The following is a 57,671-nucleotide window of genomic DNA, read 5'->3' as shown; positions in this document are numbered from 1 at the left end:
AGCAATAATGTCTAAGTCAGGATATGCTTCTCTAACTATTTTAACCTGTTCGATAACACCTTTGGAATGCCCATGAGCGGTATCAATAACGATCACATCAACACCAGCATCAACCAATTTCTCAATCCGCTTCATGGAATCAGCTGTAACACCAACTGCTGCACCAACCAGCAATCTCCCATGTACATCCTTGGCAGCATGTGGAAACTCAATAACTTTTTCAATATCTTTAATCGTTATTAACCCTTTTAGAACATCGTTATCATCAACAAGAGGTAATTTTTCAATTTTATATTTCTGTAAAAGTTTTTCGGCTTCATCTAGTGTTGTTCCTACCGGTGCGGTAACAAGATTTTCACTTGTCATCACATCAGCAATCATAATCGAATAATCTTGAATAAAACGTAAATCTCGATTTGTTAAAATACCAACAAGCTTTTGACCATCAATACTGTTTACAATTGGTACTCCTGAAATACGGAATTTCCCCATTAGATGTTCTGCATCATAAACTTGATTTTCTGGAGTGAGGAAAAAAGGATTGGTAATTACACCACTTTCAGAGCGTTTCACACGATCTACATGTTCTGCTTGTTCTTCAATCGACATGTTCTTATGAATGACACCAATTCCGCCTTGACGAGCCATGGAAATGGCCAGCGGAGCTTCTGTAACCGTGTCCATCCCAGCACTAATAAAGGGGGAGTGCAGCTTTATATTCTCAGATAATGTAGTGCTAACATCTACATCCTTTGGCAATACCTCAGACTTGGCAGGCATTAATAATACATCATCAAACGTAAGTCCTTCTTTTTCAAATTTGTCTCCACGCATCTTTTACATCCTCCTTTGTAATGGTTAACTCCATGTGCTATTGATTATTATTTATAATTCTGGTCAAACTATATAAGCAATTCTATTGTTATATACAATACGTTATCAGTACACGTTTTTCAATAGCATATCAGCTTCCGTGAAAAAGAAAGTAGATTCAAAATATTTTAATAGTTATGAGGTTAACAATGATGCACTCCTTTTATACTTATTTGCAATCACAACAAACAGCACAAAACTACTTATACCAATGTTATAACAATATTGGCATTGCTGATGCTGAACCAAAAAGCTATGAAAATTATAGCCCCTTTATGTACTATATTGATCATGGAATGAAATTTTATGAAAACGGTAAAAAAATTGATCCTTTGTTACAACCTGTCTTATTTTTTTACGGAATGGTGCACCTCTTAAAAGCTTGCTTACTAACAACACGTCCTAGCTATCCTGAATCAACAAGTCTATTAGCACATGGGGTTTCTAGTCGAAAACGTAAAAAAAAGCATTATACGTTTATGCACGATGAAGTGAAAATTCAGCATAACGGATTATTTCCTTACTTCTCACAGCACCTATTTTCAATTGAACGATTTCCTTTTGAAAAAATTAAAATGAACCACTTGTTAGCTCTGATTCCAGAAATGAATTCTTTATTTAACTTTAATAATGAAGAAATGATGGTAGTAGTAGGGGAGACTGGAACAAATACATTACAGATACCATTACATTTATTAGATAGTTACCATCTAACAGAGAAATCATTTCTACACCGGATAAAAAATCATCTCCCAAACATTAATAAATTAAAAGTAGAACAATCACAAATTAATATAGAATTAATAGAACCAATAACAACATCCCATGGTCCATTTTTTATAGATTTGGGCAAGGAGAAAATTCTATTTCCAATCCACAGAAATCATTTTACTCCCATATCTGAAGTAATGGTTCATTACCTGCTTTTATATAATCTCAGCATGCTTTGCCGTTATGAAGCAGAGTGGTGGGGAGAATTATTATCAACAAAATCTGAATTGGATTACCCTTTTATTCGTCAATTTTTAGAAATCACGTCCGACAAAATCCCATTACTGCTTGAGAATGAACTACTAAAGTATAAAAGGAACTAACAGCTAAGTTAGTTCCCTAAAATTTCATTAATATATAATGACGATTCATTTTTTAATGTAATAATTTCGTTTTCGCCATCAAGTCGAACCATTGGTCTGGTTGGCTGTTTGGATTCCACAAAAACAATCTCAGCAATCTTATTATTGGAAAGCTTAACCCTTGTTCCAATTGAAAAGTTAGATAAACTTTCAATAAATAGTTGCACCACTTCTGGATCAAGCTTCGAATACTGTTCTTTTTGAATTTCTTCTATCACTTTAAATGGAGAAAGTTTTTCTTTATACAATCGTTCGCATGTCATCGCATGATACATATCACAAACAGCAATAATTCGAGCGTACATATGGATCTTTCTTTTTGCTAATCCAAGTGGATATCCACTACCGTCGCGACGTTCATGATGCTGTAATACAGCTAGCTTCACTGCTTTTGTAATGGTTGGAATATGTTCAACCAGACGATAGGAATAGGTAGGATGCTTTTTAATTTCTTCTAACTCAGTTAAATTTAATGCGCTAGTTTTTGTCACAATGGAGGGATCTATTTTAGCCATCCCACTATCACATAGAAAACCAGCTAATCCCACCTGCAGCCATTCCCCTTTTTTATAGCCCATTTTCTTTGCTAAATAGGCAGAGAGAATTCCTACAGAAACACAGTGATGGTAAAAATAATCCTTTTTGGTAGCATAATGATGTAACGTATAAACAGCTGAATTGGTTGTATCTACTCTTTCAAATAGTGGAATCAATAGTTGGCGTGCTAACGGCATATCAATGGCAACATTACTCTGCCAGCTTGTAAACATTTTTTTATAATTAGCTACTACCTGATCATAATGTTCCTCAAATGAATCAGGATATGATGAAGATAATTCACTTGTTGCCGTTTTTTTAGTATTTTTCTCTTGCTCTGCCATTTTTGGTACGAACTCTTTACCATCAGAGAGTTTTCCTGATACATCAACTGTTTCGATTAAAAACTTTTGTAATAGTAAAATATGCTGTTCTGTTAAAACTGTATTTTTCTGTACAATCGGCTTATGTGTTTTCCCCATAACATCAGTCAATAACACACACCCAGAAACGAGTTGTGATGGCTGCACACGCATGTGACTCCCCCTAACATCACAATAATAGACACACCTTAGAAAACTCGGCATTCGCTTTTGTCTTATAGCGAGTGCCGAAGTTTAACTAAATATCAGATAACGAAAGCTATTCACTTATTCCTCACTGTCTAGTTCTTCATCAGATGACTCCGTTGTCTCTTCTTCTAATTCTTCTTCTGTTTGCTCTATTTTGGCAACGGTTGCTACTTCTTCTTCTTCTTGCAAACGAATGAGACGTACACCTTGTGTGTTACGGCCTGTTTGTGAAATTCCTTCAACAGGGATACGAATTAACACACCGGCTACTGTTATGAGCATAATATCTTCTTCACCAGTTACTGCTTTTACTGCAACAACATGGTCTGTGTCTGCTAGTTTACAGGTGAAAATACCTTTGCCACCACGTTTAGTAATACGGTATTGACCTTCAGGAGTACGTTTTCCTACCCCATGATTTGTCACATGAAGAACTTGTAGTCCTTCATCTAAAATTTCCATGGATACAACTACATCATCACCACGTAAGGAAATACCACGGACACCTGCAGCTGTTCTACCCATTGAGCGAACTTGATCCTCTGGAAAACGAATGAGATAACCATTTTGTGTCGCAAGCATAATATCCTTTGTACCATCCGTTAATCGAACAGAAATCAACTCATCTTCCTCACGAAGCCCAACCGCAATTAAACCACCTTTACGAATATTAGCGAATTGGGATAATTGCGTTCGCTTGGATATACCGTGTCTTGTCGTGAAGAATAAATACCAGTCATTAGAAAATTCTTTTACAGAAATGACAGCATTAATCCACTCATCTTTCTCGATTTGTAACAAGTTAATGATTGGAATACCCTTTGCAGTTCGACTGAATTCAGGAACTTCATATCCTTTGGAACGATAGACCTTTCCTTTATTTGTAAAGAAAAGCACCGTATCATGGGTTGATGTGGAAACTAAATGTTCTACAAAATCATCCTCATTAGTTCCCATTCCTTGGATACCTCTACCACCACGTTTTTGTGTGCGATACGTAGAGGCTGGTAAACGTTTGATGTAACCTTGATGTGTAAGTGTTATTACGATATTTTCTACTGGTATGAGATCTTCATCCTCGATAAAGTCTGTACCACCAAGTGAAATTTTAGTTCGGCGTTGATCGTTAAATCGTTCTTTGATTTCAAGAAGCTCTTCACGAATAATCTCCAACACTTTTTCTTCATCTGCTAAAATCGCCCTTAATTCTTCAATCAGCTTAAGTAGGTCACTATATTCATTCTCAATTTTTTCGCGTTCTAAGCCTGTTAATCGTTGCAAACGCATATCTAAAATAGCTTGTGCTTGTTTTTCAGACAGCCCGTAGCGTTCTATTAATCCATCCCGAGCAATATCAGCTGTTTTGGAATTCCGAATAAGTGCAATTACTTCGTCCAAATGGTCTAATGCAACTCGTAAACCTTCTAAAATATGTGCACGTGCTTCTGCTTTTCGCAATTCAAATGCTGTGCGACGTTTAATAATTACTTTTTGGTGCTCTAAATAGTTTTCCAAACATTGTTTGACAGTTAATACTTTTGGTTGACCATCAACTAGTGCAAGCATATTTATTCCAAATGAAGTTTGTAGTGCTGTTTGTTTATATAAATTGTTCAACACAACATTTGCATTAACATCACGACGAAGTTCAATTACAGCACGCATACCATTACGGTCTGATTCATCACGTAAATCCGTAATACCATCAATTCGTTTATCACGAACAAGCTCAGCTATTTTCTCAATTAACCTCGCTTTATTAACCTGATATGGTAGTTCTGTCACGATAATGGTTGATTTCCCATTCGCATGTTCATCAATATGTACTTTAGCTCGAATGGTTATCGAACCTTTTCCAGTTTGATACGCTTTTCGGATACCACTTCTCCCAAGTATTTCCCCAGCTGTAGGAAAATCAGGTCCATGTATGTGTTCTTCCATTAATTCATCAATCGTTATCTCAGGGTTTTCACTTATTGCTAACACAGCGTCAATTGTTTCCCCTATGTTATGTGGCGGGATATTAGTGGCCATACCAACTGCAATCCCTGATGCTCCATTTACAAGTAGATTCGGAAAACGTGCTGGAAATACAACTGGCTCTCTTTCAGATCCATCATAGTTTTCTGCATAATCAATTGTATCTTTATTAATATCTCTTAAAAGTTCCATGGAAAGTTTTGACATCCGTGCTTCTGTATAACGCATAGCAGCAGCAGAGTCGCCATCAACCGATCCGAAGTTTCCATGACCATCAACTAGCATATACCGATAGCTAAAGTCTTGTGCCATACGTACCATCGCTTCATAAACAGCGGAATCACCATGTGGATGATACTTACCAATTACTTCACCTACGATACGTGCAGATTTTTTATAGGCCTTATCTGAATGCATACCTAAATCATTCATTGCGTATAATATTCTACGATGAACCGGTTTTAATCCGTCACGTACATCTGGTAATGCACGTGACACAATTACACTCATAGCATAATCAAGAAATGACGTACGCATTTCTTGGCCAATATTTATTTCTTGAACGTTTGGACGTTGTTGATCCGCCATTGAATTACTACCTCCTATCACTATCTTTAAAAATAGTGACTACCTTTAAAATCTTTTATCTTTTTTAGCAACTAAGGCTTGGCGATAAGCCAAGTTTTCTAAGACTATTTCTTTTTTAAACATCTAAATTCTTAACATATTGGGCATTTTCCTCAATAAAGTTTCTACGCGGTTCTACTTTATCGCCCATAAGAATATCAAAAATTTGGTCTGCGTCAATTGCATCCTCTAATTCAACTTGTAACAATGTCCGCGAATCAGGATCCATTGTTGTTTCCCAAAGTTGTGTTGCATTCATCTCCCCTAGACCTTTATAACGCTGTAATCCTGGTTTTGGAGCCTTTGGAATTTCTTCTATAATACGTTCCATTTCTTTATTGTTATAAGCATAATAAGCTGCTTTACCTTGCTGAATTTTATAAAGTGGTGGCTGTGCGATATAAATATAGCCATGTTCAATTAATGGACGCATATATCGATAGAAAAATGTTAACAGCAATGTACGAATATGTGCTCCATCAACATCTGCGTCTGTCATAATAACCACTTTATGATAACGAGCTTTTGTAATATCAAAATCCTCCGCAATACCTGTTCCTAATGCTGTAATCATGGCACGTACTTCATTATTGGACAAAATTTTATCTAATCGTGCTTTCTCTACGTTTAATATCTTACCGCGTAATGGCAGGATAGCTTGAAAATGACGGTCACGTCCTTGCTTGGCTGACCCACCAGCTGAGTCACCCTCAACAATATAAAGTTCACTAATTTTGGCATCTCTTGATGAACAATCTGACAGCTTGCCTGGTAAATTAGAAATCTCTAATGCACCTTTTCTACGTGTTAATTCACGAGCCTTTTTAGCAGCAGACCTGGCACGGGAGGCCATAATTCCTTTTTCAACAACAATTTTAGCAATTGTTGGATTTTCAAATAGAAATTTTGAAAAAGCTTCACTGAAAACTGAATCTGTAACGGTACGTACTTCACTGTTTCCAAGTTTTGTTTTCGTCTGTCCTTCAAACTGTGGATCTGGATGCTTAACTGAAATAATTGCAGTCATTCCTTCACGTACATCATCACCAGTTAAATTAGGGTCATTTTCTTTAAATAAATTGTTACGACGGGCATAGTCATTAATAACTCGTGTTAATCCAGTCTTAAATCCAAATTCATGTGTTCCGCCTTCATACGTGTGGATATTATTTGCAAATGAGTAAATATTACTTGCGAAACCATCATTATATTGAATCGAAACCTCTACCGTTATTTGCTGGTCTTCCCCTTCAGCATAGAATGGTTCGTGCAATACTTCTCTTGTGCGGTTAATATATTCCACGTAAGAGCTGATACCGCCCTCGTAGAAATAGTTAACTGCCTCTTCATCTGTTCGTTTATCTTCAATCGAGATGTTTAACCCTTTATTTAAGAAAGCTAGTTCTCTTAAACGTTGTGCTAATGTTTCAAAATTATATTCTACTGATTCTGTGAAAATTTCCGGATCTGGTCTAAAGTGTGTAACCGTTCCAGTTATTTCTGTTTCTCCAACGACTTCAATATCGCCTTGTGGTACACCTTTTTCGAAACCTAAATGATATATCTTATGATCACGATGAACATGCACATCCAAATTAGTTGATAATGCATTAACAACAGAAGCACCAACACCATGAAGGCCACCAGAGACTTTATATCCTCCACCACCGAATTTACCACCAGCGTGAAGAACTGTCATAATTACTTCCAGTGCAGGCTTCCCTGTTTTTTCATGTTTATCCACCGGAATACCTCGGCCGTTATCGGTAACCGTAATACTATTATCTTTTTCAATAACAACTTTAATCTGATCACAATACCCTGCTAATGCTTCATCAATACTGTTGTCAACAATTTCCCAAACTAAGTGATGAAGCCCTTTTTCACTAGTAGTTCCAATATACATACTTGGTCTTTTCCGTACAGCTTCTAAACCTTCAAGAACCTGTATTTGCTCTGCATCATAAGATTGTTCATTTGCTAATTTATCATTCATTGACATAATTTCACCCGCGTTTCTTATTCTTAGGTTTTGATTTCTTACTCTATTTCGTCTGAATAATCATCTAATTTACTAATTGTTGAGATCATACTAGCTCGTTTCTTTAACGTGGAAACGGATAAAGGACTATAATAGATGTAGTCTCTCGTAATAACTACTGACTTTGCATCCCCTTTAGGTCCGTTAACTTTGTCTTTTTTAGTTGCAATAACCATCATTTCTTCCATGATGGTTGAGGATGTTAATAAGTTACGGTCAATAATGGAGATAATATCCTTCGATTGAACGACATTATCATTGCCTATATGAATAAACATTCGTATCCCTCCACATTTATGTATCTACTGTTCCGTCATTCACGTAAAATAGTTCTGCTTGTTGTAAGGTTTCATGATTAATTCCGTCTACACTTGTGGTGGATACAAAGGTTTGTACTTTTCCTTGAATGGTGTTTAACAAATGGGATTGTCTGTAGTCATCTAACTCACTTAAAACGTCATCCAGAAGTAAAACCGGGTATTCACCCACTTCGTTGTAAATCAGTTCAATTTCAGCAAGTTTCACCGATAATGCCGTTGTTCGTTGCTGGCCTTGGGATCCATATGTTTGAACATCCTTGTTATTCACATAGAATTTGAGGTCATCTCGATGGGGGCCTATAAGTGTCGTACCACGTTCAATCTCTTTTTCTTCTATTTCAAGAAATTTATGTAAATAGATACTTTCTATTTTCTCCTTATTTACTTCTTCTGATACTTCAATAGTAGAATCATACATAATTTCTAGTTGTTCGAGCTTACGACTTATCCCATGATGAATCGGACTTGCCCATTTTCGTAACAAATCCAGGAAAATAAATCGTCTTTCCAATAAAGTTGCCGCATGTTCAACTAATTGTTCAGTGAGCACCTTTAACATCGTTCTATCTTGTTTTATGTTACGTTGCATCTGCTTTAGTAGATGGTTCCGTTGTTTAAGTACTTTTTGATATTGGCCGAGATGGTATATATATCTTGGTTGTATTTGACCAAGCTCCATATCAATAAAACGTCTGCGGATTTGTGGTGGTCCTTTTACTAACGTTAAATCTTCAGGTGCAAACATGACAACATTCATTGCGCCAATATAATCACTTAGCCGTTTTTGTTCGATTCGGTTTAATTTTGCTTTTTTACCTTTCGTTGAAACAACAATTTCAAGTGGAAAAGTTTGTTTTCGTTTTGTGATCCTACCTTCTATTTTAGCATACTCTTGATCCCAACGAATAAGTTCTTTTTCTCTAGGTGTACGATGGGATTTAGTAAATGCTAAAACATAAATTGCTTCCATCAAATTCGTTTTACCCTGGGCATTTTCCCCAATAATAACGTTGATTTTATCATCAAAGGAAATATCCAATTGTTGATAATTTCGATAGTTTTTCAATTTTAAATGTTCAATATGCATGTGAATTCCTCTTTTTCAAGCCAAAAGCGTAAGCGTTCGTATAACACTGGAGCTGGACGTGGCCTTACGTAAATTGTTTATATTGCTACTTGCTAGTAGCTACAACATATGAACCAGCACTTTCAACTTCTACAACATCATTAGGATAAAGTTTTCTTCCACGACGGTGCTCTCGTTCACCATTTACTAAAACACCCTGATCATTTAAAAATGCTTTGACAATACCTCCAGATTCGAAAATATTTGCAAGCTTGATAAACTGTCCTAACGTAATATATTCCGTATCAATTTCAATAGGTTCATGCAATATTCTCACCTAATTCTTTTATTTAGTATCGTTCTAAGTTCCTCTAATCTATTTTACTAAAGTTTTCGTATTAAAGAAAGGTAAGACCCTCTAATTGTTTTTAAAACGCTTAAATTCACTTTAAATCGCTTATTAGGACGATAAAAGCTCTTACCTTTTTATGATAAGAGCTTTTATCTATAACTTATATCTTTATTAATATGTTCTTACAGGAAGAATTAATTGTAATATCGGATCATTATTTGCTGGACGAATAATAAATGGTCTCATTGCACCTGTGAATTCTATTTTCACTTCGTCATTTTCAATCGCTTTTAAAGCATCCAACATATATTTTGAACTGAAAGATATTTTTAGTTCTTCCCCCTCTATTGATTGTACGGAAATTTCCTCTACTACTCGTCCTACTTCGGGAGAGTTACCTGTTATTTCTAATAGTTCATTGCCCATTGTGGATAACTTAACAACACTGTTTCGCTCTTCTTTTGCTAAAAGAGATGCACGATCAATTGTATGAAGCAATTCTTTTGTTTTAACTTGAAGAACTGTTTTACTCTGTTCCGGAATTAATCGAGAAGTTTCCGGATAATTCCCATCAAGTAATCTAGATAAGAAATAAAGATGTTTGGTCCGGAATAAAATTTGATTATTTGTAACACTTATTTCTACATTTTCTTCTGTATCATCTAATATTTTATAAAGTTCATTTAAGCTCTTTCCAGGAACAACAATACTAGGAAACTCATTACTAGATCCACTGATTGGGATTTCACGTGATGCAAGTCGGTGGCTGTCTGTTGCTGTAAAATTTAGTTTTCCATTTTCAAGTTTTAGATTAACACCAGTTAAAATAGGTCTGGTTTCCATTGTTGAAACCGCAAACACCGTTTGTTTAATTAAACTTTTCAAAAGATCCGTAGGTATTTTAAAACTATCATCCGATTGTAATTTAGGTAGTTGTGGGTATTCTTCTGCGTCCTGACCATTCAAATTAAATTCTGCTTTTCCTGATCGAATGGTTACCTTTAAATTGGAATCTGATTCAATTTCAATTGTTTTTTCTGGTAGTTTTCGAACAATATCTGGAAAGTATTTAGCTTGTAAAACAATACTACCTTCCTCGATATCCTCAATATTTACAATGCCATCTTCCTCAGTCGGTATGTGGGATTCAATTGATATATCAGAATCACTACCTGTTAATGTTATTCCGTTACTTCTAGCTTCAATTTTCATTCCAGTTAAAATGGGAATAGCTGTTCGGGAAGATATTGCTTTCATTACATCTTGTACACTTGCAATTAATTGATCACGTTGAATAATGAATTTCATGAAATATTTCCTCCTAGTGGAAGTTACATATATATATATTTTATATATAAAAATATAGTAATAATAGTAATAGGGCCTGTGATTATGTGGATAACTCATTTTTGAGTTAGATTAACCAGTTTGTGAGCTTGTGGATAGATTGTGCACAAGTATGGTCAAGTTATCCAGACTATTCACAGGTGGATAACTTTAAAAACTTTTCAGTTGTTCTTTAATTTCTTCAATTTCTTTATCTAATGATGAATCATTTTCCATCATTTTGGAGATTTTTTCGTGTGCATGAATAACAGTTGTATGATCACGCCCACCAAATTCCTCTCCTATCTTAGGAAGTGAAAAATCTGTCAGTTCTCTTGATAGATACATGGCTATTTGCCTTGGAAAAGCAATAGATTTCGTCCTTTTCTTAGCTAAAAAGTCCTCAAACTTAATATTGTACTTTTCACCGATAACTTCCTGGATACCTTTAATCGTTATTACTCTAGGTTTGCTACTAGGAATAATGTCTTTTAACGCATCAGCTGCTAGAGATGCATCAATATCCTGGTTAACTAATGATGAGTATGCAACAACACGAATTAATGCACCTTCTAGTTCACGAATATTCGTATCAATTTGATTAGCAATATAAAGCATTACTTCATTAGGAATATCTAATCCTTCTGCTTTAGCTTTCTTCGATAAAATAGCAATACGTGTCTCCAAATCCGGTGGCGTTATGTCGGTAATTAAACCCCATTCAAAACGTGACCTTAAGCGATCTTCTAAAGTTGGAATCTCTTTAGGTGGTCTGTCACTAGAAATTATTATTTGTTTACTCTCTTCATGCAATGTGTTAAATGTATGGAAAAATTCCTCTTGTGTTTGTTCTTTTCCAGCTAAAAATTGAATGTCGTCAATTAGTAGTACATCCACATTACGGTATTTATTGCGAAAGTTAGTTGCTTTATTGTCCATGATGGAATTAATAAATTCATTTGTAAATTTTTCTGAAGATAAATAAACAACTTTTGCATTGGGATTATGATCACGAACATAGTGGCCAATTGCGTGCATTAAGTGTGTTTTGCCTAGACCAACACCCCCATAAATAAATAATGGATTATATGCTTTTGCAGGTGCTTCTGCTACAGCAAGTGAAGCAGCATGAGCAAAGCGATTTCCTGAACCAATTACAAACGTATCAAATGTATACTTCGCATTTAACATCGTTTTTGGTGATTCTGAGTTTTGGTTGTCTTGTACATTCGACATCGTTTTAGGTGCTGCGTTAATTTCATCAACTTGTGTATTTGATTCTGGAATAATAAATTTAATCGTTAAATTTGCACCTGTTATATCGGACAGAACTTCAGAAATTAAATTGGTATAACGTCCTTCTAACCAATCTCTGGCAAATTCATTTGGAGCAGATATGATTAATGAATCTTCATCAAGAGACTCTGCTTGTGTATTTTTTAGCCACGTATCAAAGCTTGGTTTACTAATTTTTTCTTCGACTTTTTCTAATGTGGCTGTCCATAATTCTTCAATGTTTTCCAAACTAGCTTCACCCCTTTCGGTATATAGATGATAGAAAAAGCCTCTCTCAATCTTCCTGATCAATGGGGAGATGGAAAGGCACTTAGACAATTAAACTTCGGAAAGAAAATCTTTTTCATGTCGTTTTTAACATAATACAAAAAGATAAGTCATAGATTAAAAACTAGCATATATCAAGCTAGAAATGCTAGTAGAAAAAATAAACAATATAGCAATGTGTGGATAAAAAACACGGGCGTACCTATGTATTACTTAAGTTATATACGTTATCCACACTGTTGTTAATAAACATTTAAACAGAGTGTTAGCAAGTATCCACAGGTTATCCACAGATTGTGGGTAACTATTTTTAGTTTATAACTTGTTCACATATTAAAACACAATAATAATACCAAAAAAAGAGGGAAGGTGCAATGAATTTTCGACACTTATCCACAATTTCTATCGGTTGTAGACAATATTTATCCACACCACTATATTTTGTGAGTATCTTGTCGATATGTGTTGTGGATAGAAAAAATTTGGTGAAAAGTTATGAAGGAAGGCTGTGGATAACGATTTTTCATAGAGAGTTGACAGAAAGAGCATGTTTTACGTATAATTACTTAGACTGTCTATTGAATAGATATTTTAATTTATTTTTTATTCCTTTTGGGAGGTGCATGATAAATGAAAAGAACGTTTCAACCAAATAATCGTAAACGTAAAAAAGTACACGGCTTTCGTACGCGTATGAGCACAAAAAACGGACGTAAAGTTTTAGCTCGTCGTCGTCGTAAAGGAAGAAAAGTATTGTCTGCATAGGCCACTGAAATATGTCAGTGGTCTTTTTTCTAGACTACTAGCAGTGTCGCTCATATTATTTCGTGTTGAATTGTTATGAGTTACACTGCTTATTTTTTACATAAGAAGTTCTGATTAGATCGTAAGGTGATGGAAATGAAAAAGGAATTTCGTATTAAGAAAAATGAAGCTTTTCAATATGTATTCAAAAATGGGAAAACATTTGCTAATAGGCAGCTTGTCATTTATTATGTTCGAGAACCAGAACAAACACATTTTCGAATTGGGCTTTCAGTTGGTAAAAAAATCGGTAATGCAGTTACTAGAAATCGAATCAAACGATATTTGCGTCAGTCTTTTCAGGAATTAGAGGATGAGATAAGATTCCCATATGATATCGTCATTATTGCACGTCAGCCTACTAAAGATATGGATTTTCATCAAATTAAAAAGAGTTTAATACATTTATTATATAAAGAAAGACTACTTAAAAAAAAATAATCAATTAATGATTTTATATAGAAACTTTTATAAGTTTAATGCTAAAATACATGTATGAGGGTTTGTCTGTTAGGAGGAAACAAATTGCGTAAAAAAGTTTTATTGCTTGTAATGCTAATGGGATTACTAGCAATACTTTCAGGTTGTACTGAAATAAATGAGCCAATAACTGAAGAAAGTACTGGGATTTGGAATGAGTATTTTGTAATGCCAATGTCATGGTTAATTACTTACTTTGCTGAATTGTTTAACGAAAATTATGGTTTATCTATAGTCATTGTAACGATCATTATTCGCTTAGTACTTTTACCATTAAACGTAAAACAATTAAAAAGCTCAAAAGCAATGCAGGATATTCAACCAGAACTTAAAGAAATTCAGAAAAAGCATAGTTCAAAAGATGCCAATACACAAAAGAAATTGCAAGAAGAAACAATGGCACTGTTTCAAAAGCATGGTGTAAATCCATTAGCCGGGTGTTTACCAATTTTTGTACAAATGCCAATTTTAATTGCAATGTATCACGCGATTATGCGAACAAGTGAAATTAAAACACATAGTTTCTTATGGTTTGAATTAGGTGTTGCAGATCCTTACTTTATTTTACCGTTGGTAGCTGGTGGTGCTACATTCCTACAGCAAAAATTAATGATGGCAGGTAGTCCGGCAGCACAGAATCCACAAATGATGGTTATGCTGTATGTAATGCCAATTATGATTGGTGTATTTGCCGTATTCTTCCCATCTGCATTAGCACTTTACTGGGTAGTAGGTAACATCTTTATGGTTGCTCAAACTTTATTCATTCGAAAACCAATGATGAAAAACGCCAATACTGGAGGAGAGAAAAAGTGAGAGAAATAACTGCTAGTGGACAAACTGTTGAAGAGGCGGTCCAATCAGCATTAGAGCAGTTAAACACAACTAGGGACCAAGTAGAGATTGATGTAATTGATGAAGGGAAAAAAGGGCTGTTAGGATTGTTTGGTACAAAGCGTGCTATTGTTACAGTAAAAATAGCCAAAAACCAAATCCAGCAAGCTGAAAAATATATCCAAGAAGTAACAAAGAATATGAACGTGGATGTAGAAATAGCTACAACTATAGAAGATAATCATGTTACTTTTGAATTATCAGGTGAAAAAATTGCGCTCTTAATTGGTAAAAGAGGACAAACGTTAAATGCATTTCAATATTTAGTTCATTTAACGCTGAATAAAGATGGGAATCAGTTTTATACAGTAACTGTTGATGCAGAAGGATATCGGGGACGCAGAAAAGAAACCCTGGAATCTTTAGCATTAAAAATGGCTGATAAAGCAGTTCGTTTAAATAAAAAAGTTGCTCTGGAACCAATGCCAGCATATGAACGGAAAATTATTCATAGTGCTCTGCAGGGTAATAAAGAGATCTCCACATATTCTGATGGTGTGGAACCACATAGGCATATTGTGATAAAACCATAAACTTGAATATTGATGAAAGCCCTCTAGGAGACTAGGGGGCTTTTACTATTAGGCTGTTTTCGCACGCTTGTTGTTTTTATCTTCATAGTTGATATAAATCGCGACGTAACTTGAAAACACGATCAGTGCTCTGTTACCGCTGCGGAAAAATACTATCACTTTCCGCGGGCTCGCGCTGAGCCTCCTCGCTCGCAAAGACCGCTCCCTGTGGGGTCTTTAGCGTCTTCGCTTTCCCGCAGGATAAGGAAAGCTTCCCTGAAAAAGCATTGCACGCAGAAAAAGCGTTTTTCTTATTCAAGGATGTGGCGTTTTCATCGGCCAGTGCCTAGACCCTCCGGAGACTCAAGCCGAGGGCATCATTCCGAGGATGGCATTGTTGATTACGTGAATAAGGATAATTTCTAAAGATGTAGCAGATATTGTAGGATCTGCCATTTACCAAGTAGGTCAAAAGGATACACCTAGCCTTGAGAAATCTCATGTAGCTCCAGTGCCTGTGGACAACTATTATGAAGAACCAAGTTTATAATTGTTAATAACATATGTTATAGTAAAATTCTTTTATTCACATGTGGATAATAGAATTTTTTTAATAGAATTTTTATTTCTGTGGATAACTTTCTTTTTGAATAGAATTGTGATATTCTATTAAGTTAGTGACGATAAAAATAAAAGTAAGTTTTCGTTTAAATATAATAATAAAAAAAGATGATGGAGGTGAGTAAATTGGAAACAGATACAATAACAGCGATATCCACACCAATTGGTGAAGGAGCAATTTCGATTGTTCGATTAAGTGGTCCAGAAGCAATAGCGATCGCAGCAGAACTTTTCGAGGGGAAAGATCTTTTAAATGTGGAATCCCATACGATGCATTATGGGAAAATTATGGATCCTGATACGAAAGAAATTGCTGAAGAGGTAATGGTTTCGGTGATGCGTGCTCCAAAGACGTTTACACGTGAAGATATTGTTGAAATAAACTGTCACGGTGGCTTGGTAACCGTTAATCGGGTATTAGAAATTTTGCTAGCAAAGGGTGCCAGATTAGCTGAACCAGGTGAATTTACCAAGCGTGCCTTTTTGCATGGACGAATTGATTTATCACAAGCCGAAGCAGTAATGGATTTGATACGTGCAAAGACGGACAAAGCCATGTCTGTTGCACTAAAGCAAATGGATGGAAGGTTATCTGCATTAATTCAGCGTTTACGTCAAGAATTATTAGAAACAGTTGCACATGTTGAGGTTAATATTGACTACCCTGAATATGATGACGTTGAAGAGATGTCACATGAAATGATGCGCGAAAAGACAAAAGAAGTCCATGCCGAGATTGAAAATTTATTACAGGTTGCTAAACAGGGAAAAATATTACGTGAAGGGTTAGCAACGGCTATCATTGGCCGCCCAAACGTTGGTAAATCTTCCTTAATGAATACACTCGTACAGGAAAATAAAGCAATTGTAACCGAAGTACCTGGGACGACACGTGATATTATTGAGGAATATGTAAATGTACGTGGAGTACCGCTTCGTTTAGTTGATACAGCAGGAATTCGAGAAACTGAGGATATTGTGGAGAAAATTGGTGTCGAACGTTCTCGAAAAGTGTTAAAAGAATCGGATCTAATTTTATTTGTTTTAAACAATAATGATGAAATGACAGAAGAAGATGTTAAGCTTTTTGAAGCAGTTCAGGGACTTGAATATATTGTCATCATTAATAAAACAGATCTAGAAAAAAAACTGGATTTAGAAAAAGTAAAGCAATTAGCTGAGGGGAATCCTGTTGTAACTACTTCTTTAATTGAGGAAGAAGGAGTGGACGAACTCGAAACAGCTATAGCGACTACGTTTTTTGCTGGTGAAATTGATACAGGTGATCTAACCTATGTTTCCAATGTGCGACACATCCAACTGCTTAAACAGTCAAAACAAGCATTAGAAGATGCTATGGGAAGTTTAGAGATGAAAATGCCACTGGATATTATCCAGATTGATGTAACAAGAACGTGGGAGTTTTTAGGTGAGATTATTGGAGATACTGCTAGTGATAGCTTGATCGATCAATTGTTCTCGCAATTTTGCTTAGGAAAATAAATGAATGAATAATATAAATAGAAAGGATGAAAAATGATGGTATATGATGCAGGACATTATGATGTAATTGTTATTGGCGCTGGCCATGCTGGTGTTGAAGCTGGAATTGCTGCATCAAGAATGGGCGCCAAAACATTGATGCTGACGTTGAATTTAGATATGATTGCCTTTATGCCGTGTAATCCGTCACTTGGAGGGCCTGCAAAAGGTATCGTTGTTCGTGAAATTGATGCACTTGGTGGTGTAATGGCGAAAGTAATCGACAAAACACACATCCAAATGCGCATGTTAAATACAGGAAAAGGACCTGCAGTACAAGCATTACGTGCTCAAGCAGATAAACCTATGTATATTAAAGAAATGAAAAACATTATCGAAAACGAAGAGAACCTAACGCTAAGACAAGGTATGGTTAATGAATTAATCGTGGAAGATGGCGTATGTAAAGGGGTTATCACAGAATCCAAGGCCGCATACCATGCTGAATCTGTCATCGTAACGACTGGTACATTTATGCGTGGTAAAGTGCTGATGGGAGATTTGGAATATGAGAGCGGTCCAAATAATCAGCGCGTATCTGTAAAACTTTCCGAACACCTAGAAGATCTTGGTGTAGAAATAACTAGATTTAAAACAGGTACACCACCGCGCGTAAATAGTCATACGATTGATTATTCAAAAACGGAAATTCAACCAGGTGATGATAAGCCACAGGCATTTTCGTATGAAACAACAGAATATATTACAGATCAAATTCCTTGTTGGTTAACCTATACCAATGAATTTACGCACAAAATTATTGACGATAACTTAGCACTATCTGCTATGTATTCTGGAATGAAGCGAGGTACTGGCCCTCGTTACTGTCCATCAATTGAAGATAAGATTGTCCGATTTAACGATAAACCACGTCACCAAGTTTTCTTGGAGCCTGAAGGACGTGACACAGAGGAAGTTTATGTGCAAGGTCTATCCACTTCACTTCCTGAATATATCCAGCACGAAATGATTAAAACAGTACCAGGTTTAGAAAATGCTGAAATTATGCGTGCGGGTTATGCAATTGAATATGATGCAGTAGTACCGACTCAATTATGGCCAACATTAGAATTGAAAAATATCCCTGGATTATTTACAGCAGGACAAATTAATGGAACGTCTGGTTATGAAGAAGCGGGAGCACAAGGAATTATGGCTGGAATTAATGCTGCTGCAAAAGTGCTTGGAAAAGATCCACTTATTTTAGATCGTTCACAAGCATATATTGGTGTTCTAATTGATGATTTGGTAACAAAAGGAACAAATGAACCTTATCGATTATTAACTTCACGTGCGGAGTACCGCTTACTATTGCGCCATGATAATGCGGATCTGCGTTTAACAGAAACAGGGTACAAGCTTGGGTTAATTTCCGATGAACGTTACAATAAATTTGTTGAGAAAAAACGTTTCATAGAAGAAGAGAAAAAACGTTTAGCGAAAATTGTTATTAAACCAGAAGACCATGTACAAGAAATGATGGATGAAGCAAAAGCAACTCCTTTAAAAGAAGCTGTTAAAGCTTATGATCTTTTAAAACGTCCTGAAATTTCGTACGACCTACTTGAAAAAGTAATAGAACCAAACAATGAATTAGCAAGAGATGTAAGAGAACAAGTCGAAATACAAATAAAGTATGAGGGTTATATTAAAAAGGCGAACGAACAAGTAGAAAGAATGCTTAAAATGGAAGATAAGAAAATTCCAGTAAATATTGATTATAATGATATAAGTGGAATTGCTAATGAAGCTAGAGAAAAATTGAAGAAAGTCCTACCACTTTCAGTAGGTCAAGCATCCCGAATATCTGGTGTTAATCCAGCAGATGTTTCTATTCTACTTGTATATATTGAGCAAGGTAAGATCGCAAGAGTCGCTAATTAATAACAAGGAGAACACCTATCTATGAACCAAGAACAGTTTATAAGTGAACTGAAGGATAAAGGTATCGAACTTAATGAAAAACAAATTGATCAGTTTGCAATTTATTTCAATACGCTAGTAGAGTGGAATGAAAAAATCAATTTAACAGCTATTACATCTGAAGAAGATGTGTATTTAAAGCATTTTTATGATTGTATATCTGCTGCTTTTTATTATGATTTTTCTGAGGAGTTAACTATTTGTGATGTAGGTGCTGGGGCAGGTTTCCCCAGCATCCCATTAAAGATATGTTATCCAGATCTACGTGTAACGATCGTGGACTCTCTACAAAAGCGTATTGGTTTTCTTAATCATTTAGCATCAAAGTTAGATCTGCAAGGTGTAGCATTTTATCACGATAGAGCGGAGAATTTTGGAAATAATCATGACTTTAGGGAATCTTATGATGTTGTTACAGCAAGAGCAGTTGCACGAATGTCTGTTCTATCTGAACTATGTTTACCATTAGTTAAAAAGAATGGTGTTTTTATTGCGATGAAGGGATCACAAACAGATGAGGAATTACAAGATGCTAAACCTGCAATAGAAATCTTAGGTGGAGAACTTCGGACAGTTCATACATTTTCTTTGCCTGAAGAAAATAGTGAAAGAACTATAGTACAGATTGATAAAAGAAGAAAAACACCAAGGAAATATCCGAGAAAAGCTGGCACTCCAAATAAGAGTCCAATAAGTTTATAGCTGTTTAATAGGTGAGTGTTAGAAAATGTTAGCTATTGTATTAAATAGGAATAGCTGCTTTTTCTAATGCTTACATTTTTGTATACTCGTATTAAATGCTATAATATGAGTTCGTCTAAATATATGACTTATAGATACTTTTATAATGGAATATATGGTAAAATAAGATCAGAAACGTTTTATGCAACACGTACCTATATAATCCTTAAGGGTTACTTTGTACATAGATTAATAGATTGTTTCACGTGAAACAATTTTAAATTTCTTATCTTTTCAACTCTTGTAACAACTTTTATCAGTATTATGAGGCGAAATTAAGGTGGTGTTTACGATGGTACGTCCATTAAACCGTATATTTGGAAAAGGTGAAAAAGGGGATTCTGTGTCAGATGAGGAAACTTATCATCCGGACGAGGTAATGCAAATTCCTGTTGAAATAATAGAACCTAACCGATACCAGCCAAGATCTTTATTTAATGAGGACAAAATAAAAGAACTAGCCCAAACGATACATACACATGGAATGATTCAACCTATTGTTGTTCGGAAATTAGAAGATGACTCCTATGAACTAATCGCTGGTGAACGAAGATGGAGAGCTGCTCAATTATTAGGCTGGGAAAAAATATCAGCTATTGTCCGTGGGATGACAGATACGGAGACTGCATCTGTTGCGCTAATAGAAAACCTTCAAAGAGAAGAATTATCCGTCATAGAAGAAGCAACAGCATATGCACAATTACTGACCCTTCACTCCTTAACACAGGAAGCGTTAGCACAACGTTTAGGAAAGAACCAATCAACTATTGCAAATAAGCTCCGTTTGTTGAAGCTTCCAGAAAGTGTTCAGCATGCTATTCTTGATAAATCAATTACGGAAAGACATGCAAGAGCAATGATACGAATTAAGGATGCTGAAAAGCAGTTGAAAGTATTAAATGAAATAATTGAAAACGATTTAAATGTGAAACAAACAGAGGACCTTATTTCGAAGTTAGAGGATCCAAAGGAAGATAAAAAGAAAAAACGTCCTAAATTAAAAGGAGTAAACAAAGATATCAGGATAGCAATGAATACGATTAGACAATCCTTGTCAATGGTTTCAGATACTGGTATCGATGTTGAAACTGCTGAAGAAGATTTAGACGATTACTACCAATTCACAATTAAAATACCGAAGAAGAAATAATACTTTAATATTACTAACGAAGTAAAATGCCCATCTTTCATATATAAGATGGGCATTTTAGCACAAATACCCTATTAAAGTAGATTCCTTCTTTATAATCAATCTAGTATTTTATGGTCATGTACTTTCAAAACAATATTTTTCCCAAAAATTCAGCATATATTGCACAGATCATTACTTTTTTATAACAATAGGCACTTTTTATAGATCTTTTTGTCAAAAAAGTGATAAAATAAATGGTATATGAGTTTTCACATGCTATTTTTAGTTTTTAATCACAAAATGATAGAATCAGGTCACTATAGAAGGTGATAACAAAAGCACTCTGAGAGGTAGGTGAAAGCATGGGAAAAATAATAGCCATTGCAAATCAAAAGGGTGGCGTAGGAAAAACAACATCTTCGGTAAATTTAAGCGCAAGCCTTGCCCATTTGAATAACAAAGTATTGGTTGTAGACATCGACCCACAGGGTAATGCAACTAGCGGAGTTGGAATTAATAAAGCTGATATGAGTAGTTGCATCTATAATGTATTGGTAGAAGACCTTCCGGCAGAGGAAGTTTGTGTACCTACAGAAGTAGAAAATTTAGACATAATACCAGCAACTATCCAATTATCAGGTGCTGAAATAGAATTAGTACCAACTATTTCACGGGAAATTCGCCTTAAAAAATCACTAGAGAGTCTCAAAGAAAAATATGATTATATTATTATAGATTGTCCTCCTTCATTAGGATTGTTAACCATTAATGCTCTTACGTCGGCAGACACTGTACTAATTCCTGTACAATGTGAGTATTATGCACTTGAAGGTTTAAGCCAATTATTAAACACAATTCGCTTAGTACAAAAACACCTGAATAAAGATTTAATGATAGAGGGTGTATTATTGACAATGCTGGATGCTCGTACGAACTTAGGCATTCAGGTGATAGAAGAAGTCAAAAAGTATTTCCAGGATAAAGTGTATAAATCTGTTATACCAAGAAATGTACGTTTAGGTGAAGCACCTAGTCATGGAGAACCTATTATTACATATGATCCAAAGTCAAAAGGTGCAGAAGTATATCTTGAATTAGCGAAGGAAGTGATGACCAATGGCGAGAGGGTTAGGTAAAGGAATTAATGCTTTTTTTCCAGAAGTAGAGGAACAAGAAAGTGATGAAATTCAAGAAGTTCTAATAAGTGAGTGTAGAGCCAATCCTTATCAACCAAGGAAAACCTTCCGTGCAGATGCAATTGAGGAACTTAAAGATTCTATTCTTGAGTATGGTATTATTCAACCATTAATTGCACGCAAAAGCATTAAAGGGTATGAAATAGTTGTAGGGGAGAGAAGATTCCGAGCTGCAAAGGAAGCAGGTTTAGAAAAGGTCCCTGTAGTTGTAAAAAAGCTCTCAGATGAAAAAATGATGGAGCTAGCACTATTAGAAAATCTTCAAAGAGAAGACTTAACACCAATTGAAGAGGCTCATGCATACGCAAATTTAATGCATGAATTAAATATTACTCAGGATGAATTATCCAAACGTTTAGGGAAAAGTAGATCACACATTGCTAATATAGTACGTTTGTTATCTTTGCCTGATCAAGTGGTTGCCTACATTAATAATGGTGAACTTTCCATGGGTCACGGTCGAGCTTTATTGGGTATAAAAGAGAAGGGGAAAGTACTTCCTTTTGTTAATAAGATTAGACAGGAAAAGCTGAATGTTCGTCAAGTTGAACAAATAATTGTTCAATTAAATGCTAAACCCGAAAAGAAAAAGGAAAAGCCTAAAAAAGATATATTCTTACAAGAGAGAGAATCTATTTTGCGAGATAGACTTGGCACTGCGGTGTCTATTCAACGTGGGAAGAAAAAAGGTAAGATTGAAATTGAGTTTTATACAAACGATGATTTAGAAAGAATAATAGAAGTGTTAGAAAAGTAGTTTTGTAATCAGACTGTCAAAAGGTGATCCTTTATGACAGTCTTTTCTTCAAGCTGAATGTTCCACGTGAAACAATTTAGTATTTTAAGAAAGGCTGTTTTGTAAAGTTTGTTGCTTTTGAGACAATAGATATACATTGCGACGTAACTTACCGCTCTGAAAATACACTGCGCGCACCTTAGGGCGGCTGAAGCACTTTGATGTCTCACCTATGCCTATCACCCCACAGGACAAGGAAAGCTCCGGCAACATTACATCGCACGCAAAAAATTGATCTGTATTTTTAAGGAGTCTTCGTGTATTTCCGCCACTGCTATTGTTTCTATAATAAAACAACAGCTTTCATTTCATTTTTATTACATAAATTTCACTTTATGATAGTTGATTGGAGCGGAGGTCAGTCGACTCCTCGAAAATGCATACGCATTTTCTTCGTTCGAAGTGTTGCTTTCGTAGTCTTCCTTGTCCTGCGGGAACAGCACGTGTCTGAAGTCGCCACAGCGATGTTTTTCCGCTTTGGAGGGTTGAATCCGTACCTGCGGAAATCAACCTGGCAGTACGTCGCAATATATTAACTATAAAGAGAAAAAGTAACAATTCCTGCGAAAACAGCTTTAAGAACAATTAATAGAATTAAGTATGGTAGTAGAAAGTTTAATAGGTATGATACAATGTTTCACGTGAAACAATTATAATACTACATGCAAATATTTACCTGAAATAGTTGATCTACTAGGGGAAAGTATGGGCAGTTAGCTATAAAAAAGGTGAAAATGACATTATATTTAGACATAGGAGATGCAGCAATGGTTTTATTTGGAACTCTAGTAAATGGAATATGTATAATAGTAGGTAGCTTAATTGGACTATTTTTCACGAAAATACCAGATAAGTTTAAGGAAACAGTCATGCATGGTATCGGATTAGCTGTAATATTAATTGGCTTACAAATGGCATTTGAAACTGAAATTATCATTGTTGTTCTATTAAGTCTATTAACAGGTGCTATAGTAGGTGAGTTTGTTCAATTAGAAGAGGGTTTAAATCGAATCGGCGGTTGGATCGGTAGCAAATTCACCACTAAGGAATCAAATTTTAGTGTTGCGCAAGGATTTATTACAGCCTCATTAATATTCGTTATAGGTGCTATGTCAGTCCTAGGTGCGCTCGATAGTGGGTTAAGAGGAGATCATGAGATATTAATTACGAAGGGTGTAATTGATGGCTTTGTAGCACTAGTATTAACTACAACATTAGGTTTTGGAGTGATATTTTCCGTAGTACCTGTTGTTCTTTATCAAGGGGCAATTGCCATTTTAGCAACACAAATAGAAAAATGGTTACCAGATACTTTTTTAAACGGATTGATTATAGAGCTTACAGCAGTCGGCGGGCTTCTTATCTTAGCAATTGGCTTAAATCTATTAAAACTCACTCAAATACGTGTTGGTAATCTATTGCCAGCTATTATAACTGTTGGTTTCATCTATTATATATATCAATTAATAATATAAGGCTGCTTTTGAGAGGATAGATATAAATTACAACGTAACTGCTGGGTTGATTTTCGCTGCGAAAAGCGTAGTGTATTTCCAGAGTGGTAAGTTACGTCTTAATTTATATAAACTATGAAGATGAAAAAGCAACAATGCGTGCGAAAATAGCCTAATATAATATTAAATCTACTCCTATTAAAGGGAGTAGATTTTTTAGTAGATAAGAAGTATAAAACTTTTTTATCTACATAAGTGCAACTTGGTTTTTCAACATTTAGGTTTGTAGGTAAGCCGGATTTTCTGATTTCACAAGACACCTCTAATCATTTGGGACGCAAAGGAACAATTATTCAACCGAAGTTTGTTTGATAGATTGAGGGCGAATTACAGCTGGAAGAGAGTGTGTAAAATTCATTCGTTTATCAATTACCTCTAGAATTGCAGCGGTTTTCTTTGCCATCTCAACTACAATCGATAATCGAGTGTTTTGTAAAACGGAAAACTCCATGAATCCACTCACATTTACCACACCAGTTATATGAATATCACCAATGGGTGGGAGAGGCTTATTAAATGCTGACCCCGGCTCTAAAGGTCCTACTCCCGCAATAAGGTGGCCTACAGAAGTAGTTTTTCCTAAACAAGCATCGATCGCTATAATATAAGGGTTTCGATGCTGACTGTTTATTAAAGATATATATTGTTCTAGATTTTTAGCGTGGACAGGATCTGTTAACGTTCCATATACTGTAATATGCTTAGGGTTCTTTTCTTCTAGGTAAGAGCCTGTTAAAGGGCCTAAGGCATCACCTGTTGATCGATCAGTGCCAATACAAACAACAATATATTCTCGTGGGAATTCTGGAAGCCATGAAATAAGTTTATTACTCATATTTTCTATAAGGTCTAGATCGGTATGTAGCATACGGAAATTTTCATTTTTTGATGTAAAACGATTCATTAGATTCATAGCTTTGCCTCCATAAACATATTGGTATAAGTATACGGATAAAATTTTGGTTCTATACATACTTAATAAAAAATGATGGAGGAAATCCAATGCTGCAATCGGGTTTTAAATGGATGTTTTTAATTATTGGTACAACAATAGGCGCTGGCTATGCTTCGGGTCGTGAACTGTGGCAATTTTTTGGTCATGAAAGTGGACTAGCTATATTATTATTTGTAATCTTGTTTTCTGTATCATGTACAGTTATTATGACGGTTAGTTATAATAAAAATTCTAGTCACTATTTGCCGGTACTACAGGAAATTGTAGGTGTTAAATTAACTGGTTTGTTTGATGTGATGATTTTTTTATATTTATTTACAACAACAGTGGTTATGATTGCAGGGAGTGGGGCTACAGGACAAGCCTTTAACCTATCCTATTGGTGGGGAGTATCTATTATAGTTGTTGCACTCATAATTTTATTTGTAAAGGGTATAGGTGGTTTATTAGTTATCAATCAATTTATATTACCTTTACTACTAGGTGGGTTAATTTATATACTACTATTATTTACATATGATCAAGAATTAGCCTTGTTTTCCCATTGGAAGGAGCAACGTAACTGGACAGCAGCATTTCCATTCACAGCATTAAATATATTGCCACTTGTGGCAGTGCTAGGTGCAATAGGAAACAAGGTCCGTTCCAAATATGAAATATGGATTGCATGTATCGGTAGTGGACTTATACTAGGTGTTATATCGTATATCTATAACAATAGCCTTATACAAATATCAGAGGAAATATTATTATATGAGATCCCTTTATTTGCAATATTAAAGCATTACCCATTAGAAATGCTTATATTTATGTCCATTCTTCTATGGTTTGCGATTTTTACAACTGCTGCTTCGGGGATACTGGGTTTAGTTACCAGGTTACAAAGTATTTCCAAATTCCCATTATGGTTATTGGTAGTTATCATGCTATCCATGATGATACCACTAACAACTTTAGGGTTTTCAACGTTAGTAGGTTACATATACCCAGTATATGGGATATTGAACCTATATGTATTAACTCGATTGGTTCTTTATCCATTTTGGAATAAAGTAGATCCTGATAGATGAAACAGTTAGTGTACTTCTCTTCCATTGCTGAAGCTATTGATGTAAAATTTATTTATAATATAGGAGAGTGGAAAAAGCAGCTGGAGGTATACAATTTGGATGTAATTACTAATCAACTAACAGAATTGTGGGAATACATTACCGGTCCAGATCTATGGCTATTACTAGGTGCAGGTTTTTTTAGAATAATATTTATTATAATAATAGCTCTGACACTGGTTCGAATTAGTAGAAACTTAACAGACAGACTTTTTAAGAACAGAAAAAGTGGACCAATTCGAATTACAGCACGTCGGGAAAATACGTTGAAAAAATTAATTAAAAATGTAGTGGCATATGTTGTTTATTTCATAGCTTTCATTATGATTTTAGATAATGTATTAGGATTTGAAATAGGTGCTCTGTTAGCTGGAGCAGGAGTTGCCGGACTAGCGATTGGTTTTGGAGCTCAGAACCTAGTAAGAGATATCATTTCAGGATTCTTTATCATATTTGAGGATCAGTTTTCTGTAGGAGATTATGTGGCTACTTCTGGAATAGAAGGTACTGTGGAGGAAATCGGACTTCGTACAACTAAAATTTTAAGTTGGACAGGCGAATTGCATGTATTGCCAAATGGCAATGTGACACAAGTAACAAATTACTCTGTTCATAATGGACTTGCTGTGGTAGATATAAATATTCCATATGAAAGTGACGTTGCAGATGCTGAAAAAGTGATTGAGCAGGTTGCAGGTACATTACCAGGTAAATATGAATTTATCTTAGGGGGCGCTGAAGTGATTGGTGTACAAAACTTAGATGCCTCTCATTATGCCATTCGGGTCATTGCAGATACACTTCCAGGCTATCAATGGGCAGGCGAGCGAATGATCCGTAGAGAAATGCAGGATAAATTATATAAAGCAGGAATAGAAATTCCTTCACCACGTCTCGTTATGTATTCAAAAGAAGGAAAAGATGCTTTACTAGAGATGGAGAGAGAACGTGATAATTAATTAAAAAGGAGAAAACCAAATGGCAGAAAAAGAATTTGGATTAAATGATGTCGTTCAAATGAAAAAACAGCATCCATGTGGGGAAAACCGCTGGAAAATCGTCCGAATGGGAATGGATGTTCGCATAAAATGCTTAGGCTGTGATCATAGTGTAATGATACCTCGAAAAGACTTTACGAAAAAGTTAAAAAAAGTCCTAGAAAAAGCAGAAGAATAATTAGTTAAAATAGACTATCCTACACGAAAAATGGTAAAATAGAAGTATATAGAGTTAGAAAAAGATAATATAATAGGGTAAAGAGCAAAAATAGGTATTTAAATAATGCCTATTTTTGCTTTTTACTGGCTTGTCATTTTAATATCTACTATCTATAATTAGTATGACGAACGCGTTCATATGTAGGAATCCTTAAGGAGTTGAAAGTTACATGGCATTAACAGCAGGAATTGTCGGCCTTCCCAATGTTGGAAAATCAACATTGTTTAATGCAATAACACAAGCGGGTGCAGAAGCAGCGAATTATCCGTTCGCTACGATTGACCCTAATGTAGGAATTGTAGAAGTGCCAGATGATCGCTTAGATAAATTAACAGAATTAGTAAAACCGAAGAAAACAATTCCAACTGCATTTGAATTTACGGATATCGCAGGAATTGTAAAAGGGGCAAGTAAAGGTGAAGGGTTAGGAAACCAATTTCTATCTCACATACGCCAGGTGGATGCGATTTGCCAAGTTGTGCGTTGTTTCCAGGATGATAATATAACGCATGTGTCCGGTAAAATTGATCCAATTGATGACATTGAAATCATTAATTTAGAGCTTATCTTGGCTGACTTGGAGACAGTTAATAAACGTATTCAACGAGTTGAAAAACTTGCGAGACAAAAGGATAAGGAAGCTTTAGCAGAACAAGAAATGCTTGTTAAAGTAAAAGACGGTCTAGAAGAAGAAAAGCCGGTACGAGCATTAGAATTTTCTGATGAACAGTGGAAAGTAGTAAAAGGGCTTCACTTATTAACAAGCAAGCCAACGTTGTATGTAGCTAATGTAAGTGAGGAAGAAATTACTGATCCTGATGCCAATGAAAACGTGCAGAAGGTAAAAGAATATGCAGCAAAAGAAAATGCAGAAGTAATTGTTATTTGTGCAAAAATAGAAGAAGAAATTTCAGAGCTTGAGCAAGAAGAGAAAGAAATGTTTCTAGATGATTTAGGTATCGCTGAGTCGGGCTTAGATCAACTTATTAAAGCTTCCTATAGTCTATTAGGTTTAGCTACGTATTTCACAGCTGGTGAACAAGAAGTTCGTGCCTGGACATTCCGAAAGGGGATTAAAGCGCCTCAAGCTGCTGGAATCATTCATACTGATTTTGAAAAAGGGTTTATACGAGCAGAAACAGTATCATATGATGACTTAGTCGAAGCTGGTGCAATGGCACAAGCACGAGAAAAAGGACGCGTCCGATTAGAAGGTAAAGAATACTTTGTAAAAGATGGCGACGTTATTCATTTTCGTTTTAATGTTTAGTAACGTTTAAGAGCCATTAAATGCTCAAGTCGCCAAGCCTTAATTGCACTTATGCAGATAATAAAGTTTTATACTTTTTTATCTGCTAAAAAATTCACGGCTGTAACTATGGTTGAGGAATTGGTAGTTTGTATAACGTAGAAGGATCCCTCGAATGCTTGTTTTTTTAGAAAAGATTTGGTATAATACACTATTGTGAGTAATTACTATCGATTACTCCTTGCTCTTTTCCAGAAAAAGAGCCGTTTAGACCAAAAGGAGGTGTAACGGATGAGAAAATACGAAATCATGTATATCGTCCGCCCAGAGATAGAAGAGGAAGCGCTAACAGCTTTAATTGAGCGTTTCAACAACATTCTAACTGATAATGGCGCGGAGATTGAAAAAGTTGATGAAAAAGGCAAGAAACGTCTTGCATATGAAATCAATGACTATCGTGATGGATATTATGTAATCATTAACTTCAGCAGTGATGAAAAAGCAATTAATGAATTTGATCGCTTAGCTAAGTTCTCTGATGATATTATTCGTCATATTGCAATTCGAGAAGAAGATCAATAAATAAGGGGTGGTTCTGATGTTAAATCGTGTCGTGCTTGTCGGCAGGTTAACGAAGGATCCTGATCTACGTTATACACCAAACGGAGTGGCTGTAGCTAACTTTACCATAGCAGTTAATCGACCTTTTTCTAATCAGCAAGGAAACCGTGAAGCTGACTTTATTAACTGTGTTGTTTGGCGTAGACCAGCTGAAAATCTGGCTAACTATATGAAAAAAGGTAGTATGATAGGTGTCGATGGACGTGTACAAACACGTACATTTGATGGCCAGGATGGAAAAACTGTTTTTGTAACCGAAATTGTTGCCGATAGTGTACAATTTTTAGAATCAAAAGGTTCCTCACAAGGTAGAGGGGACACATCAGGATTCCAGCAAAACCAAAACCAGAATCAAAGTCAAAGCCAGAACCAGAACCAAAACCAAACGAATCAAAACCGAAACGAAGAGGATCCGTTTAAGAATAACGGAGAGCCTATCGATATATCAGATGATGATTTACCATTCTAAAATAAAGGAGGGTTTCTAATGGCAGCTCGTCGTGGACGCGCAAAGCGTCGTAAAGTGTGTTACTTCACAGCGAACGGAATTACACACATTGACTATAAAGATGTTGATCTACTAAGACGTTTCATTTCAGAACGTGGGAAAATTCTTCCTCGTCGTGTAACTGGAACTTCTGCTAAATATCAACGTAAGCTTACAAAAGCAATTAAACGCTCTCGTACAATGGCATTATTGCCGTTTGTATCCGAGTAATAGAGTAAAACTAAGAGCCTTCTTGTAGTATTGTATACTAGTAAGAAGGCTTCTTTAATAGGATATTTATTTAAGACTGTTTTCGTAAAGATTGTTGCTTTGAGAGAATAAGTATAAATTGTGAAGTAACTGCCGGATTGATCTCCGCTTGGGCGTCTTCAGATACGTGCTGTTCCCCCAGAAGGAGTCGACTGCCCTTTACTCCAATCAACCACCATAAAAGTGGCAGTTTTCTACAAAACGAAATGATTGATGTTATTTTATTGGGAAAGCTATACCAGCGACGTAAATACACGAAGATTTCAGTGGGAGGATAGGCCTAGGTGCGCGTAGTGTATTTCCAGAGCGGAGGTTATGCTGCAATTTGTATCAACTATGAAGGTGAAAAAGAAACATTGCGTGCGAAATCAGACTTATTTAACTATAAGTCATTTACTATTTTTCCACTTTCCATCTTCAAAATTCGATTTCCAAGTTTTATTGCCTCTTCATAATCATGTGTGACCACAATTACAGGAATTTTCCAGATCGTATGCAGCCTTAATAATTCATCTTGACATTCTTTTCGTGTTTGATCATCTAAGGATGAGAAAGGTTCATCAAGAAGCAATAGATAGGGCTTAGTTGCCAATGCACGAACTAAAGCAACTCGTTGTTTTTCCCCACCAGAGATGTGGCGAGGATAGCTGTCTAGGATGTGTTCGATTCCAACTGTCTTTACTAAAGAATTCATGAGCGACTCATCTTTCATTCCGTAAGTGATGTTCTTTCTAACCGTCATATGTGGGAATAAAGCATAGTCTTGGAATAAATAGCCAATGTTTCGCTTATGTATTGGGATTGGTTTATGTTTTGCTTCAAAGAGAACTTGCTCTTTCAATTGAATCGATCCATCATCAGGGCGACTAAGCCCAGCTATACAATTCAAAACAGTTGTTTTCCCAGCACCAGATGGCCCAAACAGGACAACAATTTCCTCACCAACTTCAAACTTCATATCAATTGAAAACGACGATTCTAGCTGTTTCGTTATATCTAATGAGAGCATTATTCATACCACCAATCAATTATCACTTGTAAATCGTAATATATTTCGCCCGCTCCACCAATTCAACCACAATATTGCACTAAAACCGACGATTACAATACTAATGACCCAAAATAATGCTACTTCCATATTTCCAGATTCCACTGCAAAGTAGATAGCAAGTGGTATTGTTTCGGTTTGATTTGGTATGTAGCCTGCAATCATTAACGTAGCTCCGAATTCGCCTAACGCACGAGCAAAAGTTAATACTAAGCCCGCCAACAATCCAGGCCATGCTAATGGAAATGTTATCGTCCAGAAAACTCTCCACTTGGAAGCTCCCATGGTTAAAGCAGCATTTTCGATATTTTTATCATAGTTCTGAAAGGAAGCGGCAGCACTTTGGTACATTAATGGAAAAGATACAACAATTGCTGCTATAACTGCACCAATCCATGTAAATACAACCTGGAAATTAAACAAGTCTAATAATAATCCACCAATCGGACCGTTTTTTCCAAATACGTATAGTAAACCAAACCCTACAACCGTTGGTGGTAAAACTAATGGAAGCATGAGTACAGATTCAACAATCCGTTTTCCTGGAAATTTATTTCTGGATAAAATTCGGGCAAGCACAATACCACATATAAATACAATAACGGTAGCAATGCCTGCTATTTTTAATGATAAGAAAAAAGGTGTATAGTTCATTGAAAAACCGCCTAGTTATAAAATCCATGATTCTGTAATATAGCTTGTGCTTGATCCGTTTTCAAAAATGAAATGAACGATTCGGCTTCTGTAAATGCATTACTTGTTGCCATAATAGCTGCTGGATAAACAATAGGGGAATACCAATCCTGATCAATTGTAGTTATTTTATTTATCCCACTACTATACAAATCGCTTTCATATACAAAACCAATATCCGTATTTTGTGATTCTACGTATGTTAAAACTTGCTGAACATCTTTTGCGTATATTAGTTTCTCTTGAATGTTTTCCCAAATCCCAAGAGAATCTAACACTTCTTTAGCATAACTTCCAGCAGGAACACTGTCAGGGTTTCCAATGGCAATTTGATCAAACCTGTTGAAGTCAATATCTTGGACTGAATAGCCTTTTATATCATTTTCCCCACTACCAACTAGTACAAGTTCATTTTCTGCGAATTCCACCCTGGATTCAGATACAATTAATTGGTTCTCATCAAGCATGTCCATCCACTTTTGATCAGCGGATAGAAATACATCGACGGGAGCGCCTTGCTGGATTTGTTGTGCCAACTTACCAGACCCACCAAAGTTAAGGCTGATAGTTATTGTTGGGTTTTTTTCTTCAAATGTATCTACAAGCTCAGTCATTACATTAGATAAACTTGCTGCAGAAGAAATAAGTAATTCTTTTTTATTAACCGGTTCTTGCGAGTCTTGATTTGAACAAGCTGTTAAAGATAGTATAGAAAATAATAATATAGAGAATAAAATATACTTCATTCATAAGACTCCTTGATGAGTATTGTATAAAACTAATCAGAACTTAATTACTAACGCGCGGGCGAACCTTGCGTTTAGGGTATACTGTTATAATTTTAATTAAAAAAGCAATAGTATATAATAAAAATATCCATAAAAAGACATCATTAACTGTAAATACAAGTGCCGTAACAGTGTATAGCAAAAATGGAATAGTAGTTGTAAATGCGCTCATTTTCCAGAGTATTGAAAATCGGATCTTCCGTCGTAATAATTTGGCTATACCAGTACCGATATATGCGATTACAGATAACATAATAAATACCATTATAGCCAATGGGAGATAATAAAAAATGAAAAAGTAGATAAGTAAAAAAAGTATATTCATATCGTTAGTTGCTCCACTTGTTGCTGTTAAACGATTGATTAATGATGGGATCGAAACAAGAGCAATAAGGATAAACATATATATTACGGTTATATCCATTCCGACACGGTTAAGCTTAAACATAGCCTTTTTATTCGGAAGTTTTATACTATGTAAAAGTGCGTTTAAAAAAATCATTGTTATTCATCCTTCGTTATAGTGAAATAATGGCTATTATTCCATTATAATAAACATAACAAATAAAATCGCTTTTAGACATTGAAAAATTGATGACTTTTTAAAATCTTTATCGTTTTTTCTATTTACTTATTACCCAGGAAATAAACAGTTTCTCTAATTCCTACACCAATTTAGGCAAAAATCGTGTTATCATATTATAATGAGATATATAAATAAATACTCTGTATAATCACGAATGAAACAACTAACGAGGTGTACAATAAATGAATGCTTCCAAAAAACTAACAGATGGAGCACTGTTAACTGCAATTTATATCGTGTTATTACTAATAGCGCTTTTTGTACCATTAATTGAATTAGTTGCTACATTTTTATTACCTATTCCTTTCATTATATTTGCTTTTCGATATGATTGGAAATCTTCTCTATTAATGTTTGTGGCAACACTTTTTTTATCGGCAATATTTGGAACTATATTTTCCTTGCCAATCACCATTCTAATGGGTTTGGGTGGTATTATGCTTGGAGGTGCGATGCACAGTGGTTTATCTGCATATGAAGTGTGGGCGCGCGGAACAATAGGGTTTGTTGGCGGTTTATTATTAATATTTGTATTCAGCCAATTGCTATTTCAAGTGAATTGGATTGAAGAGATTAACCTAATGCTCAGTCAATCGATGCAAACAAGTCAAGATCTTATGAATCAACTAGGATTAGGCAATCAGACGGAAGAGCAATTGGAGTTAATTGAAGAACAAATGATGAGTATTACGGAATTAATCCCGGTTGGAATTGCTTTTATTGCGATCATAATGGCATTTATCAGCCAATGGTTTAGTTATAAGATTATTAATCGTTTGGAAAACAAAAACCTTCATTTTCCACCATTCCGTACATTAAAGCTTCCGGTATCGCTGATCTGGATTTACTTTTTTGCACTTATATTTACATTTTTTGAACTCGATCCCAGTAGTACGTTATATTTGGGTGTAAACAATATTCTTATGCTAGTTGGAATGTTATTAACTATTCAAGGCTTTTCATTTATATTCTTTTATGCTCACCATAAGAATATGTCAAAGTTATTACCGGTTGGTAGTATTATATTGACCATACTATTCCCATTTCTCCTGCTTTATCTTGTGCGGCTTATCGGTATTATCGATATGGGGTTTGGCATGAGGGAGCGCATTACTCAAGGTAAAAAATAAGTGGAGTGAAGCAGTAGGAGCTGATTTTATGCCAGATTTACAAAACAAACCAAAACTTAGCAGTCATTTATGGATCATTTATTTACTATCCATAATTTTGCTTGGTGTTATTTGGTATTATCAATGGGTTTTAGGGTTAATAATGACATTTTTTTTAGTAGCATCTTTTTATTATAGTATGCGATCAGAAAAAACATTATTAAATAAAACAGAAGAGTATATATCAACACTCTCACATCGAATTAAAAAAGTGGGGGAGGAAGCATTACTCGAAATGCCAATAGGGATCATTTTGTTTAACGAGGAACATCAAATTGAATGGGCAAATCCATATATGAATAAATTTGCTGAAGAAGACACGCTGGTTGGTGAACCTTTAAGTATCCTTTCCGATGAACTAATCCCAATGATTAAAGAGAACAAGGAAGAGATCTGGATTCAAGTCGATCGATATGAATTTCAGACAAGTATAAAAAAAGAAGAACGTTTACTTTATTTATTCGATCGTACGAGACAATCTGAAATACAATCATTGTATTATAATGAGCAGACTGTAATAGCTATTATCTTTTTAGATAACTATGAGGAAATAACACAGAACATGGATGATACGCTTAAGAGTCAATTAAACTCAAAGGTAACCTCTGTATTAAATAATTGGTCTCATGAGCAAGGGCTTTATTTAAAACGTACTTCACAAGATCGTTTTCTAGCGGTTGGCACAAAGGAAATTCTGCAACAATTAGAAAAAACAAAGTTTGATATTTTAGATGAAGTACGGGAATTAAATGCTGAACAGAATATTCCTGTCACACTAAGTCTTGGCATAGGGCATGGATATATGGACTTGCCAACACTTGGAGAACTAGCACAATCAAGTCTTGACCTGGCGCTTGGCCGTGGGGGAGATCAAGTAGCAATTAAAGATGATTCTGGGAAAGTCCGTTTCTATGGTGGAAAAACTAATCCTATGGAAAAACGAACCCGAGTTCGGGCTCGAGTTATATCACATGCATTAATAGAGCTTGTTAAAGGAAGTGACAATGTCATCATAATGGGGCACAAGTCACCCGACATGGATTCACTTGGTGCTGCTATTGGTATTTTAAATATAGCTAAAACAAATGAAGTAGAAGGCCATATTGTTTTTGATTCAGAGGATGTAGACACGGGTGTCTATCGGCTTGTGGAAGCAATTAAACAAAAAGAAGAAATATGGGATCATTTTATTGATCCAGAAGATGCTGAAGCGATTACGACTAGCAGAAGCCTTATTGTTGTTGTGGATACACATAAACCATCCATGGTACCAAATGAACGTTTATTAACGAAAACAGAATATAAGGTTGTCATTGATCATCACCGACGAGGAGAGGAATTCATTGAGAATCCGACCCTTGTTTATATGGAACCATACGCTTCATCTACTGCTGAATTAGTTACCGAACTCCTAGAGTACCAACCAAAAGGTTTAAAGCTAAAAATGGTTGAAGCAACGGCGTTATTGGCAGGTATAATTGTAGACACGAAAAGTTTTACATTACGAACAGGGTCCCGTACCTTTGATGCTGCTTCTTATTTACGATCAAAAGGAGCAGATACCGTACTTGTACAACAGTTTATGAAAGAAGACTTGGATTTATATATTAGAAGAAGTAAGTTAATTGAAAAGACTCAAATTTATCGTGACAATATAGCTATTGCTAAAGCAGACTCGGGTGAAATATTTGGCCCTGTTGTAATCGCACAAACTGCTGACACGCTTTTAACAATGAGTGGAGTTAGTGCTTCCTTTGTCATTTCAGAGCGAAAAGATGGTAGAATTGGTATAAGTGCACGTTCACTTGGGGATGTCAATGTTCAAGTGATTATGGAAAAAATGAACGGTGGGGGTCATTTAACAAATGCAGCTACCCAAATTGAAGATACAACAATCGATGATGCTGAAATATTGTTAAGAGACATTCTCGATGAATATTATGAAGGGGGAGAAACCGAATGAAAGTGATTTTTACAAAAGATGTTAAAGGAAAAGCCAAAAAAGGGGACGTTAAAAACGTCTCGGATGGTTATGCACGTAATTATTTACTAAAAAATAATTTAGCAAAAGAAGCTACACAAGGAAATATGGTAGAACTACAGGCAAAAAAACGTAAAAATGAAAAACTCGAGCAAGAAGAGAAGGACGAAGCAATAAACTTAAAAGATACATTAGCGGAGTTAACGGTTGAACTTAAAGCTAAATCGGGAGAAAATGGTAGATTGTTTGGATCGATAACAAGCAAGCATATAGCAGAAGCCTTGCAAAAAGAACAAGGATACAAGATTGATAAACGTAAAATTGAATTAGATCAACCGATTCGAGTACTCGGATATACAACTGTACCAGTGAAACTACATCCTGAGGTACAGGGATCGATAAAAGTACATGTCTCAGAAAAGTAAGAATAAGAATATGAGTTGGCCCTATCTTAACGGTAGGGCATCTTTTACCAATACTAGCCTCATTAAAGGGAGGGGGAAAAGGCATGAGTGATTTTTTTAACGATCGAACACCACCACATAACATCGAAGCTGAACAAGCTGTGTTAGGTGCTATATTCTTAGAACCAGAAGCATTTTCAACTACATCTGAATTATTAATGCCTGAAGATTTTTATCGGACAAGTCATCAACGGATATTTGAAACAATGATGAAGCTTACTGATAAAGGAGATCCAATAGATCTTGTTACTGTCACTACCTCCCTTTCTAATGAAAAAATGTTGGACGAGGTTGGTGGTGTTTCGTATTTAACTGATCTAGCAGGCAGTGTTCCAACTGCAGCCAATATCGGATACTATAGTAAAATTATTGAAGAAAAAGCATTACTTCGTAGACTAATTCGAACAGCAACAGATATAGTGACCTCAGGCTTTATGAAAGAAGACGAAATTGAAGATGTATTAAATGAAGCGGAAAAGAATATTTTAGAGGTTTCTGCACGTAAAAATTCAGGAGCATTTAAATCTATTAAAGATGTGTTAATTGACGTGTACGATAACATTGAACAATTACATCATCAAAGCGCAGACGTAACAGGTGTTCCTTCTGGTTTCCGTGATTTAGACAAAATTACTTCTGGATTTCAGGCAAATGATTTAATTATCATCGCAGCTCGCCCATCTGTTGGTAAAACTGCTTTTGCCTTGAATGTAGCTCAAAGCGTAGCAGTTAATACGGATGAAAATGTTGCTATATTTAGTTTGGAAATGGGTGCTGATCAACTCGTATCCCGTATGCTTTGTGCGGAAGGCAATATTGACGCCCAACGTTTACGAACGGGTAACCTACAAGCAGATGATTGGAGTAAATTAACAATGGCAATGGGTAGTTTATCCAATGCCGGAATTTATATTGATGATTCACCAGGGATAAGGGTGAACGAAATTCGTTCTAAATGCCGACGTTTAAAACAGGAGCATGGTTTAGGTATGATATTAATAGATTACTTACAACTCATCCAGGGAAGTAGTACAAATTCTAAAGAAAATAGACAACAGGAAGTTTCAGAGATTTCCCGTTCATTAAAAGCTTTAGCACGTGAGTTAAATGTACCGCTAATTGCCTTATCCCAGCTATCTCGTGGAGTTGAATCTCGTCAGGATAAACGACCAATGATGTCTGATTTACGTGAATCAGGAAGTATTGAGCAGGATGCGGATATTGTTGGATTCCTATATCGTGATGATTACTATGACGAAGAGTCTGAAAAACAAAACATCATTGAAATTATTATTTCTAAACAACGTAATGGTCCAATTGGTAATGTCGAGTTGGCATTTGTTAAGGAATATAACAAATTCGTTGACTTAGACCATCGTTATCAAGAAAGCGATGTACCGCCACCAGTACCAGTTTAGTAAAAAACAGCCTATTTAGGTTGTTTTTTTAGGCTGTTTTCATAAAGATTGTTACTTTTGAGAGAATAGATATAAAATGCGACGTGGTTAATTCTGAAATGTACTTTCTAACAATCGTCCGATGATGAGAGCTTAATCCGCCGCTGCCGAAAATTACTCCCTTTCCGGGGGCAGCACCACAGCCTCCTCACTTTTATTCGCGTAAAGGCATGCCGAATGCCAAGTTTTCTAATAACGCTTCGAACTATGCTTCCTCGGCGCAAGGGAACTTAGAAGGGGATTCAAGTAGTACCCTGGCTGAGACCGTGCCCACGGGAAGCGAAGTGTTCTGCCGAAGCAATTGTACAGCACTCGATATCGAGAAAGCAATTCCACGAAAAAGTTACGTCGCATTTATATCAACTATGAAGATGAAAAAGCAAAAATACGTGCGAAACAGCCCTTTTTTATTAAGTAAAGAAATTATAATTTGAAAAGTAGTATATGAATGATTATAGAATTAGCCATGTTCAGCAGCCCATAGGATGCTACGAAGCACAGGACAAGGAATGTTTCCCTGAAAAAACATCGTGCGTAGAAAAAGTGTTGTTTTCAAGGACGTGGCGAACTTAGCCTGTAAGGACGCTTGTGCTTTTGATCTTATCCGAACAAAATATAGTATTTTAGTTTTATTGTTCGTATTTTAAATTGACTTCATTTCGAATAATTGATAAACTATTTTTGTTACATACTAAAAGCATATAATAATCAATGGAGGTGCGTTATGTCCTCAGTAGTAGTTGTTGGAACACAGTGGGGCGATGAGGGAAAAGGTAAAATTACTGATTTTCTATCGCAAAATGCCGAGGTTGTTGCCCGTTATCAAGGGGGAAACAATGCAGGTCACACGATTAAATTTGATGAAGTGACATACAAATTACATTTAATCCCATCTGGAATTTTTTTCGATGATAAAATTTGTGTATTGGGCAATGGAATGGTAATTGATCCGAAAGCATTTATGGAAGAATTAGCTTATTTGCATGAACGTAATATTTCCACCGATAATTTACGAATAAGTAATCGTGCACATGTAATCTTACCATATCACTTAAGGCTAGATATTTTACAGGAAGAAGAAAAGGGTACCAATAAGATTGGTACGACAAAAAAAGGTATCGGGCCTGCTTATATGGATAAAGCTGCAAGAAGCGGCATTCGTATTGCTGATTTATTAGATAAAGAAGTGTTCCGTACGAAATTAGAACAAAATTTGAAAGAAAAGAATCGTTTATTTGAAAAAGTATATGAAGTTAATCCTATACAGTTGGAAGATATATTAGAAGAGTATTATGAATATGGCCAGCAAATGGCAAAGTATGTTTGTGATACTTCTGTTGTCTTAAATGATGCTCTCGACGATGGGCGTAGAGTCTTATTTGAAGGAGCACAAGGGGTAATGCTTGATATTGATCAAGGGACATACCCGTTTGTCACTTCTTCTAACCCAATTGCTGGTGGTGTAACTATTGGGTCTGGAGTTGGTCCAACAAAAATCAACCATGTAGTAGGTGTATCTAAAGCCTATACAACTCGCGTTGGTGATGGTCCGTTTCCAACTGAATTGCATGATGCCACTGGTGATAAAATTCGTGAGGTTGGTCGGGAGTATGGTACTACAACAGGAAGACCAAGAAGAGTAGGCTGGTTTGACAGTGTCGTGGTAAGACACGCTAGAAGGGTTAGTGGTATAACTGATCTATCGTTAAACTCTTTGGATGTATTAACAGGAATCGAGACGTTAAAGATCTGTGTGGCTTACCGCTATAGAGGAGAAGTTATTAACGAATTCCCCGCAAGCTTAGTTGCACTGGCAGAATGTGAACCTGTTTATGAGGAAATGCCAGGTTGGACAGAAGATATAACGAATGTCAAAAGCTTGCATGAGTTACCAGTAAATGCTCGTCATTACTTAGAACGAATCTCACAATTAACTCAAATACCATTATCGATATTTTCTGTAGGACCCGATCGTTCTCAGACAAATGTTGTAAGAAGTGTTTACAGTAGTTAAATTATACTATTAATAAAAAGGGCAACTCTTGTTTGTATCGGAAACGAACTAGAGAATTGTCCTTTTTTGTTCTCCTGATTTTCTTCGTAAAGAGAAAACTGTTTTTAAATCTAATCGCTAAATACATAAAAAGTATGTCAACTTTCCCCTATTAATTCAACGCTCCCTACTTTTTTCTCGTTTTTTAGACAGTTTAGTCGATAACATTGTAATACTATTGTAAAATATGACACAAATAAAGATGGTATAAGTGACATTTAGTAACATAATACACACAAAATCGCCTAAAATTGTAAAAAAATGGAATTGATTATACAGTTTATTAACAATCTATATATCCATATTCCCTATCTAATATATGTATGGTAGATTAGTAAAAGACCTTGAGAAAGTCTTTAGTACTATTTTTAATAGTTAAATATAAAAGAACGTTAGTAAGGGGGAAAACAACGTCGTGTCGAGAAGAATTTTAAAACGGGGTAGAAATACGAGAAATTCAAAGAAAATAAGCTTACCGACAAAGATCGCTATTACTACATGTTTAGTTTTTTCTCTTACATTTACAACTGTAAGCGCAGAAAGTGAAGACTTGGAAACAATTTACCATGTTTATGTTGATGGTGAGCATGTTGGTAAAGTTGATAGTAAGAATGTTGTAGAGAACCTAATGGATGAAAAAGTTGCTAGTTATTCAGAAGAAAACGACGAACTATCATTAGCAATTGGTGAGGATATTTCCTATATTTCCGAGAAGGTATTTAATCCTACATACAACAATAATAAAGTCACTTCCGCTTTAGAAGATGAGCTATCGATAAAAGCTCAAGCAATAGAATTAACTATTGCAGGTAATACAGTTGGTTACTTTAAGAACAAAGAAACAGCAGACGAAGTGTTACGTGCATTTAAAGCAAAATATATAACAGAAGAAGATCTTGAAAAATTTGAAAAAGAGAAAGAAAATCAAAATGATGATAAACCGGTAAGACAAGATGATATCTCTCTTTCTGTTGGTGAGTCTACTATAATAGACGTAATCATTTCTGAAAAGGTTTCACTTTCTAAGAAAAAAGTAGTTCCAGATGACATATTGTCTGTTAAACAAGGTGTTAAAATGCTGGAAAAAGGTACATTGGAAGAAAAGAAGCATCTTGTTAAAGAGGGTGAAGTATTAGGGAAAATAGCTAGCAACTATGATATAACTACGAAAAAGTTACTAGAGCTAAACCCATCGTTAAATGAAGATTCCATCTTACAGATCGATCAGGAAATTAACGTTACAGACTATCAACCATTTGCAGATGTAATCGTTAAAGAAGAAAAGAAAGTGGAAGAAAAAATTAGCTATGATATAGAAACAGTTGAGTCCAATGACCTTTACAAAGGTGATAAAAAAGTAAGTCAAGATGGACAAGAAGGTAAAAAAGAAGTTCATTACGCCATCGAGATGAAGAATGGACAGGTAATAAATAAAGAAACGATTAGTGAAAGTGTAACAAAGAAACCGGTTAAGAAGATAATTGTTAAAGGTACAAAAGTAGTTCCATCACGTGGTTCAGGAAGTTTACACTGGCCTGCGGTCGGCGGATATATTTCCAGTCATATGGGAATGCGTTGGGGCTCAATGCATAAAGGAATGGATATTGCTGGACCTAGCAATCGATCTATTTTAGCAGCGGATAACGGTACTGTAGTATCAGCAGGCTATGATAGCGGTGGTTATGGAAATAAAATTGTAATTAATCATAATAACGGAATGAAAACGATCTACGCTCACCTTTCATCTATTAGTGTAAGCCCTGGGCAAATTGTAGAAAAAGGCAGTAAGATTGGGGTCATGGGTTCGACTGGTAATTCAACGGGAATTCATTTGCATTTTGAAGTATACAAGAACGGAGCCATGCAAAACCCTTCAAAGTATTTTTAAAAACTAGAGGTATAAATAGTAAGAGACTGACTTAGGAGAATAGCTCCTCACTAGTCAGTCTCTTTCTTAATAAGTTTTCATAAAAATAGGAGGAAAGTTAGATTCAATTATAAACAAAGACATTTCACAAAAAGTACGATAAAATGAAATGTATAGTGCTATAAAAGTGACATAGTACAAATAATAATAAAGACAACATGAAAACAATAAAACGATTAAATAGTAGGCTGTTTACGTAAGGTTTCTTGCTAATGAGAGAATAGATATTGACTGCGACGTAACTTACCGCTCTGGAAATACACTACACTTTCCGCGGGTGGCTGGTGAGCTTCAACGCATTTCAGAACATCACCTATGCCTGTCCTCCCGCAGGAACAGCACGTGTCAGAAGACCCGCATAGATGCACCTGTGTCTTTTAGTAACGCTTCGAAGCCTGCTTCCTCGGCGCAAGGCAACAAAGAAGAGGATTTAAGTAGTACCCTGGCTGAAGCTGTGCCCGCAGCGGAAATCAACATAGCAGTTACGTCGAAATTTATATCAACTATGAAGATAAAAAAGCAACAGTACGTGCGAAGACAGCCAAATAGTAAAACGCTTTAAAAGAAAATAAAGTAAAGGATGTGGGTCTATTGAGTCAGAAGATTCTAGTAGTAGATGATGAAAAGCCAATTGCAGATATCTTAAAATTTAACCTGGAGAAAGAGGGTTATGAAGTAGTTTGTGCCTATGATGGGGATGAAGCGATAGCGCTTGCTGCATCAGAAAATCCAGAGTTAGTATTATTGGACATTATGCTTCCAAATAAGGATGGTAATGAAGTTTGTCGGGAAATTAGAAAAACCCAGACCATGCCAATCATTATGTTAACGGCAAAAGATACTGAAATTGATAAAGTATTAGGGTTGGAAATGGGTGCTGATGATTACGTGACAAAACCATTTAGCAATCGTGAATTAATTGCGCGGGTAAAGGCCAATTTACGTCGTCAGCAGCAAGCACCTGATGATACTGTGAAAACGACAAAAGATATTGTAATAGGAAGTTTGGTTGTACATCCTGATGCATATACCGTTACACGCAATGGGAACGAAGTTGAGTTAACCCATCGGGAATTTGAGTTAGTACATTATCTAGCACGTCATATTGGACAAGTGATGACCCGTGAACACTTATTAGAAACAGTGTGGGGATATGATTACTTTGGTGACGTTCGGACCGTTGATGTAACAGTTAGAAGACTTCGTGAGAAAATCGAGGAGAGTCCAAGTAACCCGATGTGGATTGTGACACGTCGGGGTGTTGGTTATTATTTGCGTAATCCTGAGCAGGAGTAGCTGTTATGAATAAAGTCGGTTTTTTTCGTTCCATACAATTAAAATTTATCATTATATTCATATTTCTATTGCTTGTGGCATTCCAAGTTATTGGTTCCTACTTCTCAACACAATTAGAATCTGAATTAAGGAAAAACTTTGAGGAATCAGTAAAGGACCGTGTAGATCTTTTAAACTATAACCTTGAGCAAGCGTTTGAAAAAGAACGAACGGAGGACTCACAAGAACTATCATTACAACAGGAAGTGCAAAATATTGTGTCAGATGTACCCACAGAAGACATAACGAATCTTCAAGTTATTAATGCTCAATACCGTGTTATGGGAACCAATGATTATAGCAACCAACAAAATATTGGAAAAAGAACAACGAAAGACCTTGTACTGCAAGTCCTTAGGTTTGGTGAAGGTACAGAAGATACAAAATGGAATCAGCAAACAGAAAATATTGTTTTTGTTAAAACGGAACCTATCTATGATGCAGAAGAGAATGTAGTAGGCGCTATTTATCTGGAAACTTCTCTTGAAGGTGTAAATGAGCAAGTTCAAAATATAAATGGAATTTTTCTGCGAGGAGCTCTTTTAGCGATTACCGTATCTGCTTTTATTGGAATATTAGTTGCCCGTACCATTACAAAGCCAATCTTGGAAATGCGAAGGCAAGCACAAACGATGGCAAAGGGCGATTTCACACAAAAAGTTAATGTATATGGAAGTGATGAAATTGGCCAACTTGCGGTCTCTTTTAATGATTTGAATGAACGATTAAAGCATTCACAAGCCACTACAGAAGAGGAACGGCGGAAGCTTAGTTCCGTGTTGTCAAATATGTCTGATGGCGTTATAGCAACTAATCGTTCAGGTGCTGTTACACTCATGAATGATGCAGCAGCAAAACTGATTGGTATGAGCCCTGAAGATGTACAAGGGAAATTTTTGTTGGATGTTTTACAGCTAGAAGAAAGAGTAGTCGATATCACAGAGCTACAGGATAGTGGATCCATGATTATTGACTTTAGTGATGAGGATGGCTTCTTCTTAATCCGTGCAAATTTCTCAACTGTTTCCGATTACGAAGATGATATTACTGGATTCATTACGGTTATTAGTGATGTAACGGAACAAGAAAAAGTAGAGAAAGAGCGCAGGGAATTTGTATCAAATGTCTCACATGAATTGCGTACACCGTTGACGACGTTGCGAAGCTATTTGGAGGCATTAACCGATGGAGCATGGCAGGATAAAGAAATAGCACCTAAATTCTTAGGCGTTACTCAAAATGAGACCGAACGTATGATTAGAATGGTCAATGACTTATTACAGCTTTCTAAGATGGATAATAAGAATTATGGTCTACACAAAGAAAAGGTAGAGTTTATTGCATATTTTCATCAGATTATTGACCGTTTTGAGATGAATGTCACGGAAAAAATAACACTCAAACGAGAACTATCATCCGGAAAATATAATGTCTGGCTTGACCCCGATAAAATGACACAAGTATTAGATAATATCATTTCCAATGCTATTAAATATTCACCAAATGGTGGGACTATTCGCTTCAAAGTAGAAAGAGAAAAATATTCCCTTTTAGTTAGTGTACAAGATGAAGGGTTAGGAATTTCCTACGATAAGGTTCATAAAATCTTTGAGCGTTTTTATCGTGCAGATAAAGCAAGAACAAGGAAACTGGGTGGCACTGGATTAGGACTAGCAATTGCTAAAGAATTGGTGGAGGCACACCATGGTAAAATTTGGGCTGAAAGTAAAGAAGGTAAAGGGACGACAATTCTCTTTACACTTCCGCTAATGAACCAGAAGCGGAGGGATACGACATGAAACTTGAAACAGTAAAGTCTTTTATGTTAACAATATTAGTTGGATTAAGTTTATTACTAACGTTTAGTATATGGAGCTATCAGCCGGATGTTGATCGCTTCATTAGCGATCAGTATGTGGATGAAGTAGACATTGGTGGAATTGAAGAAACAAAAAAACGAATTATTGAACCAAGTTCGATTCTCTTCCATACAAATAATGAACACTATGGTTTTACAGACGCCATTAACCGTCGTAGTTTGTACCAAGATATGCAATCATGGATATTATATGAATTTGCTACTAGAAGTACAGATGAACCGCCTTCAAGTGATCATCAAGTAGAAGTTATTTTTCCGGATGCATTACCGATGGAATTCGTTAATAGTCTTTTTACTTTTAATGAAGAACAACAAATGCCAAGTTGGTCGTTCCAAAGGATATTTATCACATTAAATCAAGATTCACAATTACTGACCATTTACTTTCAATCAACAAATGGTCAACAGCAGGCACGAGCGGTTGTCAATAATTCTAGTAAATATGATATGTTATGGAACTATATGACGAATCTTGACGACTTAACCAGCTATGTTGTCTTTGGGGAGTCAGAAGAATCGGGAACACCAATCTATATACCCGAAAATCCAGTGACAATGGCTCGATTATCTTTTACGGTTGAAAGTATTGAACCATCATTATTTGTTAATGAATTGTTTAATACACCGTCCATTGTCGGTCGTAACATTTCCAACGTTAATGAAGCATATTATACGGATGCACAGCGGGGAATGCGTGTATACCAGGATCAACGAATGATGGAATTTATTAATCCAAACGAATCAAGTCCTGACCAATTAGGAGAACCCATTAGCTTAGTTGAGCGCAGTATTTCAAATATTAATGACCATAAGGGTTGGACTAACGAATATAATCTTGTTTCAATAGATACAACTATGAACAGGGTACGCTACCAAATGTATTATGAAGGTATTCCTGTGTTCAATAATTTAAATTTATCCATTATTGAACAGGAATGGCGTGGTCAGGAATTGAACTTTTATCAGCGTCCTTTATTTAATTTTAATACAGGAAACATTATCAATGATGGCGGAACGGTTGATTTACTATCAGGAAGAGATGTTATTTATATTTTACAAAACAATGCAAACGTGACTTATAATTTGGAGAATATTAGAGATATCCAAATTGGATATAAGCTAGAGTATGAAGACAGTGCTGATAGAGCCCTAACACTAGAACCAGCTTGGTATATGAATTATAGTGGGAACTGGATTGAATTGGATTTTAGTGAGTATGAAGAATTAAAAGGGGGAAGTTGAGGATGCAATGGAGTCAAATTAAAACACTATTTATTCTCTGCTTCCTTATTCTAGATATTTATCTGGTATTGCAATTTATGGAGAAACAAGATCAAAAAGACATTGGAGTAATTGAACAAGAAAATTCAACCATTGAAGAACAACTCGAGCAGGACGAGATAGAAATAAGTGCCGAATTGGACAGTGAGGAAATATCTGAATCATATATTTCTGTAAGCCCAAAAAGTTTTACAGAAGGTGAATTGAATGAAGTTTCTAATTTTGATAATCAGGTTTTAGCAAGAGTCAATAGTTACTTGATTGTTTCACAGTTTGAAGAACCTCTCGAGGTCCCAGAAAAAGCAACTGGTTCTGAAATAACAGAGATGGTAAATGGAAAAATTATATTTTCGGATCAGTATGAGTATTGGGATTGGGATAAAGAATTAAACGTACTCGTTTTCTTTCAAGAAAAAAATGACCGACCGATCTATTATAACCACGGTGGCATAATACTGGTCTTCTTAAATGATGAAAACGAGATCATGTTTTATGCTCAAACCATGCTTGGAGAGGCTGAATCTGAAGGGGAAAGTAAGACATTAATTGAACCGATTCAAGCAATTGAAACATTATACACATCCAATGAATTATTTGCAGGAGATGACATCACCGATTTGGATGTTGGTTATTATACAAGGTATCCATTAGAAAATGGTGTACAAGTATTTGCTCCCCAGTGGAATGTGTTGGTTAACGGGGAGAAAAACTTTTTCGTGAACGCAATAGAAAGGATTGTCTCACCTGAATCAGAAGACTTTTTAGAAAATGCTATAACAACCTTAATTAGTAGAATAAATGATATGGAAGAAACAGAAAAAATACATGAGGATATTTTAAATCAACTTAGACTTAAGTTAACAGCAGATAATCGGAGTGACTTATAATGACATTACGTTTTAGTATATTAGCATCAGGTAGTACGGGGAATGCCTTTTATATTGAGTCTGAACAAGAAAAACTTCTCGTAGATGCAGGTTTAAGTGGAAAGAAGATAGACCAATTACTTCAAGAAGTCCAAGTAGACCCAGATAGTCTTACAGGGATATTAGTAACCCACGAACATAGCGATCATATTAAGGGGTTAGGGATTATAGCGCGGAAATATAATCTACCTATATATGCAAATGAAAAAACGTGGCATGCTATGGAAGGATCGATTGGTAAACTTTCATTAGACCAAAAATTTCACTTTGGTATGGAACAGGTAAAAACATTTGGCGATATCGATATTGAATCATTCGGAGTATCACATGATGCAGCTGAACCAATGTTTTATACATTTCGTCAGGGAGGAAAGAAAGTTTCCCTTGTAACGGATTTAGGGTATGTTTCCGAACGAATAAAGAAAACAGTAGAAGATTCTGATGCATATATATTTGAAGCAAATCACGATGTAGGAATGCTTCGTATGGGACGCTATCCGTGGAGTGTGAAGCGACGCATCTTAGGTGACTCTGGACATGTGTCTAACGAGGATTGCGGATTAGCGTTAAGTGATATTATTAGTAATCGAACAAAACGGATTTATTTGGCACACTTAAGTCTGGACAATAATATGAAGGATTTGGCACGTATGTCTGTAGAAGGAGTCTTAAAAGAACGCGGGATTGAGCTTGATGTTTATGATACGGATCCCAAAGCAGCCACGCCCATGTATGAAGTTGTTTAAATAGTATTTACGTTTTGTGTTTAATAAATTTAATATTGAGGGAATACTATTGTATCGAATCATGAGATAAGGGGTTGGTCAGATGGGGTATTATAATCAACATTATCCTCCAAATCCAAATCGTAAAAAGAAAAACACATGGATAGTTCCTGCAATGTTAGGAGTTATTATTGGAATTCTATTAGTTACTGTAGCATTACCCACTTTCATGCAATCCAATGTTTTACCTGACTCACAAGTAGAGCAAGAGCAAAGTGACCCCTCTGTAGACCAGGGGAAAACCACACAGACGGATTACGTCAACTTTGATATTTCCACAAGAGTAACAGAGGTTGTAGAAGAAGTAACTCCATCCGTTGTAGGAGTTGTAAATATACAGCAGCAAACAGACTTTTGGCAGCAACAAAATGGCGATCAAACTGGAACAGGTTCAGGTGTCATTTATAAAATAGAGAACGGCCAAGCCTTTGTTGTGACAAACCATCATGTTATTGAAGGTGCTGATACGATAGAAGTAGTATTATCAGATGAAAGGCATGTTGTAGCAGAGTTAATTGGTAGTGATTTGTTTTCCGATTTAGCTGTACTGCGAATGGATGGTGAGGGGGTGGACAGAGTTGCTCAAATGGGATCTTCGGATAATGTTAAGGTTGGTGAGCCTGCAATAGCAATTGGCAATCCACTGGGACTCATGTTTTCAGGTTCCGTTACACAAGGTGTGATTAGTGGTAAACAACGAACTATTCCACAGGACTTTAACCAGGATGGACGTGCAGATTGGCAAGCGGAGGTTATCCAAACGGACGCGGCCATTAATCCAGGAAATAGTGGTGGTGCGTTAATTAATATGGAAGGGCAGCTCATCGGGATTAATTCTATGAAAATTAATCAAGCAGCTGTCGAGGGAATTGGATTTGCGATTCCAATTGATTCAGCACGTCCAATTATAGAGGAATTAGAAGAAACAGGTAAAGTAACACGCGCATATATTGGTGTGGAAATCTATTCGTTAGAGGAAGTCCCGCAAGCAGAATGGCAAAGCACGTTAAACCTTCCAAATGATGTAGATGGTGGCGTGTATGTGTGGAGTGTAGAGCAATTATCTCCAGCAGACCAATCTGGTCTACAACGTCTGGATGTAATTACAGAGCTTGATGGACAAGAAGTTGATAATATGATTGATTTACGAAAAGTATTGTACCAAGAAAAAGAAGTTGGGGACGAGGTGACCATTACGTATTACCGTGATGGTGAGCGACAAGAAACAACGATCGAACTCGGTACACAGTCATAAAGAGAAAAGGCTATCTTCTAAAAAAGGAAGATAGCCTTTTCTCTTGTTTAGGAAATTATAAAATTAGGAGCCTATGGATAATTTATTGACTGTGTAAGCCGCGTTCAGCTCCAGCGCCTGGACACTCGAGACATAAGCAGGTCGACTTTGGTAAAGGCATCTACACTACTTGATCCGCTTATGCTTGTCTTGTCTTTCAAGGCGCTTGCACTTTTGTTTTTGTTTAGAGACTGTATGCCATGTCCAGAACCGTCGGACACGACATGGCGTACTTAGCTTGAAAGGACGGATGCCAGTTTGTTCACAATGGCGACTGCCTACACGGTTGATTCCGCGATTTTGTCCGGTTATTCCGTGATTTTATACTGGAATTCCGCGCTTTCGTCGATTATTCCGTGTTTATGTACTGGAATTCCGCGCTTTCGTGCATTTATTCCGCGGTTAGGTCTGTTTGCTCTGGAATTTGCTCCTGTTTAATACTGTTAAAAGTCAAGTTTTCCTTACGATAAGTCAACATCGATTCGCTAAGCAAAAGGAAGGCCGACTAAAACCACCGCTTTGCGCAGTAATGTCGACTCACCCGCGATGCGCTGGCACAGCCCATACGTCGCTTAACAGGCGCTTAGGCTTTTGCTCGCAGATAAGAAAGCATAAAACTTTCTTATCTGCATAAGTGCAACTAAGGCTTGGCGATAAGCCAAGTTTTCAATTGTGTATAACTCGAAAGTTATACACAATCAGTGGATAACCCTGTAGATAAATCAATATATAGTACAGAACAAGTATTCTATAACAAAATAAGTACGAACATTTGTGCATATGTGGATAAAGCTGTGGATAACAGAGCTGTTAGTATGTTCTATTCATAAATCCTTAATAAAATTTACCGCCTTTTATATGTTGCCAAATAAGCAAAAGCAGAATAAGCATGACAATATCGAGCCTTGCTTCAAATGCAAATGAGAGAAACCCTTGCTGTAAGAGAATTGGTAGCTTTGTAAGGTAAATAGCACTAAGCATAATAAAAATAAGTGGTGCGGAAGCTTGCTTCGTATAGATTCTTGCAGCAATTAGTCCACCACATGCGATTTCAGTTATAGCCACAAGAAATAAAATAGTGCTGGGGAAGGGAAGATTAAGACTCATGAATACACTTTTAAAGTCACTCATTACTAACTTAAGAATTCCCGATGTAATAAATACATATCCAACAGCATAGCAAATCCATTTTGACATCGGCATTACTATTTTCATAAAAAAGCACCTCCGGGTTAGTTATTACATACATATGCAACAATATAGACAACCTTGACAAGCTTTTTCTCTAGAAGTAGTTATTCTTATTGCCAAGCCCGTAAAATAGCCTTATAATTTCCTTTAGATTAAAAAAGCCTAAAAGGAAGTGCACCTTGTGATTCGTCGTTTTTTCTCTTATTACAAACCACATAAACGTTTGTTTATTATCGATTTTACATCTGCAGTGATTGTTGCATTACTGGAGCTTGCTTTTCCATTAGCGGTACAATGGTTTATTGATAAATTGTTAGTTGATGGTGAATGGGATTTGATCATGACAGTTAGTGTTTTGTTATTGCTGGTGTATATTTTAAGTACCTTTTTACAATACATCGTCACATATTTAGGCCATAAACTTGGTGTTAATATTGAAACGGATATGCGACAAGATTTATTTCAACATGTACAGAGGCAATCGTTTCGTTTTTTTGACAATACCAAAACAGGTCATATTATGAGCCGTATCACCAATGATTTGTTTGATATCGGAGAATTAGCCCACCACGGGCCAGAAGATTTCTTCATCGCAATCATGACATTTATCGGTGCATTTTGGATCATGTTTACGGTAAACGTTAAACTAGTACTCATTATTTTAATCGCTGTCCCTCTTCTAATCTGGCTAATTGCCTACAGTAATATAAAAATGAACAAGGCATGGCGGCAAATGTACAAGGATATTGCGGAAGTGAATGCAAGGGTTGAGGATTCTGTTTCAGGTGCACGAGTAGTGCAGTCTTTTACAAATGAGAATTTTGAAATGGAACGCTTTACAAAAGATAATTATAGTTTTCGGATAGCTAAAATTGGTGCATATAAGGTTATGGCATTTGTACATTCCAATATATATATGATGATGAGATTAATCGTATTGGTCATTTTAGTTGTTGGTTCATGGTTGAGTTTTAACGGCGAGTTATCACACGGAGAACTTGTCGGCTTTGTACTTTATGCAAATGTATTATTTAGGCCAATTGAAAAGATCAGTGCCTTATTGGAGTTATATCCTAAAGGAATGGCTGGGTTCAAACGGTTTATAGATTTACTGGATATCTCACCAGATGTTGTTGATCGTGTTCATGCGAAAAAGGTACAGTCGTTGAAGGGTGATATTTCATTTAACAGTGTAACTTTTGGTTATGAAAAAATACAAAAACCAGTGCTGAAGTCGTTAAGCTTTGACATTACCTCAGGTGAAACAATTGCATTTGTTGGACCTTCAGGTGCAGGTAAAACAACAATCTGTTCTCTTATTCCACGTTTTTATGATATTGACAAAGGAAGTATCACGATTGATGGGATGGATATACGTGACATGACGAAGGAATCGCTGCGTAACCAAATCGGTATTGTACAACAGGACGTGTTCTTATTTACGGGGACATTACGTGAAAATATAGCATATGGAAAGCTTGATGCTACAAACGAAGAAATTAGGCATGCAGCCAGACAAGCACACATGGAAGGGTTTATTAAAGAGCTGCCAAATGGCTATGAAACCCAAGTTGGTGAGCGAGGGTTGAAGCTCTCAGGTGGACAGAAGCAGCGGATCGCCATTGCACGAATGTTTTTAAAAAATCCACCTATTCTAATACTGGATGAAGCAACATCAGCACTTGATACCGAAACAGAAACAATTATTCAAAAAGCATTAACCGAGCTTACAAAAGATCGTACAACACTAGTAATTGCGCATAGACTGGCAACGATTAAAAATGCTGATCGTATTATGGTCGTGACAAAAGATGGTATTGAAGAAGAAGGAAGTCATGAAGAGCTATTAAAGCGTGATGGTATATTTGCTCATTTGCATCGGGTGCAAATGAGGTAGCAATAAGAAAAACCGGACGGGGTTTGCACGGTTTTTCTTAGCAGATAAGGAAGTATAAAACTTTCTTATCTGCATAAGTGCAACTAGACTTCTGCCATTAAGGCTTGGCGATTAGCCAAGCTTTCTAATGTTGTCTTGTTAAATTTTAGCATCCGATTGCTTAAATAAAAATTACACTGCTTGAACATAAGACAGCCTATCTTTTTTGCGGACTCAGTGGACCTTATTTCCTTTCATTATGATAATTATCGCAGTTGTCGGACTCAGAAGACCTTATTTGTAACAGTTCTAGGAGTTATAGCTGTTTTTTCATGCAATAAGATCCTCTGAGTCCGCTTGACCTTAAAAATCACTGTTTTGGACACAAATAAGGGCACTGAGGTCCGCTTAAAATTCGTTCGTCTATTATCTACCTCGTTTACACAAGAAGCGACTGCTCTTCTGGAGCAATCGCCACCCGTTACTTGAATAAAATTATTTCTTTGTTCGCAAATAAGAAAGTATAAAACTTTTTTATTTGCATAAGTGAAACTAGGTCATTCGCCATAAAGGCTTGGGGAATGCCAAGTTTTCTAATCATTTCTACAAAAACCATCCAAAGGCAGAAGCAGAAGAGCTTGAACTATTTCAGTAACCCCCAGTTCCAGAGGTTTGAATATTATTCCAAAAATCATCTCACCTCTTTTACCTATAACAGAAACGCACCCTATTGTTGATATAAGAAATATGAAGAAACCAAATCATATGCGATTTGGTCTGCTAATTAGTATCCTAATTTGTATGTTTCTCCACCAAACCGGAACTAATTAAGCTTAAATAAATCCCTTTTTACCTCTCCATTACAATGAAGAGGTAAAAAGCTATAGAACCTATTTCGCTTTTAATTTCCGCAATAAAAACAAGAAATAAGGAGCACCCAGTACTGCGGTAAATATTCCTGCTGGAACTTCTGCTGGTGGTGCGATTCCTCGTCCTAGCGCATCAGCCAACAAAAGCAATAATGCTCCCATTATCGCGGCGGTAGGAAGGAGAAGTCGGTGACGATTCCCAACGATCTGCCGTGCAATGTGTGGTGCAATCAATCCAAGAAATCCAATCGACCCTACTACAGCAACAGATGCCCCCGCTAATGCTACAGCAATTCCTAATAATAATACACGGGTACGTTCTGTATGCTCACCGAGACCTTCAGCGACATCATCGCCAAGATTTAAAATATCGAGTTTGTTTGCAAGCAGTATACTTAAAGGCACTAAAACAATTATCCATGGTAACAGTAGTAATACATCTTCCCAGCTTTTTCCCCATAGGCTACCAGTCAGCCAGACTAGTGCAGCATTTATTGCAACTGGGAATTTAACCATTAAAAACTGAATTCCAGCTTGGGCGACCGCACCTAAAGCAATTCCAATCAATGCTAAGGTGGACGGGTTTACCCCTTGTTTATAGGCAAACAGATATAAGATAGCCGTGATCACCATTGCTCCACTAAGTGCAGCAATTGGCAGGGCTATCACTGGTGAATTTGGAAAAAGCAGTACAACAATTGCCGCTGCAAGCCCAGCCCCTTTTGTGATACCAATTACATCAGGGGATGCAAGCGGATTTCGAATAATCCCTTGTAAAATCGCACCGGAAACACCTAAACCTGCACCAACCAAAAATGCCATGACAATTCGTGGTAAACGGTAATTCATAATAATAAAGCTTGATCCACCATCTGTGACACCAAACAATGATTGAAAAAATTCCAAAGGTGTAATAAACACCGCACCAACACCAACCGCCAGAATAGCAACACAAACCGTAATCACAACAAGTATAATTAATCTTACATGATGAGGTAAATGCATGTTTTTCACTATGCCTTACCCCCTTTGCGTGCTAAATAGAGGAAGTAAGGAGCACCGATTAAAGCGGTGACAATTCCTACGGGTGATTCAGATGGATATGCAATAAACCGAGATAAGACATCAGCAGTTACTAACAGTAAAGCACCAAACAAGGCAGAGAATGGGATAATTATCCGGTAATCGACTCCAACCAGTTTACGTACAATATGGGGTACGATTAAACCTACAAAACCGATTGGACCTGCAACTGCAACAGATGCTCCAGCTAAAATAACAACGAGAAAGCTGAAAAACAATCGGATCAATACAACATTCTGTCCAAGACCTTGGGCCATTTCATCACCAAGGCCAAGAGTGGTTAGCTGGCGTGCTAAAACGATCGTAAGTATAATCCCAATAATGGACCAAGGTAAGATGGTTTGAACATCCCCCCAGGTTGCTCCATCGATCGCTCCAGCGAGCCAAAATAGTACATTCTCGGTGGAATCCTCATGAAACAAAACAATTCCCTCTATAATTGCTGATAGAAACAAATGGACAGTAATACCAGCAAGTGCAAGCTTAATGGGTGAAGTTCCGCCTCCAGTAGATGCCATGGAATATACAACAGTTCCACCTAAAATAGCCCCTAAAAATGCAAAATAAACTAATGAACCAGGAGAAATACTTGGCAGTAAAACAAGCCCAATTACGACCATTAGAGATGCACCAGCATTTACACCGAAAATCTGAGGAGACGCAAGTGGATTCAACGTAATCGCCTGCATGATTGCACCTGCAATTGCTAAACTTGCGCCTATAATTACGGCAATCAACGTTCGAGGTAATCGTAGACCTTGTACAATTAACACATCCCGTGTTTCTTCATTGGTAATAAAAGATTGGAAAATGGTAGAAAAATCTATGGAAGCAGCACCGACCCGGAGACTTGCTAGCATACTTGAAATTAATAAAATAAGCCCAATGATAAATAGGAGCCCTTTTTTAAATGCTGATTGTGATTCCATAAACAAAAATCCCTTTCCTATCGCAATACAATTCTCTTCATTTTACCATGAATTAAACAATCAAAAAACAGAACAAAAGCTCGAAGCGCCTTGAAAGACATGACAAGCATAAGCAGGTAAGCGTAGTGTGGATGTCTTTACCCAAGTCGAACTGCTTATGTCCCGAGTGTCTAGGCGCTGGCCGATGAAAACGCCACGTCCTGTGGCTTCATCGGCACTAGTACGTCCTGTACGTGGCCGTTTCTTTAGATAAATATACATAACCTTCCATCTATACTTTCTTTACTACTTAGAAAACGAGGCTTATCGCCAAGATTTAATGGCGAAAGTCTAAGTTGCAATTATGTAGAAAAAAATTTATGGCTTTCTTATCTACTAAAAAAGAGCGAGACCTGCTCGCCCTTACGTTAATTACCGTATAAATTTTCTACAGCTTCTTCTAAAATTGCCTCAGATGAGATAAGACCTCTGAATCGTGACCATGTGTTACGGTCCACACTAAAAACATTGCCATTTTCGACAGCACTAACATTCTGCCATAAAGGATTACTTTCCCACTCATTGATAATGGTTTCCTCACCAGCTTCCATTAAGAATAATACATCTGGATTAAATTCAACCACTTGTTCCAGATTAATTTTATTGTAGCGGTCACTACCGTCCTGAATCGCATTGTTCAAACCTATTGACTCAAGTAGTGACCCAGTATATGAATCCATATTATGTGCATGGAAGGCGTCAGCTGTTACAACGGCTGGGAGAACCACACGATCCTCGTCTTCTGGAACCTGTTCCTTAATCTCTTCCATACGTTTCTTATGTGCCTCTAACACTTCTTGCCCCTTTTCTTCCTCACCAACGGCAACAGAGATAGTCTCGAAGCCTTCTAAAATCTCATCGTAATCAGCAGCAAGTGAAGATAAGACAATAGTTGGTGCTATCTGAGAAAGTTCCTCATATACATCCTTGTGCCGCTGTAAATCAGCTATAATCAAATCAGGCTGTAAGGAGCTAATAATCTCCATGCTCGGCTGTTTTCTAGTCCCAACAGAAGTATATTCGTCAATTTTATCTTTAATTGGGGCAATAATTCTACTTTCGTCATCGTCATCAGCAATCCCAATAGGTGAGATTCCAATAGCTGCTAACGCATCAACATAGGAAAATTCAAGGGCTACGATATTTTCCGGATTAGCAGGAATAGTTGTTTCACCCATTTCGTGTGTAATAACTACTTCATCATTATTGGAATTCTCATCATCACCGTTTTCCTCATCACTTGAACCACAACCGACAAGGGCAAGTAAAGAAACGAATATAAGTATAAACAAAGAAAAGCTCTTTTGCTTCATTTTTTTCATCCTCCTAGTTGTATATAAAAGTTTTACACTATCCAATAGTAATGATAATCATTATCAGTGTAAAAGTCCATAGTTTTCTTTAAAAAAATAAAAATAGCACAGTGAGCGGATGATCAAGTGCTATTTTTGAAAGGGGCATTTAAGATACATTTTTTTAGTAGATAGGAAAGTATAGAAACTTTCTTATCTACATAAGTGCAACTAAGGCTTTCGGAGCGACCGAGCATAGGTCGTGTAATTTA

Annotated in this window: 50 protein-coding genes (1 of these 50 running past the window's edge); 32 read left to right on the top strand and 18 right to left on the bottom strand. The window is 36.3% G+C overall.

The genetic code is table 11. The features are described 5' to 3' along the window. Nucleotides 1–834: the 5' portion of an IMP dehydrogenase gene (gene guaB, locus ACFQ3N_RS18290; RefSeq protein ID WP_390364304.1), read on the bottom strand. The gene continues 636 nt to the left of window position 1, outside the view; only the first 834 of its 1,470 coding nucleotides appear in the window; it begins with the start codon at nucleotides 832–834; its stop codon lies off the left edge, out of view. Between the two features lie 188 nt (nucleotides 835–1,022). Here guaB and ACFQ3N_RS18285 point away from each other — a divergent pair, with 188 nt between their 5' ends. Continuing rightward, nucleotides 1,023–1,967, top strand: a complete 945-nt coding sequence (locus ACFQ3N_RS18285) for a YaaC family protein (protein ID WP_390364302.1) — start codon at nucleotides 1,023–1,025, stop codon at nucleotides 1,965–1,967. 8 nt (nucleotides 1,968–1,975) lie between these two features. Here ACFQ3N_RS18285 and ACFQ3N_RS18280 read toward each other — a convergent pair whose 3' ends face one another. The 8 genes from ACFQ3N_RS18280 to dnaA form a co-directional block, all read right to left on the bottom strand. Beyond that, complete coding sequence (locus ACFQ3N_RS18280; protein ID WP_390364300.1) at nucleotides 1,976–3,079, bottom strand: HD-GYP domain-containing protein; 1,104 nt, start codon at nucleotides 3,077–3,079, stop codon at nucleotides 1,976–1,978. A gap of 114 nt (nucleotides 3,080–3,193) precedes the next feature. Continuing rightward, nucleotides 3,194–5,683, bottom strand: a complete 2,490-nt coding sequence (gene gyrA, locus ACFQ3N_RS18275) for a DNA gyrase subunit A (protein WP_390364298.1) — start codon at nucleotides 5,681–5,683, stop codon at nucleotides 3,194–3,196. A 115-nt stretch (nucleotides 5,684–5,798) separates the two neighbouring features. Then, nucleotides 5,799–7,718: a DNA topoisomerase (ATP-hydrolyzing) subunit B gene (gyrB, locus tag ACFQ3N_RS18270; protein WP_390364296.1), complete on the bottom strand. Its 1,920-nt coding sequence runs from the start codon at nucleotides 7,716–7,718 to the stop codon at nucleotides 5,799–5,801. A 44-nt stretch (nucleotides 7,719–7,762) separates the two neighbouring features. Then, nucleotides 7,763–8,041, bottom strand: a complete 279-nt coding sequence (gene remB, locus ACFQ3N_RS18265; RefSeq protein ID WP_390364294.1) for an extracellular matrix regulator RemB — start codon at nucleotides 8,039–8,041, stop codon at nucleotides 7,763–7,765. Nucleotides 8,042–8,057: 16 nt separating this feature from the next. Beyond that, nucleotides 8,058–9,170, bottom strand: a complete 1,113-nt coding sequence (recF, locus tag ACFQ3N_RS18260) for a DNA replication/repair protein RecF (RefSeq protein ID WP_390364292.1) — start codon at nucleotides 9,168–9,170, stop codon at nucleotides 8,058–8,060. Between the two features lie 85 nt (nucleotides 9,171–9,255). Further along, entirely contained in the window at nucleotides 9,256–9,477 is a 222-nt protein-coding gene (gene yaaA, locus ACFQ3N_RS18255) for a S4 domain-containing protein YaaA (protein WP_390364290.1), read from the bottom strand. Between the two features lie 195 nt (nucleotides 9,478–9,672). Then, on the bottom strand, nucleotides 9,673–10,809 hold the full coding sequence (gene dnaN / locus ACFQ3N_RS18250; protein WP_390364288.1) for a DNA polymerase III subunit beta: 1,137 nt from the start codon (nucleotides 10,807–10,809) through the stop codon (nucleotides 9,673–9,675). 189 nt (nucleotides 10,810–10,998) lie between these two features. After that, a complete protein-coding gene (gene dnaA, locus ACFQ3N_RS18245; RefSeq protein WP_390364286.1) occupies nucleotides 10,999–12,351 on the bottom strand; it encodes a chromosomal replication initiator protein DnaA in 1,353 nt (450 codons plus the stop codon). Between the two features lie 669 nt (nucleotides 12,352–13,020). Between dnaA and rpmH the strand changes: the two genes are divergently transcribed. From rpmH to ACFQ3N_RS18190, 11 genes are all read left to right on the top strand, one after another. Beyond that, nucleotides 13,021–13,155 carry a 50S ribosomal protein L34 gene (rpmH, locus tag ACFQ3N_RS18240; RefSeq protein WP_019377820.1) on the top strand — a complete coding sequence of 45 codons (135 nt, stop codon included), beginning with the start codon at nucleotides 13,021–13,023 and terminating at the stop codon, nucleotides 13,153–13,155. 135 nt (nucleotides 13,156–13,290) lie between these two features. Further along, nucleotides 13,291–13,635 carry a ribonuclease P protein component gene (gene rnpA, locus ACFQ3N_RS18235; protein WP_390364283.1) on the top strand — a complete coding sequence of 115 codons (345 nt, stop codon included), beginning with the start codon at nucleotides 13,291–13,293 and terminating at the stop codon, nucleotides 13,633–13,635. Nucleotides 13,636–13,719: 84 nt separating this feature from the next. Further along, nucleotides 13,720–14,490: a YidC family membrane integrase SpoIIIJ gene (spoIIIJ, locus tag ACFQ3N_RS18230; protein WP_390364281.1), complete on the top strand. Its 771-nt coding sequence runs from the start codon at nucleotides 13,720–13,722 to the stop codon at nucleotides 14,488–14,490. After that, nucleotides 14,487–15,101: an RNA-binding cell elongation regulator Jag/EloR gene (gene jag, locus ACFQ3N_RS18225; protein ID WP_390364279.1), complete on the top strand. Its 615-nt coding sequence runs from the start codon at nucleotides 14,487–14,489 to the stop codon at nucleotides 15,099–15,101. The genes spoIIIJ and jag overlap by 4 nt, the downstream gene beginning before the upstream one ends. A gap of 726 nt (nucleotides 15,102–15,827) precedes the next feature. Further along, complete coding sequence (mnmE, locus tag ACFQ3N_RS18220) at nucleotides 15,828–17,204, top strand: tRNA uridine-5-carboxymethylaminomethyl(34) synthesis GTPase MnmE (RefSeq protein WP_390364277.1); 1,377 nt, start codon at nucleotides 15,828–15,830, stop codon at nucleotides 17,202–17,204. Between the two features lie 36 nt (nucleotides 17,205–17,240). Further along, nucleotides 17,241–19,127 (top strand): tRNA uridine-5-carboxymethylaminomethyl(34) synthesis enzyme MnmG, encoded by a 1,887-nt coding sequence (mnmG, locus tag ACFQ3N_RS18215; RefSeq protein WP_390364275.1) that lies wholly within the window; start codon nucleotides 17,241–17,243, stop codon nucleotides 19,125–19,127. A 21-nt stretch (nucleotides 19,128–19,148) separates the two neighbouring features. After that, nucleotides 19,149–19,868: a 16S rRNA (guanine(527)-N(7))-methyltransferase RsmG gene (gene rsmG / locus ACFQ3N_RS18210; RefSeq protein WP_390364273.1), complete on the top strand. Its 720-nt coding sequence runs from the start codon at nucleotides 19,149–19,151 to the stop codon at nucleotides 19,866–19,868. Nucleotides 19,869–20,199: 331 nt separating this feature from the next. Beyond that, nucleotides 20,200–21,057: a nucleoid occlusion protein gene (noc, locus tag ACFQ3N_RS18205; protein ID WP_390364271.1), complete on the top strand. Its 858-nt coding sequence runs from the start codon at nucleotides 20,200–20,202 to the stop codon at nucleotides 21,055–21,057. A gap of 344 nt (nucleotides 21,058–21,401) precedes the next feature. Then, complete coding sequence (locus ACFQ3N_RS18200) at nucleotides 21,402–22,175, top strand: ParA family protein (protein ID WP_390364269.1); 774 nt, start codon at nucleotides 21,402–21,404, stop codon at nucleotides 22,173–22,175. Next, a complete protein-coding gene (locus ACFQ3N_RS18195; RefSeq protein WP_390364267.1) occupies nucleotides 22,156–22,992 on the top strand; it encodes a ParB/RepB/Spo0J family partition protein in 837 nt (278 codons plus the stop codon). The genes ACFQ3N_RS18200 and ACFQ3N_RS18195 overlap by 20 nt, the downstream gene beginning before the upstream one ends. A gap of 806 nt (nucleotides 22,993–23,798) precedes the next feature. Continuing rightward, nucleotides 23,799–24,506: a DUF554 domain-containing protein gene (locus tag ACFQ3N_RS18190; protein WP_390364316.1), complete on the top strand. Its 708-nt coding sequence runs from the start codon at nucleotides 23,799–23,801 to the stop codon at nucleotides 24,504–24,506. A 328-nt stretch (nucleotides 24,507–24,834) separates the two neighbouring features. Here the strand turns inward: ACFQ3N_RS18190 and yyaC are convergent, their stop codons facing one another. Further along, on the bottom strand, nucleotides 24,835–25,458 hold the full coding sequence (gene yyaC / locus ACFQ3N_RS18185) for a spore protease YyaC (protein WP_390364265.1): 624 nt from the start codon (nucleotides 25,456–25,458) through the stop codon (nucleotides 24,835–24,837). A gap of 89 nt (nucleotides 25,459–25,547) precedes the next feature. On the opposite strand from yyaC, the gene ACFQ3N_RS18180 reads away from it, so the two are divergent. The 7 genes from ACFQ3N_RS18180 (at nucleotide 25,548) to rpsR (ending at nucleotide 30,415) form a co-directional block, all read left to right on the top strand. Continuing rightward, nucleotides 25,548–26,570 carry a YkvI family membrane protein gene (locus ACFQ3N_RS18180; protein ID WP_390364263.1) on the top strand — a complete coding sequence of 341 codons (1,023 nt, stop codon included), beginning with the start codon at nucleotides 25,548–25,550 and terminating at the stop codon, nucleotides 26,568–26,570. After that, nucleotides 26,567–27,568 (top strand): mechanosensitive ion channel family protein, encoded by a 1,002-nt coding sequence (locus tag ACFQ3N_RS18175; protein ID WP_390364261.1) that lies wholly within the window; start codon nucleotides 26,567–26,569, stop codon nucleotides 27,566–27,568. The genes ACFQ3N_RS18180 and ACFQ3N_RS18175 overlap by 4 nt, the downstream gene beginning before the upstream one ends. Before the next feature lie 19 nt (nucleotides 27,569–27,587). Further along, nucleotides 27,588–27,785 (top strand): DUF951 domain-containing protein, encoded by a 198-nt coding sequence (locus tag ACFQ3N_RS18170; RefSeq protein WP_390364260.1) that lies wholly within the window; start codon nucleotides 27,588–27,590, stop codon nucleotides 27,783–27,785. A 211-nt stretch (nucleotides 27,786–27,996) separates the two neighbouring features. Then, nucleotides 27,997–29,097 carry a redox-regulated ATPase YchF gene (gene ychF, locus ACFQ3N_RS18165; RefSeq protein ID WP_390364258.1) on the top strand — a complete coding sequence of 367 codons (1,101 nt, stop codon included), beginning with the start codon at nucleotides 27,997–27,999 and terminating at the stop codon, nucleotides 29,095–29,097. A 270-nt stretch (nucleotides 29,098–29,367) separates the two neighbouring features. Then, entirely contained in the window at nucleotides 29,368–29,658 is a 291-nt protein-coding gene (gene rpsF / locus ACFQ3N_RS18160) for a 30S ribosomal protein S6 (protein WP_390364256.1), read from the top strand. A gap of 16 nt (nucleotides 29,659–29,674) precedes the next feature. Continuing rightward, the gene (ssb, locus tag ACFQ3N_RS18155) at nucleotides 29,675–30,166 is read left to right on the top strand and encodes a single-stranded DNA-binding protein (protein ID WP_390364254.1); all 492 of its coding nucleotides are present in this window, start codon (nucleotides 29,675–29,677) and stop codon (nucleotides 30,164–30,166) included. 18 nt (nucleotides 30,167–30,184) lie between these two features. Next, nucleotides 30,185–30,415, top strand: a complete 231-nt coding sequence (rpsR, locus tag ACFQ3N_RS18150) for a 30S ribosomal protein S18 (protein WP_390364252.1) — start codon at nucleotides 30,185–30,187, stop codon at nucleotides 30,413–30,415. Nucleotides 30,416–30,836: 421 nt separating this feature from the next. Here the strand turns inward: rpsR and ACFQ3N_RS18145 are convergent, their stop codons facing one another. Genes ACFQ3N_RS18145 through ACFQ3N_RS18130 form a run of 4 tightly spaced genes read right to left on the bottom strand, consistent with a single transcriptional unit; the run spans nucleotide 30,837 to nucleotide 33,485 of the window. Further along, nucleotides 30,837–31,463 carry an ATP-binding cassette domain-containing protein gene (locus ACFQ3N_RS18145; RefSeq protein ID WP_390364250.1) on the bottom strand — a complete coding sequence of 209 codons (627 nt, stop codon included), beginning with the start codon at nucleotides 31,461–31,463 and terminating at the stop codon, nucleotides 30,837–30,839. Between the two features lie 15 nt (nucleotides 31,464–31,478). Then, a complete protein-coding gene (gene modB / locus ACFQ3N_RS18140; protein WP_390364248.1) occupies nucleotides 31,479–32,156 on the bottom strand; it encodes a molybdate ABC transporter permease subunit in 678 nt (225 codons plus the stop codon). A gap of 11 nt (nucleotides 32,157–32,167) precedes the next feature. Beyond that, entirely contained in the window at nucleotides 32,168–32,941 is a 774-nt protein-coding gene (gene modA / locus ACFQ3N_RS18135) for a molybdate ABC transporter substrate-binding protein (RefSeq protein WP_390364246.1), read from the bottom strand. 43 nt (nucleotides 32,942–32,984) lie between these two features. Further along, entirely contained in the window at nucleotides 32,985–33,485 is a 501-nt protein-coding gene (locus tag ACFQ3N_RS18130) for a hypothetical protein (RefSeq protein ID WP_390364244.1), read from the bottom strand. A gap of 266 nt (nucleotides 33,486–33,751) precedes the next feature. Here ACFQ3N_RS18130 and ACFQ3N_RS18125 point away from each other — a divergent pair, with 266 nt between their 5' ends. From ACFQ3N_RS18125 to ACFQ3N_RS18070, 12 genes are all read left to right on the top strand, one after another. Then, complete coding sequence (locus tag ACFQ3N_RS18125; protein WP_390364242.1) at nucleotides 33,752–34,699, top strand: YybS family protein; 948 nt, start codon at nucleotides 33,752–33,754, stop codon at nucleotides 34,697–34,699. Between the two features lie 28 nt (nucleotides 34,700–34,727). After that, nucleotides 34,728–36,701 carry a DHH family phosphoesterase gene (locus ACFQ3N_RS18120; RefSeq protein WP_390364240.1) on the top strand — a complete coding sequence of 658 codons (1,974 nt, stop codon included), beginning with the start codon at nucleotides 34,728–34,730 and terminating at the stop codon, nucleotides 36,699–36,701. After that, nucleotides 36,698–37,144, top strand: coding sequence for a 50S ribosomal protein L9 (gene rplI, locus ACFQ3N_RS18115; protein WP_390364238.1), 447 nt, complete (start codon nucleotides 36,698–36,700; stop codon nucleotides 37,142–37,144). The genes ACFQ3N_RS18120 and rplI overlap by 4 nt, the downstream gene beginning before the upstream one ends. Before the next feature lie 83 nt (nucleotides 37,145–37,227). Next, on the top strand, nucleotides 37,228–38,601 hold the full coding sequence (dnaB, locus tag ACFQ3N_RS18110) for a replicative DNA helicase (RefSeq protein ID WP_390364236.1): 1,374 nt from the start codon (nucleotides 37,228–37,230) through the stop codon (nucleotides 38,599–38,601). 763 nt (nucleotides 38,602–39,364) lie between these two features. After that, complete coding sequence (locus ACFQ3N_RS18105) at nucleotides 39,365–40,654, top strand: adenylosuccinate synthase (RefSeq protein ID WP_390364233.1); 1,290 nt, start codon at nucleotides 39,365–39,367, stop codon at nucleotides 40,652–40,654. A 454-nt stretch (nucleotides 40,655–41,108) separates the two neighbouring features. After that, entirely contained in the window at nucleotides 41,109–42,581 is a 1,473-nt protein-coding gene (locus tag ACFQ3N_RS18100) for a peptidoglycan DD-metalloendopeptidase family protein (RefSeq protein WP_390364231.1), read from the top strand. Between the two features lie 630 nt (nucleotides 42,582–43,211). Next, a complete protein-coding gene (yycF, locus tag ACFQ3N_RS18095) occupies nucleotides 43,212–43,916 on the top strand; it encodes a response regulator YycF (RefSeq protein ID WP_390364229.1) in 705 nt (234 codons plus the stop codon). Between the two features lie 5 nt (nucleotides 43,917–43,921). After that, nucleotides 43,922–45,754 carry a cell wall metabolism sensor histidine kinase WalK gene (gene walK, locus ACFQ3N_RS18090; protein ID WP_390364227.1) on the top strand — a complete coding sequence of 611 codons (1,833 nt, stop codon included), beginning with the start codon at nucleotides 43,922–43,924 and terminating at the stop codon, nucleotides 45,752–45,754. After that, the gene (locus ACFQ3N_RS18085; RefSeq protein ID WP_390364225.1) at nucleotides 45,751–47,076 is read left to right on the top strand and encodes a YycH family regulatory protein; all 1,326 of its coding nucleotides are present in this window, start codon (nucleotides 45,751–45,753) and stop codon (nucleotides 47,074–47,076) included. The genes walK and ACFQ3N_RS18085 overlap by 4 nt, the downstream gene beginning before the upstream one ends. Before the next feature lie 2 nt (nucleotides 47,077–47,078). After that, on the top strand, nucleotides 47,079–48,002 hold the full coding sequence (locus ACFQ3N_RS18080; RefSeq protein WP_390364223.1) for a two-component system regulatory protein YycI: 924 nt from the start codon (nucleotides 47,079–47,081) through the stop codon (nucleotides 48,000–48,002). Beyond that, nucleotides 48,002–48,787 (top strand): MBL fold metallo-hydrolase, encoded by a 786-nt coding sequence (locus ACFQ3N_RS18075; protein WP_390364221.1) that lies wholly within the window; start codon nucleotides 48,002–48,004, stop codon nucleotides 48,785–48,787. Before ACFQ3N_RS18080 ends, ACFQ3N_RS18075 begins: the two co-directional genes overlap by 1 nt. An 82-nt stretch (nucleotides 48,788–48,869) precedes the next feature. Next, nucleotides 48,870–50,081 carry a S1C family serine protease gene (locus ACFQ3N_RS18070; RefSeq protein ID WP_390364219.1) on the top strand — a complete coding sequence of 404 codons (1,212 nt, stop codon included), beginning with the start codon at nucleotides 48,870–48,872 and terminating at the stop codon, nucleotides 50,079–50,081. 873 nt (nucleotides 50,082–50,954) lie between these two features. On the opposite strand, the gene ACFQ3N_RS18065 is transcribed toward ACFQ3N_RS18070, so the two are convergent. Continuing rightward, a complete protein-coding gene (locus ACFQ3N_RS18065; RefSeq protein ID WP_390364217.1) occupies nucleotides 50,955–51,335 on the bottom strand; it encodes a DoxX family protein in 381 nt (126 codons plus the stop codon). 157 nt (nucleotides 51,336–51,492) lie between these two features. On the opposite strand from ACFQ3N_RS18065, the gene ACFQ3N_RS18060 reads away from it, so the two are divergent. Next, the gene (locus ACFQ3N_RS18060) at nucleotides 51,493–53,208 is read left to right on the top strand and encodes an ABC transporter ATP-binding protein (RefSeq protein WP_390364215.1); all 1,716 of its coding nucleotides are present in this window, start codon (nucleotides 51,493–51,495) and stop codon (nucleotides 53,206–53,208) included. Nucleotides 53,209–54,077: 869 nt separating this feature from the next. Here the strand turns inward: ACFQ3N_RS18060 and ACFQ3N_RS18055 are convergent. From ACFQ3N_RS18055 to ACFQ3N_RS18045, 3 genes are all read right to left on the bottom strand, one after another. Continuing rightward, nucleotides 54,078–55,061, bottom strand: a complete 984-nt coding sequence (locus ACFQ3N_RS18055) for a FecCD family ABC transporter permease (protein WP_390364314.1) — start codon at nucleotides 55,059–55,061, stop codon at nucleotides 54,078–54,080. 8 nt (nucleotides 55,062–55,069) lie between these two features. Continuing rightward, nucleotides 55,070–56,068, bottom strand: coding sequence for a FecCD family ABC transporter permease (locus ACFQ3N_RS18050; RefSeq protein WP_390364213.1), 999 nt, complete (start codon nucleotides 56,066–56,068; stop codon nucleotides 55,070–55,072). Nucleotides 56,069–56,475: 407 nt separating this feature from the next. Further along, nucleotides 56,476–57,420, bottom strand: a complete 945-nt coding sequence (locus ACFQ3N_RS18045; RefSeq protein WP_390364211.1) for an ABC transporter substrate-binding protein — start codon at nucleotides 57,418–57,420, stop codon at nucleotides 56,476–56,478. Between the last annotated feature and the right edge of the window lie 251 nt (nucleotides 57,421–57,671).

The sequence above is a fragment of the Virgibacillus byunsanensis genome, assembly GCF_042675965.1.
Lineage (GTDB): Bacteria > Bacillota > Bacilli > Bacillales > Amphibacillaceae > Virgibacillus_R > Virgibacillus_R byunsanensis.
Note: the sequence above shows the minus strand (reverse complement) of the source record. Positions and strands in the feature narration are given on the sequence as shown.

What these genes read in the sequence shown, in the direction of transcription:
- ACFQ3N_RS18285 (WP_390364302.1), top strand. Translation starts at nt 1,023, where the DNA reads ATGATGCACTCCTTTTATACTTATTTGCAATCACAACAAACAGCACAA.
- ACFQ3N_RS18280 (WP_390364300.1), bottom strand. Translation starts at nt 3,079, where the DNA reads ATGCGTGTGCAGCCATCACAACTCGTTTCTGGGTGTGTGTTATTGACT.
- gyrA (WP_390364298.1), bottom strand. Translation starts at nt 5,683, where the DNA reads ATGGCGGATCAACAACGTCCAAACGTTCAAGAAATAAATATTGGCCAA.
- gyrB (WP_390364296.1), bottom strand. Translation starts at nt 7,718, where the DNA reads ATGAATGATAAATTAGCAAATGAACAATCTTATGATGCAGAGCAAATA.
- remB (WP_390364294.1), bottom strand. Translation starts at nt 8,041, where the DNA reads ATGTTTATTCATATAGGCAATGATAATGTCGTTCAATCGAAGGATATT.
- recF (WP_390364292.1), bottom strand. Translation starts at nt 9,170, where the DNA reads ATGCATATTGAACATTTAAAATTGAAAAACTATCGAAATTATCAACAA.
- dnaN (WP_390364288.1), bottom strand. Translation starts at nt 10,809, where the DNA reads ATGAAATTCATTATTCAACGTGATCAATTAATTGCAAGTGTACAAGAT.
- rpmH (WP_019377820.1), top strand. Translation starts at nt 13,021, where the DNA reads ATGAAAAGAACGTTTCAACCAAATAATCGTAAACGTAAAAAAGTACAC.
- rnpA (WP_390364283.1), top strand. Translation starts at nt 13,291, where the DNA reads ATGAAAAAGGAATTTCGTATTAAGAAAAATGAAGCTTTTCAATATGTA.
- mnmG (WP_390364275.1), top strand. Translation starts at nt 17,241, where the DNA reads ATGGTATATGATGCAGGACATTATGATGTAATTGTTATTGGCGCTGGC.
- rsmG (WP_390364273.1), top strand. Translation starts at nt 19,149, where the DNA reads ATGAACCAAGAACAGTTTATAAGTGAACTGAAGGATAAAGGTATCGAA.
- noc (WP_390364271.1), top strand. Translation starts at nt 20,200, where the DNA reads ATGGTACGTCCATTAAACCGTATATTTGGAAAAGGTGAAAAAGGGGAT.
- ACFQ3N_RS18200 (WP_390364269.1), top strand. Translation starts at nt 21,402, where the DNA reads ATGGGAAAAATAATAGCCATTGCAAATCAAAAGGGTGGCGTAGGAAAA.
- ACFQ3N_RS18195 (WP_390364267.1), top strand. Translation starts at nt 22,156, where the DNA reads ATGGCGAGAGGGTTAGGTAAAGGAATTAATGCTTTTTTTCCAGAAGTA.
- ACFQ3N_RS18190 (WP_390364316.1), top strand. Translation starts at nt 23,799, where the DNA reads ATGGTTTTATTTGGAACTCTAGTAAATGGAATATGTATAATAGTAGGT.
- yyaC (WP_390364265.1), bottom strand. Translation starts at nt 25,458, where the DNA reads ATGAATCTAATGAATCGTTTTACATCAAAAAATGAAAATTTCCGTATG.
- ACFQ3N_RS18180 (WP_390364263.1), top strand. Translation starts at nt 25,548, where the DNA reads ATGCTGCAATCGGGTTTTAAATGGATGTTTTTAATTATTGGTACAACA.
- ACFQ3N_RS18175 (WP_390364261.1), top strand. Translation starts at nt 26,567, where the DNA reads ATGAAACAGTTAGTGTACTTCTCTTCCATTGCTGAAGCTATTGATGTA.
- ACFQ3N_RS18170 (WP_390364260.1), top strand. Translation starts at nt 27,588, where the DNA reads ATGGCAGAAAAAGAATTTGGATTAAATGATGTCGTTCAAATGAAAAAA.
- ychF (WP_390364258.1), top strand. Translation starts at nt 27,997, where the DNA reads ATGGCATTAACAGCAGGAATTGTCGGCCTTCCCAATGTTGGAAAATCA.
- rpsF (WP_390364256.1), top strand. Translation starts at nt 29,368, where the DNA reads ATGAGAAAATACGAAATCATGTATATCGTCCGCCCAGAGATAGAAGAG.
- ssb (WP_390364254.1), top strand. Translation starts at nt 29,675, where the DNA reads ATGTTAAATCGTGTCGTGCTTGTCGGCAGGTTAACGAAGGATCCTGAT.
- rpsR (WP_390364252.1), top strand. Translation starts at nt 30,185, where the DNA reads ATGGCAGCTCGTCGTGGACGCGCAAAGCGTCGTAAAGTGTGTTACTTC.
- ACFQ3N_RS18145 (WP_390364250.1), bottom strand. Translation starts at nt 31,463, where the DNA reads ATGCTCTCATTAGATATAACGAAACAGCTAGAATCGTCGTTTTCAATT.
- modB (WP_390364248.1), bottom strand. Translation starts at nt 32,156, where the DNA reads ATGAACTATACACCTTTTTTCTTATCATTAAAAATAGCAGGCATTGCT.
- modA (WP_390364246.1), bottom strand. Translation starts at nt 32,941, where the DNA reads ATGAAGTATATTTTATTCTCTATATTATTATTTTCTATACTATCTTTA.
- ACFQ3N_RS18130 (WP_390364244.1), bottom strand. Translation starts at nt 33,485, where the DNA reads ATGATTTTTTTAAACGCACTTTTACATAGTATAAAACTTCCGAATAAA.
- ACFQ3N_RS18125 (WP_390364242.1), top strand. Translation starts at nt 33,752, where the DNA reads ATGAATGCTTCCAAAAAACTAACAGATGGAGCACTGTTAACTGCAATT.
- ACFQ3N_RS18120 (WP_390364240.1), top strand. Translation starts at nt 34,728, where the DNA reads ATGCCAGATTTACAAAACAAACCAAAACTTAGCAGTCATTTATGGATC.
- rplI (WP_390364238.1), top strand. Translation starts at nt 36,698, where the DNA reads ATGAAAGTGATTTTTACAAAAGATGTTAAAGGAAAAGCCAAAAAAGGG.
- dnaB (WP_390364236.1), top strand. Translation starts at nt 37,228, where the DNA reads ATGAGTGATTTTTTTAACGATCGAACACCACCACATAACATCGAAGCT.
- ACFQ3N_RS18105 (WP_390364233.1), top strand. Translation starts at nt 39,365, where the DNA reads ATGTCCTCAGTAGTAGTTGTTGGAACACAGTGGGGCGATGAGGGAAAA.
- walK (WP_390364227.1), top strand. Translation starts at nt 43,922, where the DNA reads ATGAATAAAGTCGGTTTTTTTCGTTCCATACAATTAAAATTTATCATT.
- ACFQ3N_RS18085 (WP_390364225.1), top strand. Translation starts at nt 45,751, where the DNA reads ATGAAACTTGAAACAGTAAAGTCTTTTATGTTAACAATATTAGTTGGA.
- ACFQ3N_RS18080 (WP_390364223.1), top strand. Translation starts at nt 47,079, where the DNA reads ATGCAATGGAGTCAAATTAAAACACTATTTATTCTCTGCTTCCTTATT.
- ACFQ3N_RS18075 (WP_390364221.1), top strand. Translation starts at nt 48,002, where the DNA reads ATGACATTACGTTTTAGTATATTAGCATCAGGTAGTACGGGGAATGCC.
- ACFQ3N_RS18070 (WP_390364219.1), top strand. Translation starts at nt 48,870, where the DNA reads ATGGGGTATTATAATCAACATTATCCTCCAAATCCAAATCGTAAAAAG.
- ACFQ3N_RS18065 (WP_390364217.1), bottom strand. Translation starts at nt 51,335, where the DNA reads ATGAAAATAGTAATGCCGATGTCAAAATGGATTTGCTATGCTGTTGGA.
- ACFQ3N_RS18055 (WP_390364314.1), bottom strand. Translation starts at nt 55,061, where the DNA reads ATGCATTTACCTCATCATGTAAGATTAATTATACTTGTTGTGATTACG.
- ACFQ3N_RS18050 (WP_390364213.1), bottom strand. Translation starts at nt 56,068, where the DNA reads ATGGAATCACAATCAGCATTTAAAAAAGGGCTCCTATTTATCATTGGG.
- ACFQ3N_RS18045 (WP_390364211.1), bottom strand. Translation starts at nt 57,420, where the DNA reads ATGAAGCAAAAGAGCTTTTCTTTGTTTATACTTATATTCGTTTCTTTA.